We start from the raw sequence: 57,671 nt of genomic DNA, 5'->3' as shown, positions 1-57,671 counted from the left end.
TTTTCCGGCAAGCCGAAGTGAAAACTCACCACTTCAGGACGAAATTCTTCGAGGACTTCGCAGGCTGCATGATCGAACGGTGCACGATTGGACACTGGCGTCGGCGCGTCGAAATCGACACCCAATTCCCGGTAATACGGTTCCAGCAGATTCTTCCAGTCCCGGGCGCGTTGCTCATCGGGCAGTGGAGGTTGATGGCAAAAGAAATTGACGTTGAGCGGGCCCCGGGTGTGTTGGCGAATCGTCCTCAGCTCTTCACGCAGTTGCTCAATACTCAACATCGCGGCGGGCATCGAGCCCAGGCCGCCAGCGTTGCTCACCGCAATCACCATGGCTGACGTCGTCGCGCCGGCCATGGGAGCCTGGATGATCGGCAGTTCGATCCCGAGCAAATCAAGAATGCGGGTGTCTGGCCATTGACTCATGTGCAGTGTTCTCCGACGTCGGTAGAAGCGAATTTGTATCAGTAATGACTGACGCAAGGCCAGTCGAGTTTGAAGATTGGCTTAAAGTCGGCGGCGGCGATGTGTGGTCTATCTTTGCATCCAGGGCTCAGCCACGTTTTCACGTTCCAGCAACTGACGCTTGCGCTCCACACCCCAGCGATAGCCCGACAGGTTGCCGTCGCTGCGCACCACGCGATGACAAGGGATTGCCACCGCCAAGCTATTCGCACCACAGGCCTGGGCCACGGCGCGCACGGCTTTCGGTGCGCCGATGCGCTGAGCGATATCGGCATAACTGGCGGTGCTGCCAGCGGGAATGTCCCGCAGGGCTTGCCACACCCGCTCCTGAAACGCCGTGCCGCGTACATCCAGCGGCAAGTCCAGGCCCAGGGCCGGGGCCTCGATAAAGCCCACCACTTTAGCGATCAGCTGTTCGAACTCATGATCGGCGCCAATCAGGTTGGCGCGCCGAAACTTGTCCTGCAGGTCACAGACCAATTGATGCGGGTCGTCCCCCAACAGAATCGCGCAGACGCCGCGCTCACTTTGCGCCACCAGAATCGCTCCCAGAGAACACTGGCCAACGGCAAAACGAATGTCGTTGTTCTGCCCGGCCGCACGGTAATCGCCGGGCTTCATGCCCAGCACTTGATCCGCGGCTTCATAGAAACGACTGTTGGAGTTGAATCCGGCGTCATACAGCGCATCGGTGACCGTACCGCCGTCCGCCAGACGCTCGCGAACCTTGCGTGAGCGATGGGCGGTGGCGTAACCCTTGGGCGTCAGGCCGGTGATAGATTTGAACACACGATGGAAGTGGAAACTGCTCAGGCCGGCGGCCTGCGCCAGTTCATTCAGCGCCGGCAGCGTCTCGGCGGATTCGATGTGGCGGCATGCAGCGGCCACCGTCGTGGCGTGTTGTGCGGCGACGTCGCTTTGATCTTTCGCGGCCCGTTTGCTGGGGCGATAACCCGCTGCCTGAGCTTGCTCGGCGGTGTCGAAGAACTCGACATTCTGCGGCTTCGGCAAGCGCGCCAGGCTGCTGGGGTTGCAATAGATACCGGTGGTTTTCACCGCATACACAAACTGGCCGTCGGCGCGGGAATCGCGTGCGATCACGGCAGCCCAGCGAGGATCGTTCTCGGTAGCGATTGTTGTCGATTGAGTTGTCATGGCTTCATGTCCGTTGACCGTTTCATGCAGATTAATCAGCCGCCAGAGACGTCACACTCCGGGTCTTGCGGTTGAATTCAACGGTTTCATCCAGCCGTACGAAAGGTGAAGTTGATCCGTTGTTCGCCCAACTGAGGGTGATAACCCTGCTTGATCGGCAATACGCCGTGATAACGCAAACGGTCGACGCCGCCCCAGACCACGATGTCCCCATGCAGCAGCGACACGCGTTGGCTTTTGGCGCTGCGTTCAAAGCCACCAAACAGAAACGTCGCCGGCAAGCCCAAGGACACCGAAACGATGGGCGCCGCGTAGGAACCTTCGTCTTTGTCCTGATGCAACGACATCCTGGCACCGGGAATATAGCGGTTGATCAGGCAGGAATCCGGTACGAAATCGATAAACCCTGCCTCTCTCGCCGCGGCTTGCGCCAGTTCAAAAAACACCTCGGGCATTTCAGGCCAGGGCGCGCCGGTCTGCGGATCGTTACGGGTGTATTTATAGCCGCTGCGGTCGGTGGTCCAGCCCCAAGTGCCGCAGCTGCTCAGCGCCACTGACATGGTAAAGCCGCCGGGCGTGACCATCTGCCGAAAAGGGGCTGCTGCCAGAATTGCCTCCAGTGCCGGCAGCAACCGGTCGAGCCAGGGCAGGGCGAAGCCTCTAAGCACGTAGGATTGTTCGCCGATTTGCTCGCGTCTGGGTTGTTGCTCGGGTTCGGCGTTGGCAAACAAATCGAGGGTAATCGGGCTCATGGGGTCATAACGCATCGTGAAAGATGATTCCAAGGGTATGCCGTTTTCCGCTGTGCAGGCGACTTACGCCATGACGCATCGTTACCCGGTAATAGCCGCGGACACCTTTTACCGGGCGTTGATTCACGGCAAAAATCAACGCGTCGCCTTTCTTCAGGCCGATGACTTGCGGGCGCGACTGCATCCGTGGGCGTTGTTCAGTCAGCACAAATTCGCCGCCGGTAAAGTCTTGTCCCGGTTCTGACAGAAGAATCGCCACTTGCAGCGGAAAGACGTGTTCGCCGTACAAATCCTGATGCAAACAGTTGTAATCCAGCGGGCCGTATTGCAGCAACAAAGGTGTCGGGCGTTCCTGACCGGCGGCATGACAGCGTTGCAAAAACGCTTCGTGCGATTCGGGAAAACGGGTCGGCAGGCCCATGGATTCGTACCAGCGATTGGCGATAGGTACCAGTCGAGGGTAGAGCGCGCTACGCAACCGGACCACCGGCTCCGGCAGCGGATACGTGAAGTACTTGTATTCGCCCTGGCCAAAGCCGTGGCGAGCCATCACCACTTTCGAGCGAAAGGGCTCGGGTCGGTCGTACAGGGCGCTTATTTCATCGCAAGTCCGATGGTCTAAAAACGACCGGATTAGGGCGCAGCCATCCTGGTCGAGTTGCTGCTCAAGCCTGGCCCAGTCGATGGCATCGTAATGAATCGGGTCGGTAAACAAGGTTCTGACTCCTTGACCATAAGGTCGAGGCGGCCAGTTTAGTGAGCGTGGCGGGAGCGGGCACTCCGGCGCTTGCGGTCTAATTCGAAAGGGGAGCAGACGTCCATGTTGTCGCTCCAGATCGCATTACAACGCTTTGCTCACGCTGATCTCGCTGATGACATCTTCAGTCTGGCCATGAATGACGTCGAGGGCCGCCTTGGCTTCTTCTTGCGTGCCGTTTTCCAGTTGAGCGAATTCAAAGCGGCGCTCGCCGTTGAGTTTGTATTTGATGACGTATTTGGTCGTTTGGGCCACGGTCATACCTGCCTGTTTTCGGGGTGGGCTCAGCTCAATTTCGAGCTGGAGCGGCGGATGATTTTGATCGAGTGCGTCAGGGTCGGCTTGCGGGTGACGCTGATCGGCCGGCGGTTGACCGTGTCGATAGTGATGTTCCAGAAGCCGGTGCTTGGCGCGGTGATGCGGGCCGGGAAGGTGTCGAATGCGCCGCCGTGATAAGTATGACGGCCGCCATTTTTGAAGCTGCGGAAGTTGGCGTCGTTCATCAAGCGGATGTTGCACATTTGGGAGCATTGAATGACGACGATGTCGTCTTCGTTGAGGTGCTCGCGCTGGTGGATAAATTTCATGGGGCGCCTCCAGAAGGGCTTTTTCTACAAAATCAAAACGATAGCATGGGCGATTGACGCAGTTTATCAGCCCGAACAGGTTATTATCCGGCTCTCGTGGTGCGCTTTGACAATTTAAAACAGTTATACGGAATTCTATGAGCGATAAAAGCAGTGAGCCTCGGAGAAAACCAGCATTTGAGCTGTCGGAAGGTCTTTATCGGAGGTTCTGTATGAAGTGGGGAGTGCTGGTCGGGCCGTTGGCGTTGGCAGTGGGTGGATGTGCGAGTGTCTCGGACATCAATGAGACACTGCCCACGATGAGCGTGATATCAGGCAAGAATCCCCATGAGTACGCCCAATGCCTGGTCGGAAAGCTCGCCGATAGCCGTGGAGCCCTGCAAATTGAGCCGCACAAGGAAAGCGTGCGAGTTATCGTGCCGCAAAAGTTCTCGTCAGGGCCGGCCGCGGTATTTGAAATTGAAGACCGCTCTGGCGGCAGCAGCATCAAGCTGCATGAACGCATTTCCAATGTGCCGTTGCGCCCATGGGATGTGCGCAATGCCGCCACTGCTTGCATATCCGGCTGATAAACTACCCCTCGTCAGCATCGATGCCGTCAAAGTCGCGCTTTGACGGCATTGTCATTTCTGGAGTCAAGCATGAAGCGAGAGCAGGTGCGCGAGCGCCATGCAGAGGGTCATATCTCTGCCACCCACGTGATTCAGAACCCGGCAAACCCGGGGGAGTGGATCGTGTTTTTCAAGAAAAGCGCCGGGCGCAGTTTTTTCCTGGTGGATGATAACGATGAAGTCGAGTCTTTCAGTCGCCTCGACGATTTGATCGAGACCGTGCGCGGGCTTGGGATCAAATTCGCCGAAATCCATATGTAGGGCAGCGAGAACCCTGTAGGAGCGAGCGGTGCGGCGATCCGACTTGCCCGCGAAGAATGCACCACGGTTTTTCAGGTATTACGCGTCATCGTTCTTCGCGGGCAAGCCTCGCTCCTACAGGATTTGCGTAGCTCAAGTTTCTCGACATTGGGAGAGCTACTTGCAGACCACTACCACGCTGCGGTTTTTATAATTGCCGACGTCAACGCCCAAGGTCTTGTCGCTTTCCTGAAGCGCAGGTGTGCCGTCGGTACCGACAATTCGATAACCAGTGCCAGCGCAAGAGGCATCGGCTTTTTCGTAGCAGGTGGCCCAGTCGTTGGCTTCCCCGGAGCAGTCGATGCTCAGGCCTTGTTCGCCATTTTTCAGGTAAGTGGTTTCGGACGTGGCGCAGCCGCTCAGGGCCAGGACTGCAATCAGTGGCAAAAATTTATTCATGTCGTGGTGGTCGTCGGTGATGGAGGCTAAAGGCTGTGACAGCGGCGGCATCGAAAGATTGTAGCGAATGGCCACTTCGTTGCGGACAATCACAAAAAAGCCCTGCGCAAAGGCAGGGCTGCGTCGTGTCAGGTTCAGCTCAAGGCTTGTCCTTGCCGCGCCGCTTGGGGCCTGCGGGTTGATCTTGCAGCACCGATGCCACCTCAATCGCCAACGCTTGTGTAGGGAAAGGCCCGGCAATATTCTCGCCGCCGACGCTGTCTACCCACCACTGGCCGTCTTTTGCCTGATTGATCAGGTACCCGTTAACGCTTTTTGCTGCCGACATCTATCTGCCTCGCTGGCTGGTTCAATCGCGCAATGATAGCGCCAAATGCCCTCAACGGGTGCCGATGCGTGTAGGGTGGGGCCGATTGCCTTTGCGATGAGGCCGCACGGATCTGCCGATCTCTGCTATCTATAAGAGGTTGTGCAATGTATCTGCGGAACTATCCATCAGAATATTTCTCTATGATGGCATCGGTTAGCCAGCGCGGGGCATTGTAAGGTGCACGCCGCCTGATTAGACTGCGCCGAAACTCGTACACACAGCCCTTTCAAGGACTTATATGATCAAGAAATGCTTGTTCCCAGCAGCCGGTTACGGTACTCGCTTCCTGCCAGCGACTAAAGCCATGCCCAAAGAAATGCTGCCGGTGGTAAACAAGCCACTGATCCAGTACGGCGTTGAAGAAGCACTGGACGCCGGGTTGACCGAAATCTCCATCGTCACCGGTCGTGGCAAGCGTGCTCTGGAAGACCACTTCGATATCAGCTACGAGCTGGAAAACCAGATCAAGGGCACCGACAAAGAGAAATACCTGGTCGGTATCCGCAAACTGCTCGACGAGTGCTCGTTCTCCTACACTCGCCAGACCGAAATGAAAGGCTTGGGCCACGCGATTCTGACGGGTCGTCCACTGATCGGCGACGAACCGTTCGCTGTGGTGCTGGCGGATGACCTGTGCGTAAACCTGGAAGGCGACGGTGTACTGACCCAGATGGTCAAGCTGTACAAGCAGTTCCGCTGCTCGATCGTTGCCATTCAGGAAGTCGACCCGCAAGAAACTCACAAGTACGGTGTGATTGCCGGTGAGATGATCCGCGACGACATCTACCGCGTCCACAGCATGGTTGAAAAACCAAAGCCTGAAGATGCGCCGTCGAACCTGGCGATCATTGGTCGTTACATCCTGACCCCGGACATCTTCGACCTGATCGAACAGACCGAGCCAGGCAAGGGCGGCGAAATCCAGATCACCGACGCCCTGATGAAGCAGGCACAGAACGGCTGCGTCATGGCCTACAAGTTCAAAGGCAAGCGTTTCGACTGCGGTGGCGCCGAAGGCTACATCGACGCGACCAACTTCTGCTTCGAGAACTTCTACAAGACGGGCAAGGCCTACTGATAGCGCCTGAGCTTGTATTGAAAAGCCACCTTCGGGTGGCTTTTTCATTTTCCGGCCCCCAAATAGTTTGCAACGTTTGCCCAACGGCCGCCCGCAGGTATGCTGGTGGCCTGCCGAGGAGATAGAAATGGCCTACGATTTTGACCTGTATGTGATTGGCGCCGGTTCCGGCGGTGTGCGGGCTGCGCGGTTTGCGGCCGGTTTCGGCGCGAAAGTCGCTGTGGCCGAGAGCCGCTACCTGGGCGGTACGTGTGTAAACGTCGGTTGCGTGCCGAAAAAATTGCTGGTCTACGGTGCGCACTTCGCCGAAGACTTCGAGCAATCGCAAGGCTTCGGCTGGACCCCGGGCGAGGCGAAGTTCGATTGGGCGACGTTGATCGCCAACAAGGATCGCGAAATCAATCGCCTGAACGGCATCTATCGCAACCTGCTGGTCAACAGCGGCGTGACCTTGCATGAAGGCCACGCGAAAATCGTCGATCCACATACCGTCGAGTTCGATGGCAAACACTACACCGCCCAAAATATCCTGATCGCTACCGGTGGCTGGCCGCAGATCCCGCAGATTCCGGGGCACGAGCACGCGATCAGTTCCAACCAGGCGTTCTTCCTTAAAGAGTTGCCCAAACGCGTTCTGGTGGTGGGTGGTGGTTATATTGCGGTGGAGTTTGCCGGGATTTTCCACGGGCTGGGCGCTGAAACCACCCTGTTGTATCGCGGTGATCTGTTTCTGCGCGGCTTCGATGGTGCGGTGCGCAAGCATTTGCAGGAAGAGCTGACCAAGCGCGGCATGGGCCTGCAATTCAATGCCGACATCGAGCGCATCGACAAGCAAGCCGATGGCAGCCTGATAGCTACGCTCAAGGACGGTCGTAAGCTGGAGGCGGATTGTGTGTTCTATGCCACTGGCCGGCGTCCGATGCTCGATAATCTGGGGCTGGAAAACACTGGCGTCAAACTCGACCAGAAAGGTTTTGTCGAGGTTGATGAGCTGTATCAAACCGCAGAGCCATCGATCCTGGCTCTCGGTGACGTGATCGGTCGTGTGCAATTGACGCCGGTCGCGCTGGCCGAAGGCATGGCGGTGGCGCGGCGTTTGTTCAAGCCCGAGCAATATCGCCCGGTGGATTACAAGATGATCCCGACCGCCGTGTTCAGCTTGCCGAACATCGGCACTGTCGGCCTGACCGAAGAAGAGGCGCAAGAAGCCGGGCACGAGGTAGTGATCTTCGAAAGCCGTTTCCGGCCGATGAAACTGACCCTGACCGAGTGCCAGGAACGCACCTTGATGAAGCTGGTGGTGGACGCCAAGACCGATAAGGTCCTGGGCTGCCACATGGTCGGTCCGCAGGCCGGCGAAATTGTTCAGGGATTGGCAATTGCGCTGAAGGCGGGCGCGACCAAGCGTGACTTCGACGAAACCATCGGCGTGCATCCGACTGCCGCCGAAGAGTTTGTCACCATGCGTACGCCGGTCGCGAGTTAATCGTCCTCACGCGGCGCTGATGCGTCTGGCCCTGTCGCAACGACAGCGGCCAGTCGCACGCTTTCATCCAGGCTTGCCTGCAACTTGATCAGTTCAATTTCCAGTGATTTGTTGATATGCGACTGTTCGTCGATGCTCTGCTTGAGTGACTGATTTTCCAGCAGGGCAATGCGCAAGCGTTCCTGGAGTAGGGTGCGTTCGCTGTCGATACGGTTGACCTGTTCCAGCAACTGATCCTGTCGGCTGTTGGTGTGCTTGAGTTGCTCTTGCGACAGGCTCAACTCTCGCAACGTTCCGCGGTTTTCCGTCAACAAGCGCTCGTTGTCGCGATGCAGTTGGGTGATTTCATCCTGGCGAACCAACGCGCTTTGTTGTGCCTGACGCAACTCCATCTGAATCTGCTGAACCTGACCTTCGTGGCGGCGCTGTTCTTGCTCGCGCTGGTCTTTGACGGCATTGCGGTAGTGCTCCAGTGCTTCGCGAGCGTGCAGGTGCTTTTCTTCCAGCGAGCGAATCTGCTCCTCCTTGTCCTGCAAGCGTAATTCGAAATCCGCCAGCGCCTGATTCAATCCAGCGTTGCGGGTCTGCTCGCTTTGCAGCATGGAGCGGGCGTCTTGCAGTTCTGCCGATTCCTGGGTCAGCGCCAGGCTTTGAATTTCGTATTGCTGCTGCAATTCGATATTGGTTTCGTGCGCCTCGTGCAGCTGGGTGTCCAGCTCTTTTCGTTGTTGCTCGAACTGTTCGCGTGCCTGATCGATGGGCTCTTGTGCCTGTTCTTTCAGGCGTTGTGCCAGGCGCGACACCAGGCTTGTCAGCTCATCGTCGATAGGCTCGGAAGGTGCTTGTGCGGGCTCGGTGCCGTCCTCGAGCTCCTTCATATAGCGATGGATGGTGGTTTTTGAACCGGTATTGCCCATCTCGATTCGCACCGCATCGATGCTTGGGTGTTCGCCCCGGGCGAGGATTGCTGAGCGTGCTGCTTGCACCAATGCCTTGTTTACGCCGCCACGTGCCATGAATACTCCTACGATTTGATACTGTGGTACGTACCACTAATATATGCACGATACCATGATATGGTAGAAGTTAAAAATTCGTGATTTATCATGCGGGATATACTGGTATTACCCCGTGTGATGCGCTGTAATCCGGGTTTCATCCGCCAAAACGGTACGTTTTCGAGAGCTGGACCCATGACTGAGCTGGATCGCTACCTGCAAGCCGCCACCCGCGACAACACCCGTCGCAGTTATCGCGCGGCCATCGAGCATTTCGAAGTCAGTTGGGGCGGGTTCCTGCCCGCGACCAGTGACAGCGTGGCGCGCTATCTCGTGGCCTACGCAGGCGTCTTGTCGATCAATACCTTGAAGTTGCGCTTGTCCGCGCTGGCCCAGTGGCACAACAGTCAGGGGTTTGCCGATCCCACCAAGGCGCCGGTGGTGCGCAAGGTGTTCAAGGGCATTCGCGCCCTGCACCCGGCGCAGGAGAAACAGGCCGAGCCATTGCAGCTTCAGCAGCTGGAGCACGTGGTGGCCTGGCTGGAGCAGGAAGCCCAAACCGCCAAGGAACAAGGCGATCAACCAGGTTTGCTGCGGGCCAGGCGCGACACGGCGTTGATCTTGCTGGGCTTTTGGCGCGGTTTCCGTAGCGATGAGTTGTGTCGCCTGCAGATTGAACATGTGCGGGCCAGCGCCGGCTCAGGCATCACCCTTTACCTGCCTCGCAGCAAGAGCGACCGCGAGAACCTCGGGCAGACGTACCAGACGCCAGCCTTGCAGCGTTTGTGTCCGGTGCAGGCCTACATTCAATGGATCACTGAAGCCGCGCTGGTTCGCGGGCCGGTATTTCGGGGTGTTGACCGCTGGGGCCATTTGAGCGAGGAGGGATTGCATGCCAACAGCGTAATCCCGTTGTTGCGCCAGGCCCTGGAGCGCGCCGGTATTGCGTCCGAGCATTACACCAGCCACTCCTTACGGCGTGGGTTTGCCACCTGGGCTCATCAAAACGGTTGGGATTTGAAGTCGTTGATGAATTACGTGGGCTGGAAGGATATGAAGTCCGCCATGCGCTATGTTGAATCCAGCCCGTTTATCGGGATGACCCGCATCGCTGAAAAGCCATTGACGCTGTAGATCACGTTTTCTTCTATTAATACTGTCTGCTAATAGCGAAAACCAATCAGCAACATCAGGTTTGCCAATGAGCCAATCGGCGATCGACTGGTTAGGATTCACCCCATCAACTTCTTAACCCCTGACGGAGAGTCAACGATGCCTATCATCAACAGCCAAGTTAAACCGTTCAAAGCTACCGCCTACAAAAATGGCGACTTCGTACAAGTGTCGGACGCTGACCTGAAAGGCAAGTGGTCTGTCGTGTTCTTCTACCCAGCCGACTTCACCTTCGTTTGCCCGACCGAACTGGAAGACCTGGCTGACAACTACGCCGAGTTCCAGAAACTGGGCGTCGAGATCTACAGCGTTTCCACCGATACTCACTTTGCCCACGCTGCCTGGCACAACACTTCGCCAGCCATCGGCAAAATCCAGTACACCATGATCGGCGACCCAACTCACGCTATCTCGCGCAACTTCGACGTGCTGATCGAAGAAGCTGGTCTGGCGGACCGTGGCACCTTCGTGATCAACCCGGAAGGCCAGATCAAAATCGTTGAACTCAACGACGGCGGTGTAGGTCGTGATGCTTCCGAGCTGCTGCGCAAAATCAAGGCTGCTCAGTACGTTGCTGCTCACCCAGGCCAGGTTTGCCCTGCCAAGTGGAAAGAAGGCGAGGCCACTCTGGCTCCGTCCCTGGACCTGGTCGGCAAGATCTAAGTCTGTGACGCGCTTCACCAGGGCGGAACTCCGCACCTCCTAAGTAAGCTGCACCGCCCTCAAAAACGCCCGGGCGAGTTTCGCTCGGGCGTTTTTTTCGACACGAATAAAGGAAATCGCCCGTATGTTGGACGCCAATCTTAAAGCCCAGTTGAAATCGTACCTGGAACGGGTCACCCAGCCGATCGAGATCGTTGCCTCCCTCGATGACGGTGCGAAATCCCAGGAAATGCTCGCATTACTCAAAGACGTTGCCAGTCTTTCTACCCAGATTACGTTGCTCGACAACGGTGACGACGTACGCAAACCATCGTTCTCGATCAACCGCCCGGGAGCCGATATCAGCCTGCGTTTCGCCGGTATCCCGATGGGCCACGAATTCACATCCTTGGTGCTGGCCCTGCTGCAAGTGGGTGGCCACCCATCGAAGGCCAGCGTTGAAGTGATCGAACAGATCCGCTCGCTCAAAGGGGAGTTCCACTTCGAGACTTACTTCTCGCTGTCCTGCCAGAACTGCCCGGACGTGGTCCAGGCATTGAACCTGATGGCGGTACTGAACCCGAACATCCGTCACGTCGCCATCGACGGCGCGCTGTTTCAGGCTGAAGTCGACGAGCGCCAGATCATGGCCGTGCCAAGCATTTACCTGAATGGCGTCAACTTCGGCCAGGGCCGCATGGGCCTGGAAGAGATCCTCGCCAAGATCGACACTAGTGGCATCGAGCGTCAAGCCGAGAAAATCAGCGCCAAGGAAGCCTTTGATGTATTGGTCGTCGGCGGTGGCCCGGCCGGTGCTTCGGCGGCGATCTACGCTGCTCGTAAAGGCATTCGCACCGGTGTGGCGGCGGAACGTTTTGGTGGGCAGGTGCTCGACACCATGGCCATCGAGAACTTCATCTCGGTGCAGGAAACCGAAGGACCGAAACTGGCTGTGGCGCTGGAAGAACACGTCAAGCAGTACGACGTGGACATCATGAATCTGCAACGCGCCGACAAGCTGGTGCCAGGCCAGAATGGCGAGCTGCACGAAATCCATTTCGCCAGCGGCGCTTCTTTGAAAGCCAAGACCGTGATTTTGGCGACCGGCGCCCGGTGGCGTGAAATGAATGTTCCCGGTGAACAGCAATACCGCAACAAGGGCGTGGCGTACTGCCCGCACTGTGACGGTCCGTTGTTCAAAGGCAAGCGTGTGGCAGTGATTGGCGGCGGTAACTCCGGCGTTGAAGCGGCCATCGACCTGGCCGGTATCGTGTCCCACGTGACCCTGCTGGAGTTCGACGTACAACTGCGCGCCGATGCCGTGCTGCAACGCAAGTTGCACAGCCTGCCGAATGTGACCGTGATCACCAGTGCGCAAACCACTGAAGTGACCGGCGATGGCCAAAAGGTCAACGGCTTGCGCTACAAGGATCGTCAGTCGGACGAGTTGCGCACTGTCGAGCTGGAAGGGATCTTTGTGCAGATCGGTCTGTTGCCTAACACCGACTGGCTCAAAGGCACCATCGAGCTGTCGCCGCGTGGCGAGATCATCGTCGATGCCCGCGGTGAAACGTCGATGCCTGGCGTGTTCGCGGCCGGTGACGTGACCACTGTGCCGTACAAGCAGATCGTGATTGCAGTGGGCGAGGGCGCCAAGGCTTCCCTGAGTGCATTCGATCACTTGATCCGCACCTCGGCGCCGGCATAAACGCCGACGCCGAAAACACAAAACCCCATGAATGATCATGGGGTTTTTTTGTGTCTTGCTCTGATCGTTACCACACAGAGCGTGGGAACGATCATTTCTGTGCGTGGGGCTTACAGCGGTGCAGGCTGAATGATTTCGACCCAGTAACCGTCCGGGTCCTTGATGAAGGCCAGGCTCTTCATGCGACCGTCGTTCAGGCGCTTCTGGAAATCGCAGCCCAGCGCTTCAAAGCGCTCGCACGCGGCGCGAATGTCCGGCACCGAAATGCAGATATGGCCGAAGCCTCGTGGGTCGGTGTTGCCATTGTGATAGGCGAAATCCGCGTCGTTCTCGGTGCCGTGGTTGTGAGTCAGCTCGAGAATGCCGGGAATTGACTTCATCCATTCGGTGCGCGCCGCGGCATCGGTCGGGATCTGGTTTTTATCGACCAGCGCCAGGAAATACAGGCTGAACTCGGCTTCCGGGAAATCGCGTTTCTCCACCAGCGAAAAACCCAGAACGCGGGTGTAGAAATCCAGCGATTGAGTAATGTCCTTGACCCGCAGCATGGTGTGGTTGAAGACGAACTTCTGGGTGGCGGTGTCGGGTTGGGCGGTCACACCGGGGAATGTATTGAGTTCGTGCAGGCTCATGGGGCCCTCCGGAAAATCCAAGAATGGTCACAATGATACGCAAGGGCTGCGGCATCGCCAAACCAAAACCGCAGGCTTGCCTGGCGGCCAGGTGAGGCTCAGACTTTACGGCTCAATTCGTGAGTGTCCATTGCAATGACCCGATTCTGTCAAACGATGTTCGTCCTGATGTGTCTGCTTTCAGCTGTTACTCCTGCTTATGCAGAGGCTCCAGTCGTGACCTGGCCAAGCGGGTGGGCCGTCGAGGCTATTGCGCAAGATGAGGCCAAGCCACAGGTATCCCGGCAACGTGCAGTAAAACATGATCAGGACGGCACGCCGGTGATGGTGATGGAGTTGACCATGACGCAAGTGGAAACCGGTCACCAGGTGAATTTGGAAGGCGTGCTGCTGGAAATGCGCAAGTCGGTACAAAAGGACTTTTTTCAGAGTGGGTATCAGAGCGTTTGCACTAAAATTCACCAGACTACCTTGAGCCGGCTATCGGCACTGGAAACTACCTGCACGATTACGCAGAACGGTCGACATGTGTTGTCTCAAACATTGGTCGCCGCGGTAGACGCCGATAAGGCCTATGTTCTTTCCTACGCGGGGCAGGCAGAGGCTTATAAGGCAAGTCAGGACGACATAGCGGCTGCTCGAAACAGCTTGATACTTTAGTTTAAGGTTTGCGTATCAGTAAATTTCAGCGTGTGCGGAATTTTTTAGATAACCAAAGGGATTAGCAAAAAGTTGGGCGATATGTAACGAGTTGATCGGCGACTTTCGTTGCATTTAGACGCGGACCATGAAAAAGCCCTGCATTGCAGGGCTTTTTTATGAGCGCGAGTGCTTAGCCTCGCAGCCAGGAATCAACGGTGGCAGCACCGTATTGTTCCTTCCAGGCTTTCAGGCCGCGATGATTGCCGCCTTTGGTTTCAATCAGTTCACCGGTGTGCGGGTTCTGATAGACCTTGACCACGCGAGCGCGGCGGGTTTTAGGCGCTGCTGCCTGCTGCAGGCCGGATTTTGCCGGGTTCGGATCGAGGATGGCGATGATGTCGCGCAAGCTCTTGCCGTAGGTTTTCATCAGCCCCTGGAGCTTTTCTTCGAATTCGATTTCTTTCTTGAGCCCGGCATCGTTTTTCAGCGACTCCAACTGCTTGAGCTGTTCTTGAAGGGCCTTTTCAGCTGCACGGAATTCAGCGAGTCTGGACAATATCTTTACTCCAATAGTGTGTTTGGCTGATACCAACCGCAAACAAAGCTATAAGCCAAGAGCCTTGAAGCGACTCGGTGATAATGGCGCACCTGCCAATTCAGCACAGGCATGAAAAATTGTAGTAGTTAATCGGCCAAGAGTAAATCCTGACTTTTTCTTCATGTAACAAGAGTAGTCTATTGGTGCGCATCTTCATGACGTTGACCCTTAGAGCGGTTAGTTAACGATCACTTAATGCGCTAATGAAGTCTGCGCCGGGCATCGGTCGAGCAAACAGATAACCTTGCAGGAAGTCCACGCCGTGGGCCGTCAGATAATCACTCTGTTCTACGGTTTCCACGCCTTCGGCAACAATACCCAGATCGAGTTTGGCCGACAGTTCGATGATGCTGTCCAGAATGTGCCGGGACAGGGCGTCGACCCCAATCATGGCGACAAAACTCTGGTCGATTTTCAGAAAGTCCACATTGAATTGACGCAAATAACCCAGGCTTGAGTGGCCCGTTCCGAAGTCATCGATCGCGACCATCACGCCCATCCCGCGAAGCTGTTCGAACAATTGCACAGTGATGGCTGTCGGCTCGATAAGTTGGCGCTCAGTCAGCTCCAGCACCAGGTTGATGCTGCCCGGGGCGAAAGCGCTGAGGAATTCACGGCAGTCTTCGACCAGTTCCAGATCCCGGCAGTGACTGGCGGTGATGTTGATGCCAATGTGAAATGGCTCCTCGAACGATGCCGACAAGGGTGCCAGCAATACGGCGGTCTGTCTCATCAGGGAGCGAGTCATCGGCACGATCAGCCCGGAATGTTCGGCAAACGGGATGAACAGATCAGGGCGCACAAGGCCTTCTTTGGGATGTTGCCAACGCATCAATACTTCGGCGCCGGACCACTGCTTGTTGGCGCCATGCACCACAGGTTGAAAATAAGGAATGAACTCTGCTGCCTCCAGCGCCCGCTGCATTTCACGGCTCGGCGACATCGAGCGTTTCTGCAGCACATGTCCGATCGAGCCGGACACCACACCAAAAAACATCAATAGACTGAACAGCGGCGGGTACTCACTGCGCATGTAACGCCAGGTTTCTCCTTCGGGAAAACCTGCGGCGACGGTAAAGGGATAGCGCGAGGATGCCAGTATGTTCTGCGCCACCGGCAAGGTGGGCAGGGCGTCATCGTGGACCTTGCCGTCGGCCGACAACCAGTAAGGGCCGACTTGCAACAACAATAATGTCTTGCGACCGATCAGGCGCAGCACGTTACTGAGGTGATAACCGTCCAGCGTGGTCAATGCGCCCTGGTCTCCTTCGCTCAGCCGATACACCAGCAACGCGGTATGGGGCGTGACAGGGTTGCCGTTCATGAGCCATAGCTTGCCTTGGGAGTAATCGCCGGGATTGATCTTTTCCTGGTACCCACCGAACAACGAACTGCAATAGAGGTTGGTGTTCCATACAAGATTGGTCGAGCGCACGAAGGGTCGGCGGGTGACTTGTTCACGCAGGGCCAGTTTGACGTCGTCGCAATTCTGGCCGGCCAGCGGCAGTAGCTCTTGCGCCGCCTGTGCGGTGTTGTCGAGCATCAGCTCGAATTGGCGAACGGCTTCTTCGCCCGTCAGTTCAGTACTTTGCTTGAGCGTACGTTCAGCCTGCAGATAGAGAATGGCGCCCCCCAACACCATCGGGAGCAGTGCGCTCAGAATAGTCACGACGATCCGGGTACCGCGTTTGCGGCGGCTTTTGACGCTCAGTGGCATTCGCAAATCCATCGCGACAAAAGAAGGCTTTCAAAGGCTGGCAGGGCGACACCCCTTCCAGAAGCGTTCAGCCATGATAGTTGGCCGACAGCACTTATGCCGTTCAATGTTCATTCAGGCTCGAAGCCAGTTTGATAAAGGCCAGCGTCGCAGGTGATGACTGGCGCTGATCGAGCACCGCCAGCCCGACCAAGCGGCTGACCGGTGGCGACAGCGGTTTTCTCACGTAGCGGTTGTCGTTGTGATCAGGCAAAGAGCCTTCGACAACAACGGTCAGGGCATCGCCTCGGGCTACGGTGTCCAGCGTGCTGAGCAACTGCGAGCAGCGATACCGAATATTCGGCGTCAACCGCGCGGCATTGAATAAACGCGACACCAGTTCCGAAGAGCCGGCTTCGGTCAGCACAAAAGGGTCGTGGCACAAATCGCTCAAGCTCAAGCTGTCATGACCGGCCAGCGCATGGTCGGCTGGCAACAGCGCGACCATTTGGTCCTCGATCAGTCTGAACGTGTCGAAACGTTCCTGGGGCAACACCACGAAGCCGATATCGATACGCCGTTCTTCCAGCCACTGGATCACCTGGCGATCCGGCCCCTCATCGATATGTACCTCGATGCCCGGGTGTGCGGCGCGGTAACGCTGAAGGATTTTCGGCAGCAGTTTGATCGATGAAGTGGGGCCAAACGAGCCGATGCGCAGGGTGCCGCGTTTCATTCCTCTGGCATCCGCCGCTTCCTGGCGCAACGTGTTGGCCAACCCGAGCATCGCCCGAGCGCGCAATAACAGCTGCTGGCCGATGTCACTCAGCTCTACCTGAGACTGATGCCGGCGCAGCAGTTCAACGCCCAACTCCTGTTCCAGCGACTTGAGTGCGTGGGATACCGCGGATTGGGAAATCTCCAAGCGATGGGCCGCCGCCGTGAAGCCGCGCAGTTCGGCGACCAGCGAAAAAATCTCGAGTTGCGTAAGAGTCTTGAGTGTTTACTCATTTTACGATGATCTGGCATTAGTCGAATGATACGCCATGTGCCGAGGGCGGTCTCGCAGATCCCTGATCTTGCGACTGCTGCGCAGCCGAACGCAGCCTCGCGGGCTCGGCAGCTGCTACGGGTGCGTTATGGCTTACTGACTGGTTATGCCATGTACCCGATTTCTGATGGGGAGACTTAATGACTACGTACGAACAGACACTTGCGAAAACTTCTGATGTACCGGTTTATTTGAAACTGGCTGCGGTCACCATGATCTGGGGCGGGACGTTCGTCGCCGGGCGATTTCTGGCCGACAGCCTTAGCCCGTTATTGGCCGCGAGCCTGCGGTTCTTGCTGGCGAGCGTGGCGTTGCTGCTGTTTTTGCTGCTGGCGCGGGTGCCTTTGGTGCGACCCAATCCTGGGCAATGGCTACAACTGATGCTGCTGGGTTTTTTCGGCATCTTCTTCTACAACCTGTGCTTCTTTTACGGGCTGCACTACATCAATGCATCACGGGCGTCGTTGATCGTGGCGTTGAATCCGGCTGTGATTGGCTTGGCGTCGTGGCTGTTGTTCAAGGAACGACTGAGCGGGGCAAAAGTGGCCGGTATTGCGATCTGCATTGCCGGCGCCAGCCTGGTGATCGTCAGCCGTAATCCGCAATTGCTGGCCGGTGGTACGGATGCCTGGATCGGCGATCTGCTGATTTTCGGCTGCGTGCTCGGCTGGGGCATTTATTCCTTGTTCTCCAAAGGCCTGAATCAAACGTTGGGGCCGGTGCAGACAGTGACGTACTCGATTTTGCTGGGCACGCTGATGCTGTGGGTGACCAGCGCCGTGCGGGGTGAGCTGAATGTCGCGGCGTTGGCTGAACTCGGCACGCAACAATGGTTGAGCCTGTTGTACCTGGGCGTACTGGGTTCGGCATTGGCCTATATTGGCTATTACGACGGCATCCGCAAAATCGGTGCGACGCGTTCGGGTGTGTTCATTGCCTTGAACCCGCTGACCGCCGTTCTGTTTGGCGCATTGTTGCTGGGCGAGCAATTGACCCCGGTGATGTGTCTGGGCGGTGGACTGATTCTGGCGGGGGTTTTTCTGTGCAACAAACCGCTTGCGCAAGCCGCAAAAAGGGGGATTTTATAAGAAGGCGGACAAATTGATTTACGCTGTGTAGAATCGGTTTACGCATATAAGAATAATCGTCTTCTGGCAGCAGAAGCCTCGCCCGTAATAGCCTTGGGTCGACAATGAAGAGTTTTGGGTTTCAATTGATCTACGGTGACTTCCTCGCCCGCAGTGTGCGGGGCATCTCCTGCGCGCCACCCGCCAGTCTCAGCATTGCTAGCAACTAACGATCGGTTAATTGATAAGAAATGATGAGGCGCCAAAATGGCAGATTTATACGAAAACCCAATGGGCCTGATGGGCTTTGAGTTCATCGAATTCGCATCGCCAACCCCTAATACTCTGGAGCCGATCTTCCAGATCATGGGCTTCACCAAGGTCGCGACCCACCGTTCCAAAGACGTGCACCTGTATCGCCAGGGCCAGATCAACCTGATCCTCAACAACGAACCCAACAGCGTGGCGTCGTATTTCGCGGCTGAGCATGGCCCGTCGGTGTGCGGCATGGCGTTCCGCGTCAAGGATTCGCAAAAGGCCTACAAGCGTGCCCTGGAACTCGGCGCCCAGCCGATCCACATCGAAACCGGCCCGATGGAACTGCATCTGCCGGCGATCAAAGGCATTGGCGGCGCGCCGCTGTACCTGATCGACCGTTTCGGTGAAGGCAGCTCGATCTATGACATCGACTTCGTGTTCATCGAAGGCGTGGACCGCAATCCGGTCGGGGCCGGCCTGAAAATCATCGATCACCTGACCCACAACGTGTATCGCGGTCGCATGGCGTACTGGGCCAACTTCTACGAGAAGCTGTTCAACTTCCGTGAAATTCGCTATTTCGACATCAAAGGCGAATACACCGGCCTGACCTCCAAGGCCATGACCGCGCCGGACGGCATGATCCGTATCCCGCTGAACGAAGAGTCGTCCAAGGGCGCGGGGCAGATCGAAGAGTTCCTGATGCAGTTCAACGGTGAAGGCATCCAGCACGTGGCCTTCCTCAGCGATGACCTGATCAAGACCTGGGATCACTTGAAAAGCATCGGCATGCGTTTCATGACGCCACCGCCAGACACTTATTACGAAATGCTCGAAGGCCGTTTGCCGAACCACGGCGAACCGGTCAACGAATTGCAAGCGCGGGGCATTCTGCTGGACGGTTCGTCCGAACCGGGGGACAAACGTCTGCTGTTGCAGATTTTCTCGGAAACCCTGATGGGGCCGGTGTTCTTTGAATTCATCCAGCGTAAAGGCGACGATGGTTTCGGCGAAGGCAACTTCAAGGCACTGTTCGAATCCATCGAGCGTGACCAGGTTCGTCGGGGTGTGCTCTCTACCGATTAACCCGGCTCAGGCGTGAAAAAGCCCGGTCAGCAGCAATGCTGGCCGGGCTTTTTTTTGGATCATGCAAAACCATTTTTGGATCATGCAAAAACCACTGTAGGAGCGAGGCTTGCCCGCGAAGGGGACCTTGAAGACGCTAAAAGCTTCGCGGGCAAGCCTCGCTCCTACAATTACATTGGCCGGCGTCGTTGCCGGACCAAATGCTTGAACCCTTCAAACACCAACACCACCACCGCCAACCAGATCGGAATGTAGGTCAGCCATTCGCCAGCCTTGATGCTTTCGCCCAACAATAATGCAACGCCAAGCAACAGCACCGGTTCGACGTAACTCAACAACCCGAACAGGCTGAACGGCAGCAGTCGACTGGCAATGATATAGACCACCAGCGCCGAAGCACTGATCACGCCGAGCAGCGGAATCAGCAGCGACAGCCATGGATGTTGATCAAACACGCCGAACCCTTGTTCACCGCCCAGCACGAACCAGAACGCCACCGGCAGCATCAAGGCCATGTCCAGCCAGAGCCCGCCAAGGTTGTCCGTGGCCAGGCGTTTACGCAGGATGAAATAGATCGGATAGCCGACCACCACCAGCAAGGTCGCCCAGGAAAAACCCCCCACCTGATACACCTCGTTGAGCACGCCGAGGATGGCGAAGAACACGGCTATTTTCTGCAGATAGGAAAGGCGCTCGCCATAGACGATTCGCCCGGTCAGGACCATGGACAGGGGCAACAGGAAATACCCCAGCGACACGTCGAGGCTATAACCGTTGAGCGGTGCCCACATGAACAACCAGAGTTGCAGGCCCAACAGCACCGCAGAGCCAATCAGCCCGACAATCAGCTGCGGCTTGCCGGCCAGCCGTCGAACAATCTCGACCACGCGCTCCCATTCGCCGGCCACCACCATGAACACGGTCATGCACGGCGCAGTCAGCAGCATCCGCCAACCGAAGATTTCTACGCCGCTCAAGGGGGAGAGCAGCGATGTGTAGTAATACATGACGGCGAACAGCATCGAGGCTGTAACCGATAGAGCAATACCTTTAGACAAACTGTCCTCGCGAGGTTGAAGGTCAGACGGGGCGCGCAGGATACGTGGTTTTTGTGTTGAATATTGGCCGAGTGATCAATATTTACAACATCCTGCCTGATCCTCAGCCAAAGCATAGTCAGCAGACCAATCCTCAACCTGTGGGAGCTGGCTTGCCTGCGAAGAGGCCGGTACATCCAAAAGCGCTGATGACTGACCCACCGCTATCGCGGGCGAGCCCGCTCCCACAGTGACGGTGACCGCCAACAGATCTTGTGATCGACACAAAACCCTGTGGGAGCGAGCCCTGCTCGCGATTAATCTCAAGCCGTACGCGGTTTACGCCCAGGCACAAAATGGCTCACGTCATTGAATCCCGGCGTCGAGGCGTGCCCCGGTGTCACCAGCGAATCAATAAACGCTTCGTCCTGCGCAGTGATTTTCACTGCCTGCGCCTTGGTGTACGCATCCCACTGCTCCTCAGTACGAGGCCCGACGATGGCCGAAGTCACAGCGCCATTGTTCAGTACCCAGGCAATCGCAAATTCGACGATGCCCACGCCACGATCCTGGGTGTATTCCTGGATCTGTTGGGCAATGCGTAATGACTCCACCCGCCATTCTGTTTCCAGGATGCGTTTGTCCTGACGGCCCGCGCGGCTGTTGGCGTCCGGAGTCACGTCGGGCGCGTATTTGCCGCTGAGCACGCCGCGTGCGAGCGGACTATAGGGCACCACACCGAGGCCATAATTTTGCGCAGCAGTGATCTGCTCGGTTTCCGCCTGACGATTGACGATGTTGTACAGCGGCTGGCTGATGACCGGCCTGTCGACACCGAGTTTGTCGGCCACACGAATCACCTCGGCAATACGCCAGCCACGGTAGTTCGACAGGCCCCAGTAGCGGATCTTGCCCTGGCGGATCAAATCGCCAATGGCGGACACCGTGACCTCCAGCGGCGTGTTGTGGTCTTCGCGGTGCAGGTAATAGATGTCCAGGTAATCGGTGCCCAACCGCGTCAGGCTGGCATCGATGCCATTGAACAGATGCTTGCGGCTCAGGCCGCTGCGGTTCGGCATTCCGTCCACCGGTCCGAAGCCGACCTTGGTGGCCAGTACCCATTCCTGCCGCCGACTGGCGATCGCTTCGCCGACGATCTCTTCGGAGCGGCCGTTGGTGTACACGTCCGCGGTGTCGATGAAGTTGATGCCCTGGTCCCAGGCCTTGTCGATGATTCGCAGGGAATCTTCGGTGCTGGTCTGTTCGCCGAACATCATGGTGCCCAATGTAAGGGTCGACACCTGTAAACCCGAATGACCCAGCGTGCGATAGCTCATGACGAAATCCTTTTACCGGTCAGAAAGCCCTAATCAAATACCAGAACCGGGACCGGGAGCAATCGGAATTATTGCGCAGTCTCGTGGGCACCCTGTGGCGAGGGGGCTTGCCCCCGTTCGGCTGCGAAGCAGTCGTAAACCCATTACATGCGGTTTAACTTTGAAATGCCGGGGCCGCTTCGCGACCCAACGGGGGCAAGCCCCCTCGCCACAAAAGCATCTTTTGATCTTGCCTTTTAAACCCGCAACGTGCGCGTCATGCGCAACGCCAGCAAACTCCCACAAACAATCACGCCCGCCAGCAGATAAAGCGCCGCATCAGTCGACCCGGTGCTGTCCTTGACCCAACCCACCAGGTACGGGCTGAGAAAACCCGCCATCTGCCCCATGGAGTTGATCAACGCCAATCCACCGGCTGCCGCACCTGCGCTGAGCATGGCGGTCGGCACGGGCCAGAACATCGGCAGGCCAGTGAGGGCGCCCATGGTGGCGAGGGTCAGCCCGAGAATGGCAATGGCGGGGTTGGCAGCGAAGTTCACCGCAATCAACAGACCCACCGCACCCATCAGCATCGGCACCACCAAGTGCCAGCGGCGTTCTTTGCGCAAGTCCGCCGAACGACCGACCATCAACATGAACACCGCCGCCAGCAGATATGGAATCGCACTAAGCCAACCAATCACCAGGTTATCGCTGAAACCCAGGTTCTTGATGATCGACGGCAGCCAGAAGTTGATCGCGTAGACACCGCTCTGAATGCAGAAATAAATCAGGCCGAAAGCCCAGATCGCCGGGTTCTTGAACACCGCCAGCAGGGAATCGGTAGCGGTTTTCGGTTTGCTGGCCAGGTCTTGCGCGTGATCGGCCTCAAGCACCGAACGCTCGTAAGGGGTCAGCCACTTGGCGTTGGCGTAACTGTCGCTGAGCAGGAAGTAGGCGAGGGCGCCGAGAATAACGGTCGGAATGCCTTGCAGCAGGAACATCCACTGCCAACCGGCCAAACCGCCTTGTCCCGCGCCAAAATGGTTGAGAATCCAGCCGGAAAACGGGCTGCCGAGCAGGCCGGACACCGGGATCGCCGACATGAACAGCGCCATGATGCGGCCACGACGGAACGTCGGGAACCACTGCGAGAGATAAAGCACCACACCCGGGAAGAACCCGGCTTCGGCCGCACCGGTAAACAGGCGCAGGGTGTAGAACTCGGTCGGTGTGGTGACGAACAGCAGGCAGGTCGACAGGGTTCCCCAAGTGATCATCATCAGCGCGATCCAGCGTCGCGGGCCGAATCTGGTCAGGGCCAGGTTGCTTGGTACGCCACAGAGTACGTAGCCGATAAAGAAGATCCCGGCGCCGAGGCCGTACACGGTTTCGCTGAATTTCAGTGCGTCGAGCATCTGCAGTTTGGCAAACCCGACGTTCACCCGATCAAGGTAGTTGAACAGGTAGCAGATGAAAATGAAGGGGATCAAACGCAGGGTAATGCGTTTGTAGACGGCATTTTTGTCGTCAGCGTTGGCCAAGGTAGCTGTGGCGCTCTGTGACATGGCGGGCTCTCTCTTTATTATGATTTTTTGCGACGCAAGGGTAACGTTGATCGCCCAGTGAGTCTCGGCCACCCCTTGGGTGATTGTCTTTGTGCCTGAGCACAGGGTTTATGACCAAGGCCTGTGCGGGTGAACAACCCGTTCCATCACGTTTTCAAGGAACCGCGCTATGTTCGAACTCGATCACGACCTGGCTCAGGACATCGTCGACCGGGCGATGGCCATCCTGCCGTACAACGTCAATGTCATGGACAGCCAGGGGCTGATTCTGGGCAGCGGCGAACCCGAGCGCATCAACACCCGCCACGAAGGCGCGCAACTGGTGTTGGCCAACGGGCGCGTGGTCGAGATCGACGCGCACACCGCGATTCACCTCAAAGGCGTGCAGCCCGGCATCAACCTGCCGCTGTTGCTCGATCAGCGTTTGATCGGTGTGCTGGGCATCACCGGCGAACCCGAACAACTGCGCACCTATGCCGAGCTGGTGCGCATGACCGCCGAGATGCTGGTGGGTCAGCGCAATCAGCAGGCCGAGCAGCAATGGCGACGCCAGCGTTGTGATGATTTGTTGGCGCTGCTGCTCAGCGAGGCGGGGGATTCGCCGCGTTTGCTGGACGAAGCGCAACAGCTAGGGCTCAAGCCGCAGTTGACGCGGGTGCCGTACCTGTTCGAGTTGGGCATGGAACACGGCCCGGGCCAGACCGTCGAAGCGCTCAGCGCCTGGTTGATGTCGCGTTATCCGGACAGTTGGTGCGTGACCTCGGCCAAGTCTTCTTTGCTGTGGTGCCGACCGGCAACGCCAGCGATCGAGAACGAGCGGCTGCTGGAGAAGCTCGATGGCCTCGGCTGGAATATTTTGCGCATTGCCGTGGGCGGGCAGGCCGATGGCTTGTCGGGATTGCGCCGTTGCTATCGTCGGGTCGGTGACCTGTTGGCCTATGGTCGTGATGTGTTGCCGCATTCACGCTTGTTGACACTGAATCGTTATCGGCTGCCGGTGATGCTCTGGCGACACCGCAACGACGATGCGCTGGATGAGCTGCTGCGGCCGCTGCGCAAAGTCATCGCCAAGGATGGCAACGGCCAACTGCTGGCGACCTTGCGCAGTTGGTGCGAGCACGACGGTCAGAGTCAGGCCTGTGCCGAGGCGTTGGGCATTCATCGCAACAGTCTGCGTTACCGCATGGAAAGAATTGCCGAACTCAGCGGTGTCGATCCGCTGAAACTGGACGGCATGCTCGCGCTTTACCTTGGCGTCCAGCTGCTCCCCCAGGCAGACGCCAACCCATGAATCTCACAATTGCCTGTGGGAGCGGGCTTGCCCGCGAAGAGGCCATCACATTCAACATGCATGGTGATTGACACACCGCCATCGCGGGCAAGCCTGCTCCCACAGTGATTTGTGGTGGTGTACAAATTTGTGAACGACGCTGCTCACGCCGGGTTTTGTGAAAATGAACAATAATCCTCATGCCCGCTTGTGCAACGGACCGGCGTTATTGTTCATGGCGGCTGGCAGCATGGACGCATTGGAACTGGAGAATTCACATGAAAATCGTCATTGCCCCCGATTCGTTCAAGGACAGCCTGAGTGCCCAAGGGGTGGCCGAGGCCATTGCGCAGGGTTTGGCGGACGTCTGGCCGGATGCACAATTGCTCAAGTGCCCGATGGCTGATGGTGGAGAAGGCACAGTCGAATCGATTCTGGCCGCCTGCGACGGCGAACTGCGCCGTACCCCTGTTCGCGGGCCGCTGGGGGCCATGGTCGAGGCCGCATGGGGCTGGTTGCCACAGAGCCACACCGCGATCATCGAAATGGCCGAGGCCAGTGGCTTGCAGCTGGTTGCGCCGAACCTGCGCGATGCTTGCACCAGCAGCACCTATGGCACCGGTGAATTGATCCGCGCCGCGCTGGATGCCGGCGCGCAACGGGTGATCCTGGCGATTGGCGGCAGCGCCACCAATGACGGCGGCGCCGGGGCGATGCAGGCCTTGGGTGTGAAACTGCTGGACGCTCAAGGCCAAACCCTGGTGCCGGGTGGCCTGGCCCTGGCGCAACTGGCCCGCCTCGATCTGAGTGAGCTAGATCCGCGTCTGGCAAAGGTGCGCTTCGACATCGCCGCCGACGTCAATAACCCGCTGTGCGGCCCTCACGGTGCTTCAGCGATTTTCGGCCCGCAGAAAGGGGCATCGCCTGAGCAAGTCGAGCAACTGGACCAGGCCCTTGGGCATTTTGCCGAACGCTGCGCGCAAGCCCTGGATAAAGACGTGCGCGACGAACCTGGCAGTGGCGCGGCGGGTGGCCTGGGGTTTGCCGCCAAGGCGTTTCTCGGTGCGCAGTTTCAGGCCGGAGTGGAAGTGGTCGCTGAGCTGGTGGGTCTGGCCGAGGCGGTCAAAGGCGCCGATCTGGTGATCACGGGCGAAGGTCGTTTCGATGCCCAGACGTTGCGCGGCAAAACCCCGTTTGGCGTGGCGCGCCTCGCACGACAGCACGGCGTGCCAGTCATCGTCATCGCCGGGACCTTGGGCGAGGGGTATCAGGCGTTGTATGAACATGGCATCGATGCGGCTTTTGCCTTGGCCAGCGGACCGATGACATTGCAGCAGGCCTGCGCTGACGCACCGCGTTTGTTGCGCGAGCGCACCCGTGATATTGCGCGGGTGTGGCGGGTGGCGGCCGGCAAAATCTAGGACTGACAAAAATCCCCGTAGCAGCTGCCGAGCCAGCGAGGCTGCGTTCGGCGGCGAAGCCGTCGTAGGTCCTGCAAGCAAGGTTTCCCTGACACACCGCGCCGCTTGATTCACGACGGCTTCGCCGCCGAACGCAGCCTCGCGGGCTCGGCAGCTGCTACACCTGAAAAATATTTCTCCACCCCCTGCAAAAAACCTCAAGCCCGGCCGATACAGCTAACAGGCGCGCACAAACCTATTACAACAGTCGCGCCCAACTGAAAGGTGCGCGCTATCGCCCGCGCGCCCGACAGTGATTACCGCAAGGATGCTCGCCGCCTCAATTACCGAGATCATCCTATGTCACTGCGTAATCTGAAAATCGCGCCTCGAGCTTTCCTGGGTTTCGCCTTCATTGCCTTGCTGGTGATTGTGCTGGGTGTGTTTGCCGTGAACCGTATGTCGATCATTCGCCAAGCCTCTGTCGATATGGAAACGACACAGTTACCCAGCATCGGGTTTCTGGGCAACGTGACGGAAAACGTCCTGCGGCTGCGGATTCTCTCGTTCCGCGTGCTGGTCAACCGAGATCCGGCGGCGTTGCAGGAAGCCCAGACCCGCATCGGCGTGCTCGTCGACAAAGTGCGCACTTCCCAAACAAGCTATGCCGCCTTGCCGGCCAGCCCCGAAGAAGCTGCACTGTACAAAACTTTCGCGACAACCCTCGATAACTACATGCAGGCCCAGAGCCAGATGCTGGAGCTGTCGCGGCAGAACAAACTGGAGGAGATGCGCGCCCTGATCAATACCCGGATCAAGGAAGGCACCGATCAAATGGGCGAGCAATTGAACAAACTGGTGGCGCTCAACGCCGCCGATGCCAAAGCCGCGTCAGCCAAGGCGGGCGAGCATTACAGCGAAGCCTTTATCGGCATCGTGACCGTGGCGGTGATGGCTTCGTTGCTGACCGTGCTGCTGGCCTGGCTGTTGACCCGCAGCATCCTCACGCCGCTGAACCGTGCGGTGCTCGCGGCCGAAACCATTGCTGGCGGCAACCTGAGCAAGGTCATCGAAGTCGACGGCAATGACGAACCGGCGCGTTTGCTCGGCGCCTTGTCCGCCATGCAGAGCAACCTGCGCAAAACCATCGAACAGATTGCCGGCTCCGCGACGCAACTGGGCGCCGCCGCAGAAGAACTCAGCACCGTGACGCAAGAAGCATCCCGTGGCCTGCAGCAGCAAAACAACGAAATCGAACAAGCCGCCACCGCTGTCAACGAAATGACGGCCGCCGTGGAAGAAGTGGCGCGCAACGCGGTGTCGACTTCCGAAGCCTCGAACCAGTCGACCCAGGCGGCCCGTGAAGGTCGTGACCGGGTGGTGGAAACCGTTGACGCGATCCAGACCATGACCCACGACGTGCAAAATACCGCGTTGATGATCGAAGGGCTGGCGACTCAGGGCCGCGACATCGGCAAAGTGCTGGATGTGATTCGTGCCATTGCCGAACAAACCAACCTGCTGGCCCTCAACGCCGCGATCGAAGCGGCCCGTGCCGGGGAAGCAGGGCGTGGCTTTGCGGTGGTGGCGGACGAGGTCCGGGCGTTGGCCCATCGCACCGCGCAGTCGACCCAGGAAATCGAGAAAATGGTCGCCGGTATCCAGAACGGCACCGGCGAAGCGGTCTCATCGATGCAGCAAAGCAATCAGCGCACCCAAAGCACGCTGGAAATGGCTCGTGCTGCGGGAATCGCCCTGGAGCAGATCACCCAATCGATTCAACTGATCAACGAACGCAACCTGGTGATCGCCAGCGCCTCGGAACAACAGGCTCAGGTGTCCCGTGAAGTCGACCGCAATCTGGTGAACATTCGCGACCTGGCTACCCAGTCTGCCGCCGGTGCCAACCAGACCAGCGCCGCCACCCACGAGCTGTCACGATTAGCAGTTGATTTGAACGCGATGGTGGCGCGTTTCGTGATTTGAGATAGGGTTGAAACTGGAACTCGCGCGTTAGGAGAAGTACATGCGCTACTCAGCCTTGACCCAACGAATCGATGGTGACGGAGCGGCAGCCTGGAAGATTCATGATCGAGCGCTGGAGCTGCGTGAGCAGGGCGTCGATGTGCTGCTGCTTTCTATCGGCGACCCGGATTTTGATACGCCGTTGCCGATCATTCATGCGGCCATCGATAGCCTGTTGGCGGGTGACACCCATTACTCGGATGTACGCGGCACCCGCACACTGCGCAGCAGCATCGCCAGCCGTCATCAGCGGCGCAGCGGCCAGTTGGTGGATGCCGAAAATGTGATCGTACTGCCCGGCGCGCAGTGCGCGGTGTATTCGGTTGCCCAATGCCTGCTCGACCCCGGTGATGAAGTGATCGTCGCCGAACCGATGTACGTGACCTATGAAGGCGTGTTCGGCGCCTGCGGAGCCAGCGTGGTGCCGGTGGCGGTGCATCCGGAAAATGGCTTTCGGGTTGAACCGGCGGATGTCGCGGCGCTGATCACCGCAAAGACCCGCGTCATTTTGCTCAACAGCCCGAATAATCCCTCCGGTGCCAGTCTGTCGTTGAAGAGCTGGCAGGCGTTGGCAGCATTGTGTGTGCGGCATGACCTTTGGCTGATCAGCGACGAGGTCTACAGCGACCTGTTGTTCGAGGGCGAGCACATCAGCCCGGCCAGTCTGCCGGGCATGGCCGAGCGCACCGCGACGATCAACAGTCTGTCCAAATCCCATGCCATGACCGGTTGGCGGGTGGGCTGGATGATCGGCCCCAAACCGTTGGCTGAACATTTGATGCATCTGTCGCTGTGCATGCTGTTCGGCCTTCCGGATTTCGTCCAGAACGCCGCACAAGTAGCGCTCGATAAAGACTTGCCGGAAGTGGCCCTGATGCGCGAGGAATATCGCCAGCGTCGCGATCTGGTGTGCGCCAGGCTAAGCGGTTGCCCGGGTATCCGGCCGATCAAACCGGATGGCGGGATGTTCGTGATGGTCGATGTGCGCCAGACCGGGCTCGGTGCGCAGGATTTTGCCGAGCGTTTGCTGGAAGGGTACGGGGTGTCGGTGCTGGCCGGCGAAGCCTTCGGGCCAAGCGCGGCGGGGCATATTCGCATTGGCCTGGTGGTGGATCAGGCGAGGCTGGCAGATGCGTGCCAGCGGATTGCGTCGTGTGCGGCGCAGTTGCTGCAGGTGCGGCGGGCCTGATCGATTTGTGTTGAATTTGATGGCCTCTTCGCGGGCAAGCCTCGCTCCTACAGGGGATTTTTGGCGTTCACGAAACCCTGTAGGAGCGAGGCTTGCCCGCGAAGACTGACTCTCATACGCCGAATGTCTTGAGCCTTCCATGCCCTGGTATCCAACAGATGCCTGCCATACATGCCCAGCGTCTTGCCATGCATATCGAGGCCGATCTCGATTGAGTCATCCATTAGTTTGATTTTGATCAACCTCTCCATTGCTTTGCTGGCTAGACTGAATATCACTACGACGTGTCAGTCGAGGTTGTACTCCATGTACTGGTTCCGCCGTCACCGCCGACGCCTGTTGCACCTTATCCTTTTGGTGTGGATGTCAGCTGTGAGCGTGATGGCAATCCAGGGTTGCCTGGTACAAACGAATCACAATATAACCGTGCCACACAATGCCGAGCTGTATGGGGTGGATGGCCATGCCCTCCACGCCAGCGGTTGCCTGCAAAACTGTGAGGACACTGCCACCGCGATAAAACCTGCTGCGCAGATTCCTGCATTGGATCCTGTCCACTGGGCCGTCCTTTTGCTGTTAACTGCAGCAGTAATAAGGGTGCTTGAGCCCGAGAAAAAATTCTCCTTCGCCGCGCTTGTACTCAAGCGCCCCGCACCGCCGGAAGTCCCAGTCCGCCTGACTTTCGTCCGTTTCAACGATTAACTCCCCTATTTCAGAGTGGCAGAGCACGAGTTGCTCTGTCCTGCTGCGTCGTTTTTTCGCGACTCGGTTATTCCTGCTCACCTCTTCACAAAAAGGCGAACAGCAAACACACCGGACAAAGAGGAGTATCCACCATGAACCCTACCGAATCGGCCTACGGTCTCTGGTCGCTGGTCATCATCAACTCATTGGTGTTTATCTTGTTCGCCTTCAGCTTCGTCCGGCCTAAGACGAGTCGCGATTGGCGCTCCTTCGGTATGTTCTCGGCGTTCCTGGTGGCTCTGTTTACCGAAATGTACGGTTTCCCGCTGACGATCTACCTGTTGATGCCCTGGCTCACTCGCAACTTCCCCGGCATCGACTTCCTCTCGCACGATGCAGGGCATTTGCTCGAAACAGTTCTGGGCTGGAAGGTCAACCCGCACTGGGGGCCATTTCACATTATCAGTAACTTGCTGGTCGCTGGCGGCTTCTGGTTATTGGCGGCCGCGTGGCGCGTGCTCTACAAGGCCCAAGGTAGTGGGCAACTCGCGCTCGAGGGGCCCTATGCACGGATCCGTCACCCGCAGTACGTTGCCTTCGTGCTGATCATGTTCGGCTTTCTATTGCAGTGGCCGACATTGATCACTCTGGTGATGTTTCCAATCCTCCTGTTCGTCTACACCAAGCTGGCGAAGCGGGAAGAACGGGAGATGTTTGCGCACTTCGGCAACGCCTACCGCACTTACTGTGAACAGACGCCGGCGTTCCTGCCCTGGTCAACCCCCCGCAGTCCCGACATCCCTACTGACGCGCCTCCCAGTTCAGGAAAACAATCATGAACGCTCCCTGGAAAACCGGCATTGCTCTGGCCCTGACCATGGCCATTTCCTACACGGTCTGTGCGCTGCTCTATGCGCTTTGGCCGGCGCAAGGTATCGCTTTTCTCAACGCCTTGTTCCATGGACTCGACTTTGGTCGTCTTCAAGCTCCGCAAGACTACGGGTTGACGGCTTTCGTCGGGCCACTGCTGGTCTTGACCGTATGGGGCGCGATAGTCGGCACCTTGTTTGCCTGGCTGTCCGGCAAGCTCCACGGCAAGTCTTGATAGCCGCATCAGGCGGGAGACAGTGATGAACGAATCACACATTCAGCACAGCCAGCACCAGCCGGCGTTTGCATCAGGGAACATGGCGAAAGATCCGATCTGCGGGATGATGGTCGATAAGACCACAGCATTGTCACGGGAACGTGGCGGGCGCAGTTATTACTTTTGCAGCGATACCTGCCTGCGCACCTTCGAGTCGCCAGAAAGAGAACTGAAGGCGATGAAAACCCGTGTGACTATCGCCCTCACCGGTGTACTGGCCCTGGCGCTTCTGCGTGCGGGCGCCTTCATCGCGCTGGCCGCCGGTGCCACGCTACTGACTTGGGTACCGATCCCTGCGCTTCCTTGGTTCACGTGGGGTATATGGCTTTTCCTGTTGGTCACTCCGGTGCAGTTCATCGGTGGCTGGAGTTTCTATAAGGGGGCGTGGAACGCCATTCGCACCCGAAACATCAACATGGATTTCCTGATCGCCCTCGGCACGTCGGTCGCCTATTTCTACAGTGTCGCGGTGCTATTCTTCCCCGACGTCCTGCCGGTCAAGGTGGCCGAGCGCGACGTCTATTTCGAGGTCTCGGCGGTCATCATCGCCTTCGTACTGCTGGGCAGGTACATGGAGGAGATCATCAAGAAAAAGTCTTCGGCTGCGGTACGGCGCTTACTCGATCTCAAACCGGCGATCGCGCATGTGATTCGTGATGGGCAAGAGGTCGACTTGCCCGCTGAGAACGTCATGGCCGGCGAGTTTCTGGTAGTCAAGCCGGGCGAAAAAATCCCTACCGATGGCGATGTCAGTGACGGTCAGTCAACGGTAGACGAGTCCATGCTGACCGGCGAGTCGATGCCGGTCGACAAGCATCCGGGCAGTCCGGTGATCGGAGGTACGCTCAATGGCAGTGGGGTGTTCACTTTCAAGGCAAGCAGGATCGGTGCGGATACCGCACTGGCGCAGATCATCAAAATGGTCGAGGAGGCACAGAGCAGCACCGCGCAGATCCAGCGCCTGGCCGATCAGGTCACTGGCTATTTTGTGCCTGCGGTGGTGGCCGTCGCGCTATTGGCGCTGGTCGGCTGGTCGCTTGCGGGGAATTTCCCGCAGGGGCTGTTGGCCTTTATCGCGGTTCTGATCATTTCCTGTCCCTGCGCATTGGGCGTGGCGACGCCTGCCGCGTTAATGGTCGGTGTTGGCAAAGGGGCTGATAACGGCATCCTTATCCGGGGCGGCGAAGTACTGGAGCGGGCAGAAAAACTGAGTACGGTGGTGTTCGACAAAACCGGCACCATTACCCGAGGCGAACCCGATGTAACCGATGTGATTTCGTTAGGCTCAGCGTTGGAAAACGAGGTCTTGAAGCTCGCTGCCGCCGTGGAGTCCGGTTCAGAACATCCGCTTGGAGTTGCGATAGTGCGCGCCGCCCGGCATCGTGACATCAACCTGCCGAAAGCGACCGACATCAACGGGATCGCCGGTCACGGCATCGAAGGCAGTATCGACAGTCGTAAAATCTGGCTGGGCAATCGGCGCTTATTCGCCCGCCAAGGCATTTCGACCGAAGCTGCCGAGGAGCACCTTATCCGCCTGGAAGCCGATGGCAAGACCGCCATGCTGGTCGGTGTCGACGACCGTTTGGTCGGGGTGATTGCGGTGGCCGACACCATTAAACCCGAAGCGGCTGAAGCCGTTGCGGCATTAAAGGCAAGCGGTATCAAGGTCGTGCTTCTGAGCGGTGACAACCACCGTACTGCCGAAGCGGTCGCGCGACAGGTCGGCATTGAGCGAGTGATTGCCGAGGTCTTGCCGGACGACAAGGTCGCAGTGATCCGTCAATTGCAAAGCGAAGGGCAGGTCGTGGCCATGGTTGGCGATGGTGTCAACGATGCACCGGCCCTGGCCACCGCTGACATCGGCATCGCCATTGGCTCGGGTTCCGATGTAGCGAAGGAAACCGGCGGCATCATCCTGCTCAAGAACGATGTGCGCGACGTGGTCAACGCGATCAAGCTGTCGCGCGCAACCATGGTCAAGATCAAGCAAAACCTGTTCTGGGCATTCATCTACAACAGTATCGGCATTCCAATCGCGGCCTTTGGGCTGCTTAATCCCATCATCGCTGCCGCCGCTATGGCACTCAGCTCCCTATCGGTAATCGCCAACTCCGCGCTGCTCAAGCGTGCCCGCATTGGCTTGGGTCAGGAGGCTAATTCATGAACCGCGAAGTTTTAATTATCTGTCTTCTGGTGAGCATCGTGGGCATTGCAACGGTGGTTTACCTGTTGGGGCTGACTGGCAAATCGTTCGCTATAGCAGCGATTTTCCTGATGTGCCCGGTCTTGGTCGGGGTGCAACTTTTTCGCGGTGTGCGCCAATTCGATAAGGACATGGAAGAGGCCCGTCGCAAACTGCAAAGGAAGAATCTGCCATGAAACCCCATTACGTTCCCGTTCGCAGCGCCGGCCGCATCAACGGGTTCTTCCTCGGCTTCCTCGCCATTGCCGCGTACTTCCTGTTGAATCGACTTGCTGCGGCAAACCGCCGAAGGGAGCGTGATCATGCCGATACACAGTGTTCTTGAATTGCGCGTGCGCCGGCTTGGCATTGATACCCACCAGCAGCCGGTGGCGTTCATGCCGCGTGATTGCCACGTCTGCCGCTCGGAAGGTTTTTCCGCCTTGTCACGCATCGAGCTGGTCAAAGGCACGCACCGCGTGATCGCGACGCTGATGGTGGTAGATGGACAGTGGCTAGGCGGCGGCGAAGTTGGACTATCGGAGTCGGCGTGGAGGCTGCTCGGTGCGCAGGAGGGCGAAAGCGTTACCGTGCATCACCCGGCGCCGGTAGAGTCGATGAGTGCCGTGCGCGGGAAGATCCATGGAAGTGCGTTGTCGCGGGAGGCGCTGACGGCGATCGTGAATGACATCGATGCCGGCCGATTCAGCGACGTGGAGCTGGCGGCCTTTCTAACCGGTTGTGCCGGCAACCAAATGTCGCTCACCGAAATCCGCTACCTGACCGACGCCATGGTTGAAGTCGGCGAGCGTCTGCACTGGGACCGACCGCTGATTCTGGACAAGCACTGCGTGGGTGGGCTGCCGGGGAATCGGACCACTCCCATTGTGGTGGCCATCGTCGCGGCCAACGGCCTGTGCATACCCAAGACCTCCTCGCGAGCGATTACCTCCCCAGCGGGCACAGCCGACGCCATGGAGACCCTGGCCCCGGTTGATCTCGATTTGCCAACGATGCGCAGGGTCGTGGAACAAGAGGGTGGTTGCGTCGTCTGGGGCAGGGCCGTGCAACTGAGTCCGACCGATGATGTTCTGATCCGGGTCGAACGAGCCTTGGACCTGGACAGCCAGGGCCAGTTGGTAGCCTCGGTGTTGTCGAAGAAACTGGCGGCCGGTGCGAGTCATGTATTGATCGACATCCCTGTCGGCGCTACCGCGAAAGTACGCGATATGCCAGCAGCGATCCAACTGCAAACGTTGTTGGTCGAAGTCGGCAGCCTGCTTGGCCTCAACGTCCAGGCACATGTATCGAACGGCGATGGCCCAGTGGGGCGGGGCATTGGCCCGGCACTGGAAGCACTCGATGTGCTGGCGGTGCTGCGCGGCGATGCGCAGGCGCCACAGGACTTGCGTGAGCGTGCCCTCGACCTCGCCGGCCTGTTGCTGGAAATGGCCGGCAAAGTGCCGACCGGTCGTGGCTATACGCTCGCCGCCGCAACTTTGGCGAGTGGCAGCGCCTGGCGGAAATTCCAGGCCATCGCGAACGCCCAAGGCGGGCTGCGCGAGCCGCCGCAGGCGCGCTATAGGCACCCGGTTTTGGCTGACCGCGACGGCCGTGTGTGTCGCATCGACAACCGCATACTGTCGCGCATTGGCAAATTGGCTGGGGCGCCGGCGGCCCCCGCAGCCGGGCTGGTACTCGGTACCGCGCTCGGACAACGGGTCGAGGCCGATCAGCCGCTCTATACCGTGCATGCTGAAAGCCCGGGCGAACTGGCTTATGCGTTGGAATATGCGCAGCAGCACTCGGAACTCTTCTTCATCGAGGAGGACGCACCATGAATCCCCTGCTGTTTTGTCTCGACGGTAACCTGGCCTTACAGACCGGGCTCGCGACCCATGCGCGGCTGCAACCCGCTGCCTGCCAGCTGCGGCAGTTTCCCGACGAGGAAAGCTATGTGCGTGTGTTGAGCGACGTGCAGGGCCGCGATGCGGTGGTTTTGTGCAGCCTGCACCGCCCGGACACCCTGTTCATACCGCTGTGCTTGCTCATGGAAACCCTGCGCGAGTTGGGTGCCCGCTCCGTGGGCCTGGTTGCTCCCTATTTGGCCTATATGCGTCAGGACCAGCGTTTTCATCCGGGGGAGGCCGTCAGCGCGCGCCTGTTCGCCGCCCTGTTGGCACCGCACATCGACTGGTTAGTGACGGTGGACCCGCACCTGCATCGTATCCATGATCTGGGCACTCTGTACCCGGTACCGCATCGAGTCGTACATGCCGCACCGGCCCTGGCCGCCTGGGTTACCAGTGAGATCGCGCAGCCGTTGTTGATCGGTCCCGACAGCGAAAGCGAGCAATGGGTGTCGGAGGTCGCCCGGCTGGCGAAAGCGCCATTCATCGTGCTGCAGAAAGTGCGACTCGGTGATCGGGAGGTCGCGGTCTCCGTGCCCGATATCGAGCGTTGGCGTGAACACACTCCGGTGCTGATCGACGACATCATCTCGACGGGGCGTACCCTGCTCGAAACCGCCAGTCATCTGCAACGAGCAGGTATGCGCCCACCGGTGGCCCTGGCGGTACATGGAGTGTATGCAGAACACGCCGAACGGGATTTGCAAGCGGCCGGCATTCAGGCCTTCACTAGCAATAGCATCTTGCACGCCAGCAACACCATCGATCTGTCCGAACTGGTTGGAAAAGCCATCGAGGAGCTTGCTCCATGACTTTAAATGGATAACCGAAAGGTGACGCGGGTTGCTATCGAACCGGGCTGCCGCATGCCTTTGAACGAGGCCATGCGCCAAGCGGTGCAAACCTTGCGTATGCGCACCTGTGCGACATCGAGCGGACCCTTGCGCGTTTGGTGCGCGGCGATTTACCTGCCTTCTGATAAAAGGGCCTGATCGATTTGTGTTGAATTTGATGGCCTCTTCGCGGGCAAGCCTCGCTCCTACAGGGGATTTTTGGCGTTCACAAAACCCTGTAGGAGCGAGGCTTGCCCGCGAAGACTGACTCACAGACGCCAAATGTCCTCAGCCCTTCCACGCCCCGGCATTCACCAGATTAGCCGGTCGCTCCCCAGCCAACGCCGCCAATAGATTATCCACCGCACACCGGGCCATCGCCTCCCGCGTCTCATGCGTCGCCGACCCGATGTGCGGCGTCGCCACCACGTTGTTCAACTGCAACAACGGCGAGTCATTCCCCAGCGGCTCATGTTCGAACACATCCAGCCCCGCCGCGCGAATCCGCTTGTGCTGCAACGCCTCGATCAGCGCCGCCTCATCCACCACCTTGCCTCGGGAAATGTTGATGAAGATCGTCTCGGGACGCATCAGGGCGAACTGTTCAGCGCCAATCAACCCTTCGGTTTCAGCGGTCAGTGGCAACGTCAGGCAAACGAAATCGGCCTGTTGCAGCAGATCCCTCAGGCTGCGGTATTGCGCGTTGAAACGCTGCTCCACCGCCGGTTTCGGCGAATGGCTGTGATACAAAACCGGCATGCCAAAACCGAAATATCCACGTTGCGCCAAGGCTTCACCAATTCGCCCCATGCCAATAATGCCCAGCGTCTTGCCGTGTACATCGCTGCCGAATTGCGTCGGACCGATGTTGCGGTTCCACTGGCCGGCACGAACCATGTTCGCCAATTCGACCACGCGCCGGGCGGTGGCCAGGATCAGCGCGAAACCGGTGTCGGCGGTGGTTTCAGTCAACACATCGGGGGTGTTGCTGAGCAGGACCCGCCGCTCGGTCAGGTACTCGATGTCGTAGTTGTCGACACCGACGGACACGCTGGCAATGGCTTCCAGGTTCGGCGCCAGATCCAGTAACCCGGCATCCAGTTTCAGACTGGCGCCAAGCAGACCTTGAGCGTGGGGCAGGACCTGGCGCAGCTTAGCCAGCCCCTCGGCGTCGAGATTGTCGATCAGCGTCACCTCGGTCTGCTCATGCAGGCGAGCCATCAGCAGCGGCGAGAGTTTCTTGTACAGCACAACCTGTTTTTTCATCGTCGTCATATCAACATCCATTCAGGAATGAGCCGCCATCGGCCGGCGCACAGCGACCCGGTCACTGGCACCGGGCTTGAGGAAAATCGTCAGCACCACTGACAGCAGCAACGCGCCGCTCATCAGCAAATAGGAAGCGCCGGGCGATCCGGTGGAGCTGTTCAGGTAACCCACCAGATAAGAGCCACCAAACGAACCGAGTGCGCCCATGCTGTTGATCAACGCCATGGCCCCACCGGCGACGTTGGCCGGGAGGATTTCCGGGACGATGGCAAAAAACGGCCCGTACGGGGCGTACATGCAGGCGCCGGCGATCACCAGCAGCGTGTAGGACCACCAGAAATGTTCCGCGCCCAAAACGTAGGAGCCATAGAACGCAATCGAGGCGATCAACAGCGGTGGCCAGACGAAGCGCTTGCGTTTTTGCAGCTTGTCCGAGCCCCAGGACACCAGCAGCATGCCGATCACTGCGGCCAGGTAGGGCAACGCCGACAGCCAACCGGCTTCGATCATGTCCATCTGCGCGCCGGCCTTGAGAATCGATGGCAGCCACAACACGAAACCGTAGACGCCGATGCTCCAGCAGAAAAACTGCAAGGCAAGGATGATCACTTTTGGCGAGCGGAAGGCTTCGGCGTAGTTTTTCACCGCTTTGATGCCAACCTGTTCGGCGGCCAGGGCGCTTTCCAGGTCTTGCTTTTCCTGCTCGCTCAGCCACTTGGCCTGGGCCGGACGATCATCGGCCAGCCGCCACCAGATAAACGCCCACAGCACCGCCGGCAAGCCTTCGATGATGAACATCCAGCGCCAGCTGAAATGCTCGATCAGGTAGCCTGAGACCACCGACATCCAGAGCATGGTCACCGGGTTGCCAAGGATCAGGAAAGTATTGGCGCGCGAACGTTCGGCACGGGTGAACCAATGACACAGGTACACCAGCATCGCCGGCATCACGGCCGCTTCGACCACGCCAAGCATGAAGCGAATCACGATCAGCCAGTAGGCGTTGGAAACAACGCCAGTCAAGGTCGCCAGGCTGCCCCAGAGGATCAGGCTGACGAAAATCAGCTTCTTCACGCTGTGCTTCTGGGCATAGATCGCGCCCGGAATCTGGAAGAAAAAATAACCAAGGAAGAACAACGCGCCGAGCAGGGACGATAGCCCGGGAGTGATCATCAAGTCCGCCGCCATTCCGGAGGCGGCGGCAAATCCATAATTGGCGCGGTCCAGATACGCCAGGCTGTAGGTGATGAACACGATCGGCATGATGTACCACCAGCGGCGGGTGGCCAGTGTTGCGGTTTTCATAGTGATGCTCCTGAGCTTGTTGTTTTTGTCGCAGCAGGTAACGGGGGTGAATCAACTTTTTGCAGTGACTGTTATGGCCTCTTCGCGGGCAAGCCTCGTTCCTACGGGACCGCGCAAGACCTGTAGGAGCGAGGCTTGCCCGCGAAGGCGGCCTCAAATTCAGCGTCCATTTCAGCTCGGGTCGGCAATCCCTCCATATCCCCACGGCTCTGCACCGCGCGGCTACCGATCCAGTTGGCACGTTGCACCGCTTGGGCAACGCTGTGGTTTTCCAGCAGGGCGCTGATCAGGCCGACGGCAAACCCGTCACCGGCGCCGACCGTATCGACCACCGTTGCCACCGGCACGCCTGCAACGAAGCCTTCATCCAGATGGGTTCGGTAATACGCACCGGCCGGCCCGAGTTTGATCGCCACGGCTTCAGCGCCTTGGTCGAGATAAAACGCCGCAATGTCGGCGGGGGCTTCGAAGCCGGTCAGTAAACGTCCTTCGCTCAAACCCGGCAGCACCCAATGGGCGAGGGCGGCGAGACGGTTGATCTCGCCGATCATCTGTTGTTCGCTGGCCCATAGACTCGGGCGCAGGTTGGGGTCGAACGACACGCTGCGCCCGGCATTGCGCATGCGGGTCATCAGCTCGAAAGACATTTCCCGGGCCGACGCAGACAGCGCCGGGGGAATGCCCGTGGCGTGCAAGTGCCTGGCCTCGAGCAGTTGCGGTGCAATGGTCTGTACCGACAAATGACTGGCCGCCGAGCCGCGCCGGAAGTACTCGACAACCGGATCGCTGCCATCGTCGCTACGGGACTTGAGCTGAAAACCGGTAGGGTGCGCCGGGTCAATCTCAACGTGGCTGCAATCCAGGCCTTCTTTCTCCAGCGTATCGATCACGAACCGACCCAACGAGTCCGCGCCAACCCGGCTCAGCCAGGTGACGTTAAACCCCAACCGCGACAAACCAATGGCGACATTACTGTCGGCTCCGGCAATGCGTTTGTGGAACTGGCCTACGTCAGCCAGATCTCCGTTCTGTTCGGCGACGAACATCGCCATGGTTTCACCGAACGACAGAATATCGATCTCAGACATGAGCGGGCTCCAGACGGGATTGACCGAGGCGGGCGAGGGTGGCGACGTGCTCGGTGGTCAACTGCACCAGATCATCGCCTTGCAGCGGATACTCCGCCGCGCGCATCACGCCTTGATCCATGTGCTGCAGCAGTTGGCTCCACAGACGCAAGTCGCTGGCGGCCGGCGGCACCGCGACCCGTTTGCCGTCGGCCCGGCGCGCCACGGCTTTGCAATGCACATAGCCGACGTATCGACCAAGCAGCCGTGCGGCGTTGGTGGCGGACTGATCCTGCCATTGCCAGTTGCCGATATCGAAAGTCATTTTGATCGGCAGGTTGTGCTGTTCCACTTCGGCGAAGAAGCGCTGGAACGGTTCGATGCGGCCACCGTGCAAGGTCTGATCGTTCTCCACCAGCAACTGCACCGCGCTCTGTTGCAACTGCAGCGCCAGCGTTTGCAGATCGTTGTTGTCGGTGAAATAGCCCAGGGAGACTTTCAGCCATTGGGCGCCGAATGACTCGGCTCGCTTCAGGGTCGGGACCAGTTCAGGATTGGGGGCCGACTGCCCGGCCAGCCACAATTCCATCGGTGAGGAATACACACTTTCCAGGCCCCGGGATTGCGTGGCAGCAGCCAAATGCGCAGGGTCTTCGAGCGTCAGCAGCTCTTCGCGCCATTCAATGTGGGTGGCGCCGGCGGCGGACAAAACCTCGACAAAACTGCCTTGGCCTCGTTGGCGGACGAGGTCGGCGCCGTAGCTGGACAGACTGATGGAAACGGGTGGTTTGTTCATTGTTATTCACCTCTGAAACCGGTTTCATTTTTGGTCAAAAAAATATTGATGTGAGTTGCGGGGTGGTCTTTGGGGACTCTTCGCGGGCAAGCCTCGCTCCTACGGGTCTTGTGAACACCACAGATCCCTGTAGGAGCGAGGCTTGCCCGCGAAGAGGCCCGAACATTCACCGAAGATTTCCAAGAGTCGACCCCCGCACTATCAACCGCGCCGAAAAATCCAGGTTCCGCACAGGCCCCTCATCCCCACGCAGCCGCTTGAGCAAACACTCGAACGCACTCGCGCCAATCTCGGTCGTCGGCTGGGCCAGCGCGGTAATCCCGCTGCCTACCAATGGATACCAATCCAGATCATCCAGGGCAATCAGCCCGACATCCTCGAACAGGTTGCACTGCAACTCACGCAACGAATGGGTGCTGGCCAGTGCGGCGATACCGTTGGCGCAAAACAGCGCTTTCGGCCCGCGACCAGGCGTCTTCAGAAAATGTTTCAAACGAGCGGTCAGATCGTCGCCAGTTTCAACTACCGCGCCGGAGAGCGCCGGACGCCGCTCGATCTGCGCCTTGAAACTGCTGACCCGTTCGATCCGCGAACTGGTGCCGTCATAAGGTTCGGTGACCAACAACACATCGCGATAACCGCGTTGTTCAAGGTGGGCAATGGCCATCTCGACAGCGGCCGGATTATCCAGCCCCACCAGATCGCTCTCGAGCTGCTCGACCTTGCGATCCACCAGCACCATAGGCATTTCCTGATGAAGTTCATGCAACTCATCCAGGTGGTGGCCGAGGGTGTTCACGATCAGGCCTTCGATGTTGTACGAGCGCAGCAACGCCAGGTGCTGCCGTTCCTGCTCATCATCGCGATCGGTATTGCACACCACCAGGCTGTAACCGTGCTGACGACAGGCGGTTTCCACCCCGTGCATCACGGCAATCGAATAAGGGTTACGGATATCGGCCACCAGCATGCCGATCAGACGCGTGCGCCCACGTTTTAGGCCGCGGGCCATCTGGTTCGGGCGATAGCCCAGTTCGCTGATCGCCTGCTCGATGCGCAGGGCAATGGCATCGGAGAGCAGGGCGCGGTCGTCGCCGATGAACCGCGAGACGCTGGCCTTGGACACGCCCGCGTGTTCGGCGACGTCAAGCATGGTCACGCGGCTGCGTTGGGCGGCTGAGAAATCGTTCAAAGTCTGAGTCTTCTTGTTATCTGAAACCGGTTTCAGCTAACACCAGTCTCTTTGGTCGCGTCAAGTGAAGATGCTTCCGGCTGCAGGGTAAAAAGTCACTATATCCGACAGACGGTAGCAAAACCTGTCAGATCTGACAGTTGGAAATAACCACGTTGACGCGCCTAATTCCCTCGACTGGACAGCAAGTTTAAAAAAAAGCCTTTCGAATGTTTTGTATGAGTCGGTGATAGAAGAATGACCTCGATGACATTTTATCAATCACGAAATGCAGGCGTATTGGCAAAGCCGCTTTCAGTGGAGGGCGTCGACGACAACGATCCGACCGGACATATTCCCCGCGACTTTCTGATTATGGGGACTCGTATCGTTATTCCGTATTGGATTGATCCGGTACCTAACGATGAACTGTGGGTGGTATTGCGTCAAAACGGTGTGGAGCGCAGGCTCTACACGGAGTTTTATCCAGCGCCTCTGACCGTCCCGTTCTTGTATTTCGATTTGACAGCACTACACTTGGCAACTGACGGCATCGCATTCCTGTATTACAAAATCTGGAAAGGTTCGGGCGGTACCGATGACCCTTCACCGGAAAGACAACTGACCATCGATCACAGGCCACCTTTAACTTTGGCAGAACCCCGGTTTCGGCATGCCACACTTTGGGGTTATCTGAATAACAATACGGATCCTCCTCTGACAAATGGCGCCACGGTTGTAATTCCCGCTTTTATAAACATCGCTGTGCCCGGCGATGTTGCAAAAATCCACTGGCGGGGATACAGCAGTCTCAACGGCAGTGGGCCAGAGGTCCCGGGGACTTACGGTGTTTGGGATAAACCGCTCTCCGCTGCAGATATAACAAACGGATTTGATCATGTGGTGCCATTTCTGTCGCATATAAGTCTCTTATTCAATGATGATTCGGCCGTTGTGATTTGCCAATTGTTCAGGGGCGGGCGACTCATTGCGGAGTCAAACAAAGGCTTGGTGAAAATTGACAGAGTAACACCTGGTGAAAGTGGCCCGTCCGGCCTTAACGATGGAGAAATAAATATGACAGCTCAAGAAAAGATTGTACGGCAACCAAGGCCTCGCCCTGAAAGTCTCGGTCAAGAACCGTTCGGTGTTTTGGCTACATCGGTCAACATCGACAAGTTGGCTGATGAGTCTATTGCTATCAGTGTTCTGGAGTCGGGGGAATTAACTTTCAAGTTGGCTCGCTTCACTGAAGAAGATGATGCCGACGAAGTAGATGTGTACTTTGCGAAAGGGACTGGCAGCTTAGAGTTGTTGCAGGGATTTATTCCACTGGGACCGATCGCGGGCCGTGATCCGGCTGCGATTGAGATCAAGGTTCCGACAGATATGTTTGTCGAGGACGCGCAGCCGGCCACGCCGACTCCTTATCAAGTGCAACTGATTGTCTACAAGGGCGGCGGCGGTACCGATGACCCTTCGAACATCGTAACGTTCAATATTGACCGTACCGCGCCGTTCGAGGTCAAGTATCCGTCGCGCATCAAAAATCCTCCGACGCCTGCCCCCACGTTTACCAATGCCCCAGCGGATGCTCAAAGGCTTGTTAATGAAGCATGGATGAAAGATCCCGCGAATGCGGAACTGAGATTCACCGTGAATGTCGGTTATCCATTGCGCCGGCTCGATGATGACCTTGAAGTTCATTTGACATCAGCCGGCGTGAGCATACAGGTATTCAAAGGTGTGGTGGACGCCACCGGTGCATTTACGGTGCCGAGCACTGAACTGCGGAAACTGCCGAACGGGCGGGTCATGATCCATTATTTCTGGACAGACCTTCCTGGCAACAGAAGCGCGAGCTCTACGCCTGCCGCCGTTTTGACTTTGGGGCTTGCACTTGATCCGAAATTGAACAAAGCACCTCTGGTGCCGTTCACTGATCCGAACGCAACGACCACGATCTATCTTGATAACATTGCAGGCCTGACTGCAATTGTCGAGCGTGCATCCATTGACAACGCCGAGCCGGGCGATGAGATCACTCTAACTATAGAAGATCCGAACGATCCAACGATTTTTGTGGAAATTGGTACTCAACCGCTTGCAGATGCGGATGTGCCATTTACTGTTACTTACTCGCAACTTAATGAAATCTATGGCACGGCGCAAAGCGATAAACAAATAAAAGTCTATTTTGATCTCGTCCGGGGCATGGACTTATTTCGCTCTCCGGCGTTTTTTTTCACAACGAATCTCTACCCTTCAGGAGGGATTTATCCGGAATTGCCTGATTTGACAAACCCGGCTTTCGCTTTGCCCGTGGTGACCGGGGCCTCTAATACGACAGACCAACTGCTACCTGGCGATCGCGACAAGCCAGGTAAATTCACAGTGACCCTCGCCCTGACTGATCCGCCCATTACACCCAGTGAAACGGCCAAGTGTTATGTCAATAATCAATTCGTGGGGGACTTTTCGCCCTTTACTGACGCCACTGAGTTTTCTGTCCCCATCTCTGCTCTTATCATCGCCGCGCTACCGACCCCAACAGTGCCGGCCCACTGGACGCGCCAGAAATCGGGAATCGACAAGAACGTAATTAGTTCCAATCCGAAAACTGTGACGGTCAGTGGTAAAAAAATCGATTTGCTGGCACCGGCCGTGAAAGTGCGTAATCCGGAACTCAAAAATCAAATTGATTGCTTTGCAATGATTAATGCCACGACCACTTGGCAGTTGGGGGTTTTGATTCCCGAAGATCTAATCAATTTGCCAATAGGTAAAGTAATCACCGTACATTTTGCTGCCTACAGAGACCCCGAAGGTACCGACTTGATTCTACGTACCGAGGCCTCGGCTCCCTATACCATCAAAGCGGCTGTAAAACTCGTAGTTACACCTGCTCGGACCGGTAAGCCTGAAATCTCTTTCATGGGAAATCTCGGTGCAGTTGGCGAAGCTGATAATTTCAAGGCGGCGCAGCCGGTGACAGGTACGAAAGCTTTTGGCAAGTACTGGTATACGGCCGATATAGGTGGCACACAAACTTCCGAGCCGATCACCATGCCGCTGGACTCCATTACTTCCAGCAGTGAGTACTGTGACCGGTTACCTGTTCCTGCTGCTGTTTAATATTCAATAAGGTCAATCGCCGGGGAGATTGTTCTCCCCGGGCTTTTGATGTTCTGTGGAAGATTGACACCCAAAAATCCCGCTCAATTTGCAGATAAATCCCACAGGGAGGAGGACTATTCCTACATCTAACTTGCAGATTGGTGATTAGTCTGTCGGACGTTTTTGGGGGCGGTATTTCTTGGTGCAAGAAAGCTCGCTTTCGAATTGGAGCATTAATAGGGAACCCTCATGCCACTTCTATCGAGCTTCAAACGCTGCAAAACAACCGGATTTCTATTCGCCGCCATCATGCTGTGCGCCCCTGCGGTGTACGGCAGGATACTCTTGCCCGGTGAGAACGCGACCGTAACCAATCCACCTGCGCCAGAAGCATGGTCGGTATCCCAAGGCGGAATACTGACGGTCGATAATGCCGAAGCACTGACGATCTTTTCACAAAACGCCAGTGTCATTTTCAACGGTGGTCAGAGTCAGCGGGTCGATGCCCGTGAGGGATCCAGGCTTGCACTGACAGGTGCAACAGTAAACAGCGCATCGGGAAGAGGCGCCATTTCGCTTAGCGACAGTTCTGCCACTATTGATAGCAGCATCATCACGAGCACCAATAGTTTTGGGCTTCTGTTGGGACGTGACATCAATACTCCGACGTCGTCCAGTGCGACGGTTACTGGCAATAGCGTAATCACCGGCGTTCCGGGAGGCGCGAATGCCGTTGGTTTTGCGGTGTTGAATCTCGAAAATTCAACCGTACTTGGCACCGGTGCAACCAGCTACGGTGTGCAATTGGGCGGCGCAACACTCTCGTCGACAGGCAGCACCATTTCTGGCGGGCAGGATGGCCTGCAAATCGTTACTGACAGCACGGGCGTCAATGCCAGCACTGTTACGCTCAACAGCACTCGCGTAACGGGCGGTACAGGGTCGGCGATCGTGCTGGGTTCGTCCGGCAGTGCCGGAACCGCCGCCAACATCAATGTTCTCGCTGGTTCCGAACTGATCGGCGGCAACGGCACATTGTTGCAAGCGACCAATCGTTCCACGGCCAACCTTAAAGTCGATGCAAGCAACGTGAGTGGCAATGTCATCGCCGATACCGGCAGCACTGTTGCGCTGCTGATGCAAAACGCGGCCTCCCTTGACGGCAATTTGCAGAACGTCACTCAGGTTAATCTCGATACCCGTAGTACCTTGAACGGCAATGTGTTGGCGGTTGCAGGCACCGGAGCCACGGTCAGTCTCGACAACGGATCGGTGATCAACGGCAATGTCGAGGATGTCTTCAGCTTGTCATTGAACAATGGCAGCAGCATGACCGGTGACGTGACCACCGACACCAATGGCAGCGTGCAGCTGGACAACGGCTCGGTGCTGACCGGTCAGATCAACAATTCAGGCAACCTGAATATCAACAACGCAGCTCAATGGGTGATGACCGCAGACAGCAACGCCCAGCGTCTTGCCCTGAATGGCGGCGTGGTTCAGATGGGCACCAACGAACAGTTCCAGCAACTGAATGTGGGCGATCTTTCCGGTAACGGTACCTTTGTAATGGGCACCGACCTGGGCAACGGCAACACCGACTTCCTGAACGTGACTGGCAACGCCAGCGGACAACATCAACTGCAAATTTCCGCAACGGGTACCAATCCGGTAACTGCCGAGGCGGTGAAGGTCGGTAATATCGCTTCCGGTGATGCGAGCTTCTCGTTGGGCAATCGCGAAACAGTGGATGCGGGTACGTTTGTCTACAGACTGGCGAAGGAAGGCCAGGGCTTGTACCTGAACCCGGACAAGGAAACAGTCAGTACCTCGGCCAATACGGCACTGGCTCTGGCAGGCAGCGCACGCAGTGTGCTGAATGCTGAAATGGCCATGCTCAGCGATCAGTTGGGTGATCGCAGCATGAGCGTCCGACCCGAAGCATCGATGCGCACGATGAACGACAGCTCGGTGAAAAATCTCAGCAACAGTGTCTGGGTTCGCACTTACGGCAATCAGTACAACGTCGATAACGCCTACGGTGATGGATACACCCAGAACCAGACGGGTATTACTGGCGGTGCCGACACAACGGTGGACCTGGGCGGCAGGTTGTGGGTGTTGGGCGGATTCGTCGGGACCAGCCACACCAAAATGGACCTCAAATACGGCTCCAGCGCCACTGTTGACAGTCTGAATGCCGGTGTCTACGGCAGCACCTTCGACGTTGAGAGCGGGGTGTTCGTCAATGTCATGGCCAAGATCAATCAGTTCGATAACAAGGCCAAAGTCACCATGAGCGATGGCACACGCACCAAGGGCGATTACAAAGCCTTGGGCGCCAGCGGCTCGGTTGCGTTGGGCAAGCATATTCGTTTGAAAAACGACTACTTTGTCGAACCTCAAGTGCAGCTATCGACCGGCGTTACTCAAAGCGACAAGTACCGGCTCGACAATGGCCTGGAAGTGAAAAGCGACACCATGCGTTCAGTGCAGGGCAAAGTGGGGGTCAAAGGCGGGCGAGTCATCATCCTCGATAATGGCAGCCTGGTGGAGCCCAGCCTGATGACGGCGGTCAATCACGAGTTTGTGAAAAGCAATGAGGTCAAGATCAATGACGACAGTTTCGATGATGACCGCGCCAGTAGCTCGATTGAGTATGGGGCGGGTTTGAAGTGGACTCCGGCTCAACGTAATTGGCAGGTTTCCGGTCAGGTGGGTGGCAGTAAAGGCACCACAGTCAGTCAGGACTGGAGCGGTAGTTTGAGAGTGAGCTATTTCTTTTGATGTAAGTACCGGCCCAGTCCGGTACGACGCGTAGTCCTTCCAAACCTGACGGCGGCGAACGCGAGTTGGGTATTCCGACGGTCACCGCCCGCTCGATCCAGCAAGCGTTGTTGCAAGTGCGGTGCGGACCCGGGAGGGTATGGCAGGGGAGCGGCCTATGAAGGCCGTCCCCCATGCCGATTTCTGATAGGGGTTGAAAGCACCCCAGCAAAAATCATCTTGCTCGATAACGCCCGGATAATTGCCATGCCGGCACGGGCAGTGCGTGTCTGCTCTGCCGGTTTTCGGCGCGGTTCACGGATCAGCGTTTTGCCTGTTTGATGTCAAAAATGCCGCTGACATGTATAAGGACGTTCTCAGCGGTCCGGAAATCCGCGTCCAATCTGCCTTCAGTGTGCCCGGTATTGGGAAGGGTGGTGAATTCCAGCGTCCCGTTAACAGCAGGGATAATACCTACATCGGGTTCCTGAAAATAACTGGCCCATGCATCCGGGTTGTTTCCCAGTGTATGTATTTTGGTTTCAACATGTTCCACAACTTGAAGTGCAATATGTGACCTTTGTGGATGGGGAAACTCAGGCTTCTCCATCCGGCCAATGATCTGCCAGTAATTCGGGAGACCGACGTGGGATCTATCCTTGAGTTCAATGCTGACCTCTTGGGCCTCGAAGCTGCCCAATTGATCACTGTAGGCTGTGAATGTACCGACGCCATGAATGGAAGAGTTACTGACCCCGTCGACAATACCGGTCAAATCGAAAGTGCCATCGCTGATTTGTACGATAGTGGAACCGTTTTGGATTTCAAAACTGAAGTTGCCCTCCATCCTTTTTGTTTGCCAGTCATATTTCATTAGAAGTGTGCCGCTCCTCGCACGTAAAGCGACACCGTCCGGGAATCGGCTGTAGGATGCGAGATTGCCGCCATTTGCAGCCAATGACAGTTCAATTATGGAACCGTCACCGGGAATGTTAGCGGGAATCCAGAAATCGATATATTGGCTAACACCTTCAAACGCCATGCAAGCCTGCAGAAAGAATCTGTCAGAGTACTTCACGATCGCGAACTTGCTATTTGCGACAAAGTTTTCGTTGTAATAGCTGACGTTAGCCGACATGGTGCCGGTGGTATTGTGGGGGGTTCCATTATTCATCGCAGTGCTCCTTGGCCTTGGGCCGATGTCGAGATTCACTATGAGCAGTGAAAGCACAGAGTACTCGCAATAAAAAAGCCCGATAACTATCAGAGTTGACAGGTCAACCAAACAACCCCGCCGCAATATTGATCGAAAACCCCAGAATCGCCGTATTGAACACAAATCCGATTAACGATTGCGCCAGCACGATCTTGCGCAAATCCCGCGTCGCCACGCCGACGTCGGCCGTCTGCACCGCCACGCCGATGGTGAACGAGAAGTACAGAAAGTCCCAGTAATTGGGCGTTGTCAGGCCCTCGGCAAAACGCAGCGCCGGTTCCTTGCCGTCCCAGGTGTAATACAACCTTGCATAGTGCACGCTGAAAATCACTCCGATCAGCAGCCACGATCCGATTACCGTCAACGCCGTGACGCCATAACGCAGCAGTTTGCCGGTGGTTTCCAGATCCCGGCTGCCGGCGAGTTCGAAAGTGATGGTGGCGAGGCTGGCCAGCGCCGCGATGCTCACCAGCAGCAACACCAGACCGGCGTTTTCATCTTCGACTTCGGCAATGCGTTTCACGTCCGGTGCCTTGGCCCGCATGGTGAGCCAGAGCATCAGCACCAGATACGTCCAGACCCCGGTGTTCCAGCCAATGAGGATTTTGCTGATGATCGAGTCGGCGGGGGCCAGAATGCCGACCGCGAGGCCGAATGTGGCCGCGGCGGACAGGCGTGGGTGGGTGCGGGCGAGCAGGGGCATGGGAACTCGATGGGCCTGGGTGTCTAAATACCTTAGCCCAGGTTGTGACCACAACGATAATCCCTTGTAGGAGCGAGGCTTGCCCGCGAAGAGGCCGTCACATTCAACATTGATGTCGACTGACGCACTGTCTTCGCGGGCAAGCCTCGCTCCTACAGGGGATGTGTTGTGGCTTAGATGTTTTTGTGGCGCTTGCGTACGAGTTTCATCACCACGACGAAGAAGACTGGGACAAATACCACTGCCAGGGTCGCGGTGATCATCCCGCCGATTACGCCGGTGCCAATGGCTTGCTGGCTCGCCGAGCTAGCCCCGGTGGCGATTGCCAGCGGTACCACGCCAAGGATGAATGCCAGCGACGTCATGACAATCGGCCGCAGGCGCAGGCGCGCGGCTTGCAGGGTGGCGTCGATCAGGTCGTGACCTTCGTCGTACAAGCTCTTGGCGAATTCAATGATCAGGATCGCGTTTTTCGCCGACAGACCGATAATGGTGACCAGCCCGACCTTGAAAAACACATCGTTGGGCATCCCGCGCAACGTCACGGCCAATACCGCACCGAGTACACCCAGCGGCACCACCAGCAATACCGAGGTCGGAATCGACCAACTCTCATACAGCGCCGCCAGGCACAGGAACACGATCAGCAGCGACAGCCCAAGCAGAATTGGAGCCTGACTGCCGGACAAACGCTCCTGCAACGATAACCCGGTCCATTCCTGACCCAACCCCGCCGGGCCTTGCGCCACCAGCCGTTCGATTTCCGCCATGGCTTCGCCGGTGCTGTAACCGGGCGCCGGTTCGCCGGAAATGCTGATGGCCGGGTAGCCGTTGTAACGGGTTAATTGCGCCGGGCCCTGGGTCCAGTTGGCCCGAACGAAAGCCGACAACGGCACCATCTTCTCGCCGTTGTTGCGTACATGAATCTTCAGCAGGTCGTCGACCTGACTGCGCTGATCGCCTTCAGCCTGGACCACCACTCGCTGCATCCGCCCCTGGTTGGGGAAGTCATTGATGTAGGCCGAACCTACGGCGGTGGACAGCACGTTACCGATATCGGCAAAGGAAATGCCCAAGGCGTTGGCTTGCTTGCGGTCCACTTCCAGTTGTACCTGCGGTGCTTCGGCGAGGGCGCTTTCGCGCACGTTCATCAGGACCGGGCTCTTCTCGGCGGCGGCCAGTAATTGGCTGCGCGCCTGCATCAGCGTGGCATGGCCCAGGCCGCCACGGTCTTGCAGGCGGAACTCGAAACCACTGGAAGTGCCGAGGCCATCGACCGGCGGCGGCAAGACCGCAAAGGCCATGGCATCCTTGATCTGACTGAGCGCGATGTTGGCGCGGTCGGCAATCGAGCTCGCCGAGTCGTCACTGCCCCGATCCGACCAGTCCTTGAGCGTGGTAAACGCCAGCGCGGCGTTCTGCCCGCTGCCGGAAAAGCTGAAACCGAGAATCACCGTGCTGTCGCCGACGCCTGATTCGGTGGCGTTGTGCGCTTCGATCTGCTCGACCACCTGCACCGTGCGATTCTTGCTCGCGCCGGGTGGCAGTTGAATGTCGGTGATGGTGTAACCCTGGTCTTCCACCGGCAGGAACGAGGAGGGCAGGCGAATGAAACACAGGCCCAGGCCGACCAGCAGCACACCGTAGATCAACAGATAACGACCGGTGCGTTTCAGCGCATAGGCGACCCAGCCATGATAACGCTCGGTCAGTTGTTCGAAGTGCCGGTTGAACCAGCCGAAGAAACCGCCCTTGGCGTGGTGTTCACCCTTGGCAATTGGCTTGAGCAGGGTTGCACACAGGGCCGGAGTCAAAGTCAGGGCGAGGAATGCCGAGAACAGAATCGACGTGGCCATGGAGAGCGAGAACTGCTGGTAAATCACCCCGACCGAGCCCTGCATGAACGCCATCGGAATGAACACCGCCACCAGCACCAGGGTTATACCGATGATCGCCCCGGTGATCTGCTTCATCGCCTTGCGCGTCGCGTCCTTGGGCGACAGGCCTTCGGTGGCCATGATCCGCTCGACGTTCTCCACCACCACAATCGCGTCATCCACCAGAATGCCGATGGCCAGCACCATGCCGAACATGGTCAGCACGTTGATCGAGAAGCCCAGCGCGAGCATGGTCGCGAAAGTGCCCATCAACGCCACCGGCACCACCAACGTCGGAATCAGCGTGTAGCGTATGTTTTGCAGGAACAGGAACATCACCGCAAACACCAGCACCATCGCCTCGAGGAGGGTGTAGACCACTTTGGTGATCGAGACTTTGACGAAAGGCGAGGTGTCATACGGAATCTTGTATTCCACCCCGGCCGGGAAGTAGCGCGCCAGTTCGTCCATCTTCGCCCGCACCAGCGTCGCGGTGTTCAGGGCATTGGCGCCTGGCGATAGTTGCACGCTGACGGCGGTCGACGGTTTGCCGTTCAGGCGCGTGGAGAACTGATATTCCTGGCTGCCGATCTCGACCCGCGCCACATCACCGATGCGCACGGTTGAACCGTCCGGATTGGCTTTGAGCACGATGTCGGCGAATTCCTCAGGTGTCGACAGCTGACCTTTGACCAGAATGGTCGCGGTGATTTCTTGGGTGGTGCGGGTCGGCAAGTCGCCGATGCTGCCCGCCGAAACCTGAGCATTCTGCGCAACGATGGCGGCGTTGACATCGGCCGGGGTCAGGTTGAACCCGATCAGCTTGCGCGGGTCGATCCAGATCCGCATCGCTCGTTCGGCACCGTACAACTGGGCCTTGCCGACGCCGTCCAGACGCTTGATCTCGTTCATCACGTTGCGCGCGAGGTAATCGCTGAGCGCCACGTCGTCGAGCTTGCCATCGCTGGAGGTGAGGGTGATCAGCAACAGGAAACCGGCGGAGACTTTCTCCACCTGCAAGCCTTGCTGAGTGACCGCTTGCGGCAAACGCGACTCGACCACTTTGAGGCGGTTTTGCACATCGACCTGCGCCATTTCCGGGTCAGTGCCCGGCTGGAACGTTGCGGTGATGGTCGCGCTGCCGAGGCTGCTCTGGGATTCGAAGTACAGCAGATGGTCGGCGCCGTTGAGCTCTTCCTCGATCAGGCTGACCACGCTTTCGTCCACGGTCTGCGCCGAGGCGCCGGGGTAGGTGGCATAGATTTCGACTTTTGGCGGCGCAACGTTCGGGTACTGCGCCACCGGCAACTGCACAATGGCCAGCGCACCGGCCAGCAGGATGAACAAGGCGATCACCCAGGCGAACACCGGACGGTCGATAAAGAACTGCGGCATAAAAAAGCGTCCTGCTTACTGACCAGAAACCTGGGCAAGGGGAAGAGGGGTGTCATCTACCTGGACTTTTTCACCGGGGCGCGCATGTTGCAGGCCTTCAGTGACGATGCGGTCGCCGGGTTTGAGGCCGTGGGTGACGATCCAGCGATCGTTCTGCACCGCGCCCAGTTCGACCGGTTGCTGGCCAACGCGCTGTTCGGCGTCGAGCACCAGCACTTGGGCGATGCCGGCACTGTCACGCTGGATAGCCCGTTGCGGCACGCTGATGCCTTGCTGGTTAAACGCTTGCTCCAGGCGCACGCGCACGAAGCTGCCCGGCAACAAGTCGAGGTCCGGGTTGGGGAACTCGCTGCGCAGGATGATCTGACCAGTGCCCGGGTCGACGGTGATGTCGGTGAACAGCAATTTGCCCGGCAGCGGGTAGAGGCTGCCGTCGTCCTGAATCAAGGTGGCTTTGGCCTGACCTTGGCCCACTTGCATTAATTGACCGGAACGGAACGCTCGGCGCAGATCGTTGAGTTCACGGGTCGATTGGGTCAGGTCGGCGTGGATCGGGTTCAACTGCTGAATCAATGCCAGCGGCGTAGTTTCGTTCTGCCCGACCAGCGCGCCTTCGGTCACGAGTGCGCGACCGATGCGCCCGGAAATCGGCGCGGTGACGGTGGCGTAACCCAGGTTCAGTTTCGCCCGCTCCACGGCAGCTTTGTTGGCGGCGACATCGGCGGCGGTCTGCCGGGCATTGGCCCGGGCGTTGTCGTAATCCTGACCGCTGATGGCATTGCCTTCGATCAACTGGGCGTAACGCTGTTCTTGCAATCTGGCCTGGAATGCATTGGCCTGGGCCTTTCGCAGCGCGGCTTCGGCGCTGTCCAGGTCAGCCTTGAACGGTGCGGGGTCGATGCGGAAGAGAACGTCGCCTTTTTTAACGTCGCTGCCTTCACGGAAGGCCTGCTGCAATACCACGCCGGCCACACGGGCGCGCACTTCGGCAATGCGGGGTGCGACAATCCGCCCGCTCAGTTCGCTGCTGATCGACAGCGGCCGGGCTTCGACGGTTTCAACCCGCACGGTGGCCAGCGGCGCCTGTTCTTCGGCGGTCGAGGACTGATCACAAGCACTCAGCATCAACGCCAGTGCAATCAGGCTGAGCCGGGCAAGCAGATTCTTTGACATGTAAACACCCCAATATTGACCCCCTTATCCTACGGGGGGCCGACGAGGGTAGCGGTGAAGCTTTGTAGGCGCTGTGTGAAATTGTGTAAGGGTTTTGCTCACGCGGGCGTGAGGGCGTATATCCTTGGCGGCCGCTTCGCGCTCGATCGCGGGCAAGCCTCGCTCCTACAGGATTTGTGCCGGACGCCAATCCGCCGACCAACCGCAACCCTGTAGGAACGAGGCTTGCCCGCGAAGAGGCCCTAATGGTCACCACAGCACTTTCTGGAAACACCCCATGCCCAACATCCTCCTGGTCGAAGACGACTCCGCGCTTTCGGAACTGATTGCCAGCTACCTGGAGCGCAACGGTTATTGCGTCAGCGTGATCAGCCGTGGCGATCATGTGCGCGAACGGGCGCGGCTCAATCCTCCGGACCTGGTGATTCTCGACCTGATGCTGCCGGGGCTCGACGGTTTGCAGGTCTGCCGCTTGCTGCGCGCCGATTCGGCGACTTTGCCGATCCTGATGCTCACCGCTCGCGACGACAGCCACGATCAAGTGTTGGGCCTGGAAATGGGGGCCGACGATTACGTCACCAAACCATGCGAACCACGCGTTTTGCTGGCCAGGGTACGCACGTTGCTGCGCCGAAGCAGCCTCAGTGAACCGATGACCGCCAACGACCGCATTCTGATGGGCAATCTGTGCATCGACCTGTCCGAGCGCACCGTGACCTGGCGCGAGCAACCGGTCGAACTGTCCAGCGGTGAATACAACTTGCTGGTGGTGCTGGCCCGGCATGCCGGCGAAGTACTGAGCCGCGACCAGATTCTGCAACGCTTGCGCGGTATCGAATTCAACGGCACCGACCGCTCGGTGGATGTCGCCATCTCCAAGCTGCGGCGCAAATTCGACGATCACGCTGGCGAGGCACGCAAGATCAAGACCGTGTGGGGCAAAGGCTACCTGTTCAGCCGCTCCGAGTGGGAATGCTGAGTCGATGTTCAGAATCCTGTTTCGCCTCTACCTGGTGACTATCGTCTCGTTCAGCGCGGCGATCTACCTGGTGCCGGACCTGGTGATCCAGGTGTTCCATGAGCGTTTTGTCACCTACAACCTCGATTATTCCCGAGGTTTGCAAACGCTGATCGTCAAGCAGTTTCGCGCGGTGCCTACTGAGCAGTGGCCGGCGCTGGCAGACGAAATGGACAAGGAATTCCAGCCGCTGAACATTGTGTTGGCCCGGAACAATGATGCCGAATTTACGCTGGATGAACGTGCGCGCTTGCAGCGCGGGGAAAACGTCGTGCGCATCGGTGATTGGGGCTGGCGTACCTTGGCCGTGGCACCGCTGAACGAGAAACTGGTCGTCAAGATGGTCGTGCCGCCGGACCCGACGGACGTCAGCTGGTTGTACTGGAGCATCAACGTGCTGATCGGCGCGACCATGCTTGCCTGTCTGTTGCTGTGGTTGCGCCCTCACTGGCGCGACCTGGAGCGCCTCAAAAGTACCGCCGAACGCTTTGGCAGGGGACACCTGAGCGAGCGCACACAGATTTCCCCCAGCTCCAACATCGGCAACCTGGCCAATGTTTTCGACACCATGGCCGGCGACATCGAAAACTTGCTCAACCAGCAACGCGATCTGCTCAACGCCGTGTCCCATGAGTTGCGCACGCCACTGACGCGGCTGGATTTCGGCCTGGCCCTGGCGCTGTCCGATGACTTGCCGGCCACCAGCCGCGAACGCCTGCAAGGCCTGGTCGCGCACATTCGAGAGCTGGATGAGCTGGTGCTGGAGTTGCTGTCTTACAGCCGTTTGCAAAACCCGGGGCAACTGCCGGAACAGGTCGATGTGTCGCTGGATGAGTTCATCGACAGCATTTTGGGCAGCGTCGACGAAGAACTTGAATCACCGCAAATCGTCATCGATGTGCTGCTCAACGGCCAGCTCGAACGCTTCTCACTGGACCCGCGCTTGACCGCGCGGGCGATCCAGAACCTGCTGCGCAACGCCATGCGGTACTGCGAAAAACGGATTCAGATCGGCGTGCAGGTGTGTCCCAAAGGCTGTGAGATCTGGGTGGATGACGATGGTATCGGCATTCCGGAAGAAGAGCGGGAGCGGATTTTCGAGCCGTTTTATCGGCTGGACCGCAGCCGGGACCGCGCCACTGGCGGGTTTGGTCTGGGGCTGGCGATCAGCCGCCGGGCGCTGGAAGCACAGAGCGGCACACTCACCGTGCAAGCTTCGCCGCTGGGGGGCGCGCGGTTTCGGCTTTGGTTGCCGACACTTGTTTGAATTCTTTCACCGTCCCCCTCGCCACAAGAATTACCAGTCTTGGTGAGCGTTCAGCTTCGGGCAAGCCTCGCTCCTACAGGGGAATGGTATCGGATACATAACGTGCGACCGACACATAACCCGTAGGAGCGAGGCTTGCCCGCGAAGAGACCGGTGCAGACACCACAGAACCCGGAACAGTCCCGCATTTGGCCGAACCGCAGCCTTACTGCCAGTACGGATGCCTTGTTATAGTTCGGGCCTCGTTTTCTACCCGGTAAAGGATCACTGCCATGCCTCAATACACCGCCTTCAGCGTCGAACTGGCCGATAACATCGCCCATGTGCAGATCAATCGTCCGGAAAAGATCAATTCGATGAACGCCGCGTTCTGGAGCGAGATCATCGAAATTTTCCGGTGGATCGACGACACCGATGAAGTCCGGGTGGTGGTGCTCGGCGGTGCCGGCAAGCATTTTTCTTCCGGGATCGACCTGATGATGCTCGCCGGCGTGGCCAACGAGTTGGGCAAGGATGTCGGGCGCAATGCACGTATCCTGCGGCGCACGGTCCTCAGGCTGCAAGCTTCGTTCAATGCCGTCGACAACTGCCGCAAGCCGGTGCTGGCGGCGATTCAGGGTTATTGCCTGGGCGGCGCCATCGACCTGATTTCAGCCTGCGACATGCGTTACGCGGCCCAGGATGCGCAATTTTCCATCAAGGAAATCGACCTCGGCATGGCGGCCGATGTAGGCACTTTGCAACGCTTGCCACGGATAATCGGTGACGGCATGCTGCGTGAACTGGCTTACACTGGTCGCACCTTTGGCGCCGACGAAGCGCGTTCCATCGGCTTGGTCAACCGCGTCTACAGCGACACCGTCAGCCTGCTTGAAGGTGTGATGGGCATTGCCCGCGAGATCGCCAGCAAGTCGCCGATTGCCGTCGCCGGCACCAAGGAAATGATCAGCTACATGCGTGACCATCGCATCGACGACGGCCTCGAATACGTCGCTACCTGGAACGCCGCCATGCTGCAATCCACCGATCTGCGCGTGGCCATGGCCGCCCATTTGAGCAAACAGAAACCCGAATTTCTGGATTGATTAACCATGATTTCACGCTGGACCACCGCAGTACTGGACACCGATCAACCCGGCGGCTGGGCCGTGGCGCGCAGCCCTGAAGGTTTTTTGTTCGATGACAATGGCGCGCTGTTTCCGCGCGAATGGCTCAAGCGCCAGGACCTGTCGATTCTCGGCGAGCATGGCATTGGTCTTCTGGATGGCGAACCGGTCTACTTGCTGGAGCTGCGTAGTCACAGCGACGTGCCAGGCTGTAACTGGAAAGGCTTGCGAGCGTTCATGCTCGAGGACGATCACACCGTCTACAAGGTGCTTGGCTACGCGGCGCAAATCGGTACATGGGCCCGTGAACACCGTTTTTGTGGCAATTGCGGGCAGGTGATGAACCAGGTG

General features: G+C 58.1%; 54 protein-coding genes (2 of these 54 cut by a window edge). 28 read left to right on the top strand and 26 right to left on the bottom strand.

Features of this window, described 5'->3' with window-relative positions:
• The 6 genes from FHW68_RS17950 to FHW68_RS17925 all read right to left on the bottom strand — a co-directional run.
• Positions 1–425, bottom strand: partial view of a nitronate monooxygenase family protein gene (locus FHW68_RS17950; RefSeq protein ID WP_183681906.1) — the start only. It extends 640 nt beyond the left edge of the window; only the first 425 of its 1,065 coding nucleotides appear in the window; it begins with the start codon at positions 423–425; its stop codon lies beyond the left edge, outside the window.
• A 108-nt stretch (positions 426–533) separates the two neighbouring features.
• Positions 534–1,619, bottom strand: coding sequence for a bifunctional DNA-binding transcriptional regulator/O6-methylguanine-DNA methyltransferase Ada (gene ada / locus FHW68_RS17945; protein WP_183681902.1), 1,086 nt, complete (start codon positions 1,617–1,619; stop codon positions 534–536).
• A gap of 86 nt (positions 1,620–1,705) precedes the next feature.
• A complete protein-coding gene (alkB, locus tag FHW68_RS17940) occupies positions 1,706–2,386 on the bottom strand; it encodes a DNA oxidative demethylase AlkB (protein WP_095631060.1) in 681 nt (226 codons plus the stop codon).
• On the bottom strand, positions 2,376–3,086 hold the full coding sequence (locus FHW68_RS17935) for a 2OG-Fe(II) oxygenase (RefSeq protein WP_183681899.1): 711 nt from the start codon (positions 3,084–3,086) through the stop codon (positions 2,376–2,378). The genes alkB and FHW68_RS17935 overlap by 11 nt, the downstream gene beginning before the upstream one ends.
• A gap of 126 nt (positions 3,087–3,212) precedes the next feature.
• Positions 3,213–3,389 (bottom strand): hypothetical protein, encoded by a 177-nt coding sequence (locus FHW68_RS17930; RefSeq protein ID WP_095631058.1) that lies wholly within the window; start codon positions 3,387–3,389, stop codon positions 3,213–3,215.
• 23 nt (positions 3,390–3,412) lie between these two features.
• Positions 3,413–3,715 (bottom strand): DUF1883 domain-containing protein, encoded by a 303-nt coding sequence (locus FHW68_RS17925; protein ID WP_007900033.1) that lies wholly within the window; start codon positions 3,713–3,715, stop codon positions 3,413–3,415.
• 212 nt (positions 3,716–3,927) lie between these two features.
• Here FHW68_RS17925 and FHW68_RS17920 point away from each other — a divergent pair, with 212 nt between their 5' ends.
• Complete coding sequence (locus tag FHW68_RS17920; RefSeq protein ID WP_095631057.1) at positions 3,928–4,284, top strand: hypothetical protein; 357 nt, start codon at positions 3,928–3,930, stop codon at positions 4,282–4,284.
• Between the two features lie 72 nt (positions 4,285–4,356).
• A complete protein-coding gene (locus FHW68_RS17915) occupies positions 4,357–4,587 on the top strand; it encodes a hypothetical protein (RefSeq protein WP_007935641.1) in 231 nt (76 codons plus the stop codon).
• 156 nt (positions 4,588–4,743) lie between these two features.
• Here FHW68_RS17915 and FHW68_RS17910 read toward each other — a convergent pair whose 3' ends face one another.
• Positions 4,744–5,025: a hypothetical protein gene (locus FHW68_RS17910; RefSeq protein ID WP_095631156.1), complete on the bottom strand. Its 282-nt coding sequence runs from the start codon at positions 5,023–5,025 to the stop codon at positions 4,744–4,746.
• Positions 5,026–5,164: 139 nt separating this feature from the next.
• Positions 5,165–5,353 (bottom strand): hypothetical protein, encoded by a 189-nt coding sequence (locus FHW68_RS17905; protein WP_095631056.1) that lies wholly within the window; start codon positions 5,351–5,353, stop codon positions 5,165–5,167.
• A gap of 280 nt (positions 5,354–5,633) precedes the next feature.
• On the opposite strand from FHW68_RS17905, the gene galU reads away from it, so the two are divergent.
• Together galU and gorA are read left to right on the top strand one after the other, a co-directional pair.
• On the top strand, positions 5,634–6,473 hold the full coding sequence (gene galU, locus FHW68_RS17900; protein ID WP_007900040.1) for a UTP--glucose-1-phosphate uridylyltransferase GalU: 840 nt from the start codon (positions 5,634–5,636) through the stop codon (positions 6,471–6,473).
• A 127-nt stretch (positions 6,474–6,600) separates the two neighbouring features.
• Positions 6,601–7,959 carry a glutathione-disulfide reductase gene (gene gorA / locus FHW68_RS17895; protein WP_183681896.1) on the top strand — a complete coding sequence of 453 codons (1,359 nt, stop codon included), beginning with the start codon at positions 6,601–6,603 and terminating at the stop codon, positions 7,957–7,959.
• Here the strand turns inward: gorA and FHW68_RS17890 are convergent.
• The gene (locus tag FHW68_RS17890; RefSeq protein ID WP_183681893.1) at positions 7,956–8,975 is read right to left on the bottom strand and encodes a DNA-binding protein; all 1,020 of its coding nucleotides are present in this window, start codon (positions 8,973–8,975) and stop codon (positions 7,956–7,958) included. The two genes, gorA and FHW68_RS17890, sit on opposite strands and share 4 nt — an antisense overlap.
• A 177-nt stretch (positions 8,976–9,152) precedes the next feature.
• Between FHW68_RS17890 and FHW68_RS17885 the strand changes: the two genes are divergently transcribed.
• The 3 genes from FHW68_RS17885 to ahpF all read left to right on the top strand — a co-directional run bounded on the left by FHW68_RS17885 (position 9,153) and on the right by ahpF (position 12,480).
• A complete protein-coding gene (locus FHW68_RS17885) occupies positions 9,153–10,091 on the top strand; it encodes a site-specific integrase (protein ID WP_183681891.1) in 939 nt (312 codons plus the stop codon).
• A gap of 138 nt (positions 10,092–10,229) precedes the next feature.
• Positions 10,230–10,793: an alkyl hydroperoxide reductase subunit C gene (gene ahpC, locus FHW68_RS17880; protein ID WP_095631052.1), complete on the top strand. Its 564-nt coding sequence runs from the start codon at positions 10,230–10,232 to the stop codon at positions 10,791–10,793.
• Positions 10,794–10,917: 124 nt separating this feature from the next.
• Positions 10,918–12,480 (top strand): alkyl hydroperoxide reductase subunit F, encoded by a 1,563-nt coding sequence (ahpF, locus tag FHW68_RS17875; RefSeq protein ID WP_183681887.1) that lies wholly within the window; start codon positions 10,918–10,920, stop codon positions 12,478–12,480.
• Positions 12,481–12,590: 110 nt separating this feature from the next.
• On the opposite strand, the gene gloA is transcribed toward ahpF, so the two are convergent.
• A complete protein-coding gene (gene gloA / locus FHW68_RS17870) occupies positions 12,591–13,112 on the bottom strand; it encodes a lactoylglutathione lyase (protein WP_095631050.1) in 522 nt (173 codons plus the stop codon).
• Positions 13,113–13,268: 156 nt separating this feature from the next.
• On the opposite strand from gloA, the gene FHW68_RS17865 reads away from it, so the two are divergent.
• Positions 13,269–13,772 carry a DUF4946 domain-containing protein gene (locus tag FHW68_RS17865; protein WP_371916199.1) on the top strand — a complete coding sequence of 168 codons (504 nt, stop codon included), beginning with the start codon at positions 13,269–13,271 and terminating at the stop codon, positions 13,770–13,772.
• A gap of 172 nt (positions 13,773–13,944) precedes the next feature.
• Here FHW68_RS17865 and FHW68_RS17860 read toward each other — a convergent pair whose 3' ends face one another.
• The 3 genes from FHW68_RS17860 to FHW68_RS17850 all read right to left on the bottom strand — a co-directional run bounded on the left by FHW68_RS17860 (position 13,945) and on the right by FHW68_RS17850 (position 17,024).
• A complete protein-coding gene (locus FHW68_RS17860; protein ID WP_008075430.1) occupies positions 13,945–14,310 on the bottom strand; it encodes a histone-like nucleoid-structuring protein, MvaT/MvaU family in 366 nt (121 codons plus the stop codon).
• A gap of 223 nt (positions 14,311–14,533) precedes the next feature.
• Positions 14,534–16,069: an EAL domain-containing protein gene (locus FHW68_RS17855; protein ID WP_183681884.1), complete on the bottom strand. Its 1,536-nt coding sequence runs from the start codon at positions 16,067–16,069 to the stop codon at positions 14,534–14,536.
• A 103-nt stretch (positions 16,070–16,172) separates the two neighbouring features.
• On the bottom strand, positions 16,173–17,024 hold the full coding sequence (locus FHW68_RS17850; RefSeq protein WP_183682110.1) for a LysR family transcriptional regulator: 852 nt from the start codon (positions 17,022–17,024) through the stop codon (positions 16,173–16,175).
• A 215-nt stretch (positions 17,025–17,239) separates the two neighbouring features.
• Here FHW68_RS17850 and FHW68_RS17845 point away from each other — a divergent pair, with 215 nt between their 5' ends.
• Together FHW68_RS17845 and hppD are read left to right on the top strand one after the other, a co-directional pair.
• Positions 17,240–18,187 carry a DMT family transporter gene (locus FHW68_RS17845; RefSeq protein WP_183681881.1) on the top strand — a complete coding sequence of 316 codons (948 nt, stop codon included), beginning with the start codon at positions 17,240–17,242 and terminating at the stop codon, positions 18,185–18,187.
• Between the two features lie 246 nt (positions 18,188–18,433).
• Complete coding sequence (hppD, locus tag FHW68_RS17840; protein ID WP_095631045.1) at positions 18,434–19,510, top strand: 4-hydroxyphenylpyruvate dioxygenase; 1,077 nt, start codon at positions 18,434–18,436, stop codon at positions 19,508–19,510.
• Between the two features lie 170 nt (positions 19,511–19,680).
• Here the strand turns inward: hppD and rarD are convergent, their stop codons facing one another.
• The 3 genes from rarD to FHW68_RS17825 form a co-directional block, all read right to left on the bottom strand.
• Complete coding sequence (gene rarD, locus FHW68_RS17835) at positions 19,681–20,568, bottom strand: EamA family transporter RarD (protein WP_095631044.1); 888 nt, start codon at positions 20,566–20,568, stop codon at positions 19,681–19,683.
• 302 nt (positions 20,569–20,870) lie between these two features.
• The gene (locus FHW68_RS17830) at positions 20,871–21,884 is read right to left on the bottom strand and encodes an aldo/keto reductase (protein ID WP_095631043.1); all 1,014 of its coding nucleotides are present in this window, start codon (positions 21,882–21,884) and stop codon (positions 20,871–20,873) included.
• 236 nt (positions 21,885–22,120) lie between these two features.
• Entirely contained in the window at positions 22,121–23,431 is a 1,311-nt protein-coding gene (locus FHW68_RS17825; RefSeq protein ID WP_183681878.1) for an MFS transporter, read from the bottom strand.
• Between the two features lie 169 nt (positions 23,432–23,600).
• On the opposite strand from FHW68_RS17825, the gene FHW68_RS17820 reads away from it, so the two are divergent.
• From FHW68_RS17820 to FHW68_RS17765, 12 genes are all read left to right on the top strand, one after another.
• On the top strand, positions 23,601–24,722 hold the full coding sequence (locus FHW68_RS17820; RefSeq protein ID WP_183681875.1) for a sugar diacid recognition domain-containing protein: 1,122 nt from the start codon (positions 23,601–23,603) through the stop codon (positions 24,720–24,722).
• A 257-nt stretch (positions 24,723–24,979) separates the two neighbouring features.
• A complete protein-coding gene (locus FHW68_RS17815) occupies positions 24,980–26,122 on the top strand; it encodes a glycerate kinase (RefSeq protein ID WP_183681872.1) in 1,143 nt (380 codons plus the stop codon).
• Between the two features lie 339 nt (positions 26,123–26,461).
• Positions 26,462–28,087: a methyl-accepting chemotaxis protein gene (locus FHW68_RS17810; protein WP_095631039.1), complete on the top strand. Its 1,626-nt coding sequence runs from the start codon at positions 26,462–26,464 to the stop codon at positions 28,085–28,087.
• Between the two features lie 40 nt (positions 28,088–28,127).
• Positions 28,128–29,315, top strand: coding sequence for a pyridoxal phosphate-dependent aminotransferase (locus FHW68_RS17805; protein ID WP_183681869.1), 1,188 nt, complete (start codon positions 28,128–28,130; stop codon positions 29,313–29,315).
• 306 nt (positions 29,316–29,621) lie between these two features.
• On the top strand, positions 29,622–30,017 hold the full coding sequence (locus tag FHW68_RS17800; protein ID WP_095631036.1) for a hypothetical protein: 396 nt from the start codon (positions 29,622–29,624) through the stop codon (positions 30,015–30,017).
• Positions 30,018–30,151: 134 nt separating this feature from the next.
• A complete protein-coding gene (locus tag FHW68_RS17795) occupies positions 30,152–30,838 on the top strand; it encodes an isoprenylcysteine carboxylmethyltransferase family protein (protein ID WP_183681866.1) in 687 nt (228 codons plus the stop codon).
• Positions 30,835–31,104: a DUF5676 family membrane protein gene (locus FHW68_RS17790; RefSeq protein ID WP_095631034.1), complete on the top strand. Its 270-nt coding sequence runs from the start codon at positions 30,835–30,837 to the stop codon at positions 31,102–31,104. Before FHW68_RS17795 ends, FHW68_RS17790 begins: the two co-directional genes overlap by 4 nt.
• A 25-nt stretch (positions 31,105–31,129) precedes the next feature.
• On the top strand, positions 31,130–33,313 hold the full coding sequence (locus FHW68_RS17785) for a heavy metal translocating P-type ATPase (protein ID WP_183681863.1): 2,184 nt from the start codon (positions 31,130–31,132) through the stop codon (positions 33,311–33,313).
• Positions 33,310–33,528, top strand: a complete 219-nt coding sequence (locus FHW68_RS17780; RefSeq protein WP_095631032.1) for a hypothetical protein — start codon at positions 33,310–33,312, stop codon at positions 33,526–33,528. Before FHW68_RS17785 ends, FHW68_RS17780 begins: the two co-directional genes overlap by 4 nt.
• Positions 33,525–33,677 (top strand): hypothetical protein, encoded by a 153-nt coding sequence (locus tag FHW68_RS17775; protein WP_168185060.1) that lies wholly within the window; start codon positions 33,525–33,527, stop codon positions 33,675–33,677. Before FHW68_RS17780 ends, FHW68_RS17775 begins: the two co-directional genes overlap by 4 nt.
• Positions 33,655–35,172, top strand: a complete 1,518-nt coding sequence (locus FHW68_RS17770; protein WP_183681860.1) for a thymidine phosphorylase family protein — start codon at positions 33,655–33,657, stop codon at positions 35,170–35,172. Before FHW68_RS17775 ends, FHW68_RS17770 begins: the two co-directional genes overlap by 23 nt.
• The gene (locus tag FHW68_RS17765) at positions 35,169–36,053 is read left to right on the top strand and encodes a ribose-phosphate diphosphokinase (protein WP_095631030.1); all 885 of its coding nucleotides are present in this window, start codon (positions 35,169–35,171) and stop codon (positions 36,051–36,053) included. The genes FHW68_RS17770 and FHW68_RS17765 overlap by 4 nt, the downstream gene beginning before the upstream one ends.
• A gap of 309 nt (positions 36,054–36,362) precedes the next feature.
• Here FHW68_RS17765 and FHW68_RS17760 read toward each other — a convergent pair whose 3' ends face one another.
• The 5 genes from FHW68_RS17760 to FHW68_RS17740 form a co-directional block, all read right to left on the bottom strand.
• Complete coding sequence (locus FHW68_RS17760) at positions 36,363–37,340, bottom strand: D-glycerate dehydrogenase (RefSeq protein ID WP_183682108.1); 978 nt, start codon at positions 37,338–37,340, stop codon at positions 36,363–36,365.
• A gap of 21 nt (positions 37,341–37,361) precedes the next feature.
• The gene (locus tag FHW68_RS17755) at positions 37,362–38,648 is read right to left on the bottom strand and encodes an MFS transporter (RefSeq protein WP_183681858.1); all 1,287 of its coding nucleotides are present in this window, start codon (positions 38,646–38,648) and stop codon (positions 37,362–37,364) included.
• Between the two features lie 101 nt (positions 38,649–38,749).
• A complete protein-coding gene (locus FHW68_RS17750; RefSeq protein WP_183681855.1) occupies positions 38,750–39,736 on the bottom strand; it encodes a sugar kinase in 987 nt (328 codons plus the stop codon).
• On the bottom strand, positions 39,729–40,511 hold the full coding sequence (locus FHW68_RS17745; protein ID WP_183681852.1) for a sugar phosphate isomerase/epimerase: 783 nt from the start codon (positions 40,509–40,511) through the stop codon (positions 39,729–39,731). Before FHW68_RS17745 ends, FHW68_RS17750 begins: the two co-directional genes overlap by 8 nt.
• A 166-nt stretch (positions 40,512–40,677) precedes the next feature.
• Positions 40,678–41,703, bottom strand: coding sequence for a LacI family DNA-binding transcriptional regulator (locus FHW68_RS17740; protein WP_183681849.1), 1,026 nt, complete (start codon positions 41,701–41,703; stop codon positions 40,678–40,680).
• A 237-nt stretch (positions 41,704–41,940) separates the two neighbouring features.
• On the opposite strand from FHW68_RS17740, the gene FHW68_RS17735 reads away from it, so the two are divergent.
• A complete protein-coding gene (locus FHW68_RS17735) occupies positions 41,941–44,817 on the top strand; it encodes a hypothetical protein (RefSeq protein WP_183681844.1) in 2,877 nt (958 codons plus the stop codon).
• 215 nt (positions 44,818–45,032) lie between these two features.
• Here FHW68_RS17735 and FHW68_RS27440 read toward each other — a convergent pair whose 3' ends face one another.
• Entirely contained in the window at positions 45,033–45,278 is a 246-nt protein-coding gene (locus FHW68_RS27440; RefSeq protein WP_256582793.1) for a hypothetical protein, read from the bottom strand.
• A 265-nt stretch (positions 45,279–45,543) separates the two neighbouring features.
• On the opposite strand from FHW68_RS27440, the gene FHW68_RS17730 reads away from it, so the two are divergent.
• Complete coding sequence (locus FHW68_RS17730) at positions 45,544–47,586, top strand: autotransporter outer membrane beta-barrel domain-containing protein (RefSeq protein WP_311656194.1); 2,043 nt, start codon at positions 45,544–45,546, stop codon at positions 47,584–47,586.
• A 301-nt stretch (positions 47,587–47,887) separates the two neighbouring features.
• Here the strand turns inward: FHW68_RS17730 and FHW68_RS17720 are convergent, their stop codons facing one another.
• The 4 genes from FHW68_RS17720 to FHW68_RS17705 form a co-directional block, all read right to left on the bottom strand.
• Positions 47,888–48,739, bottom strand: coding sequence for a hypothetical protein (locus FHW68_RS17720; protein WP_183681841.1), 852 nt, complete (start codon positions 48,737–48,739; stop codon positions 47,888–47,890).
• A 103-nt stretch (positions 48,740–48,842) separates the two neighbouring features.
• The gene (locus FHW68_RS17715; RefSeq protein ID WP_095631024.1) at positions 48,843–49,484 is read right to left on the bottom strand and encodes a DUF1345 domain-containing protein; all 642 of its coding nucleotides are present in this window, start codon (positions 49,482–49,484) and stop codon (positions 48,843–48,845) included.
• A 173-nt stretch (positions 49,485–49,657) separates the two neighbouring features.
• Positions 49,658–52,756 carry an efflux RND transporter permease subunit gene (locus FHW68_RS17710; RefSeq protein WP_183681838.1) on the bottom strand — a complete coding sequence of 1,033 codons (3,099 nt, stop codon included), beginning with the start codon at positions 52,754–52,756 and terminating at the stop codon, positions 49,658–49,660.
• A 15-nt stretch (positions 52,757–52,771) separates the two neighbouring features.
• Positions 52,772–53,929, bottom strand: coding sequence for an efflux RND transporter periplasmic adaptor subunit (locus FHW68_RS17705; RefSeq protein WP_183681835.1), 1,158 nt, complete (start codon positions 53,927–53,929; stop codon positions 52,772–52,774).
• Positions 53,930–54,206: 277 nt separating this feature from the next.
• Here FHW68_RS17705 and FHW68_RS17700 point away from each other — a divergent pair, with 277 nt between their 5' ends.
• The 4 genes from FHW68_RS17700 to nudC form a co-directional block, all read left to right on the top strand.
• Entirely contained in the window at positions 54,207–54,908 is a 702-nt protein-coding gene (locus FHW68_RS17700) for a response regulator transcription factor (protein ID WP_095631021.1), read from the top strand.
• A 4-nt stretch (positions 54,909–54,912) separates the two neighbouring features.
• Positions 54,913–56,214: an ATP-binding protein gene (locus FHW68_RS17695; protein WP_095631020.1), complete on the top strand. Its 1,302-nt coding sequence runs from the start codon at positions 54,913–54,915 to the stop codon at positions 56,212–56,214.
• A 272-nt stretch (positions 56,215–56,486) separates the two neighbouring features.
• Positions 56,487–57,299 (top strand): crotonase/enoyl-CoA hydratase family protein, encoded by an 813-nt coding sequence (locus tag FHW68_RS17690; RefSeq protein ID WP_183681832.1) that lies wholly within the window; start codon positions 56,487–56,489, stop codon positions 57,297–57,299.
• A 6-nt stretch (positions 57,300–57,305) separates the two neighbouring features.
• Positions 57,306–57,671, top strand: partial view of an NAD(+) diphosphatase gene (nudC, locus tag FHW68_RS17685; RefSeq protein ID WP_095631018.1) — the beginning only. Its footprint extends 465 nt past the window's final position; only the first 366 of its 831 coding nucleotides appear in the window; the start codon lies at positions 57,306–57,308; its stop codon lies off the right edge, out of view.

It is taken from the genome of Pseudomonas sp. Tn43, assembly GCF_014192635.1.
Classification (GTDB): Bacteria; Pseudomonadota; Gammaproteobacteria; order Pseudomonadales; family Pseudomonadaceae; genus Aquipseudomonas.
This window is presented reverse-complemented; position numbering and strand designations above follow the sequence as displayed.

Coding starts and splice junctions, on each gene's coding strand:
- ada (WP_183681902.1), bottom strand. CDS start 1,619: ATGACAACTCAATCGACAACAATCGCTACCGAGAACGATCCTCGCTGG.
- alkB (WP_095631060.1), bottom strand. CDS start 2,386: ATGCGTTATGACCCCATGAGCCCGATTACCCTCGATTTGTTTGCCAAC.
- FHW68_RS17930 (WP_095631058.1), bottom strand. CDS start 3,389: ATGACCGTGGCCCAAACGACCAAATACGTCATCAAATACAAACTCAAC.
- FHW68_RS17925 (WP_007900033.1), bottom strand. CDS start 3,715: ATGAAATTTATCCACCAGCGCGAGCACCTCAACGAAGACGACATCGTC.
- FHW68_RS17920 (WP_095631057.1), top strand. CDS start 3,928: ATGAAGTGGGGAGTGCTGGTCGGGCCGTTGGCGTTGGCAGTGGGTGGA.
- FHW68_RS17915 (WP_007935641.1), top strand. CDS start 4,357: ATGAAGCGAGAGCAGGTGCGCGAGCGCCATGCAGAGGGTCATATCTCT.
- FHW68_RS17910 (WP_095631156.1), bottom strand. CDS start 5,025: ATGAATAAATTTTTGCCACTGATTGCAGTCCTGGCCCTGAGCGGCTGC.
- FHW68_RS17905 (WP_095631056.1), bottom strand. CDS start 5,353: ATGTCGGCAGCAAAAAGCGTTAACGGGTACCTGATCAATCAGGCAAAA.
- galU (WP_007900040.1), top strand. CDS start 5,634: ATGATCAAGAAATGCTTGTTCCCAGCAGCCGGTTACGGTACTCGCTTC.
- gorA (WP_183681896.1), top strand. CDS start 6,601: ATGGCCTACGATTTTGACCTGTATGTGATTGGCGCCGGTTCCGGCGGT.
- FHW68_RS17890 (WP_183681893.1), bottom strand. CDS start 8,975: ATGGCACGTGGCGGCGTAAACAAGGCATTGGTGCAAGCAGCACGCTCA.
- FHW68_RS17885 (WP_183681891.1), top strand. CDS start 9,153: ATGACTGAGCTGGATCGCTACCTGCAAGCCGCCACCCGCGACAACACC.
- ahpC (WP_095631052.1), top strand. CDS start 10,230: ATGCCTATCATCAACAGCCAAGTTAAACCGTTCAAAGCTACCGCCTAC.
- ahpF (WP_183681887.1), top strand. CDS start 10,918: ATGTTGGACGCCAATCTTAAAGCCCAGTTGAAATCGTACCTGGAACGG.
- gloA (WP_095631050.1), bottom strand. CDS start 13,112: ATGAGCCTGCACGAACTCAATACATTCCCCGGTGTGACCGCCCAACCC.
- FHW68_RS17865 (WP_371916199.1), top strand. CDS start 13,269: ATGTTCGTCCTGATGTGTCTGCTTTCAGCTGTTACTCCTGCTTATGCA.
- FHW68_RS17855 (WP_183681884.1), bottom strand. CDS start 16,069: ATGCCACTGAGCGTCAAAAGCCGCCGCAAACGCGGTACCCGGATCGTC.
- FHW68_RS17845 (WP_183681881.1), top strand. CDS start 17,240: ATGACTACGTACGAACAGACACTTGCGAAAACTTCTGATGTACCGGTT.
- hppD (WP_095631045.1), top strand. CDS start 18,434: ATGGCAGATTTATACGAAAACCCAATGGGCCTGATGGGCTTTGAGTTC.
- FHW68_RS17830 (WP_095631043.1), bottom strand. CDS start 21,884: ATGAGCTATCGCACGCTGGGTCATTCGGGTTTACAGGTGTCGACCCTT.
- FHW68_RS17825 (WP_183681878.1), bottom strand. CDS start 23,431: ATGTCACAGAGCGCCACAGCTACCTTGGCCAACGCTGACGACAAAAAT.
- FHW68_RS17820 (WP_183681875.1), top strand. CDS start 23,601: ATGTTCGAACTCGATCACGACCTGGCTCAGGACATCGTCGACCGGGCG.
- FHW68_RS17815 (WP_183681872.1), top strand. CDS start 24,980: ATGAAAATCGTCATTGCCCCCGATTCGTTCAAGGACAGCCTGAGTGCC.
- FHW68_RS17810 (WP_095631039.1), top strand. CDS start 26,462: ATGTCACTGCGTAATCTGAAAATCGCGCCTCGAGCTTTCCTGGGTTTC.
- FHW68_RS17805 (WP_183681869.1), top strand. CDS start 28,128: ATGCGCTACTCAGCCTTGACCCAACGAATCGATGGTGACGGAGCGGCA.
- FHW68_RS17800 (WP_095631036.1), top strand. CDS start 29,622: ATGTACTGGTTCCGCCGTCACCGCCGACGCCTGTTGCACCTTATCCTT.
- FHW68_RS17795 (WP_183681866.1), top strand. CDS start 30,152: ATGAACCCTACCGAATCGGCCTACGGTCTCTGGTCGCTGGTCATCATC.
- FHW68_RS17790 (WP_095631034.1), top strand. CDS start 30,835: ATGAACGCTCCCTGGAAAACCGGCATTGCTCTGGCCCTGACCATGGCC.
- FHW68_RS17785 (WP_183681863.1), top strand. CDS start 31,130: ATGAACGAATCACACATTCAGCACAGCCAGCACCAGCCGGCGTTTGCA.
- FHW68_RS17780 (WP_095631032.1), top strand. CDS start 33,310: ATGAACCGCGAAGTTTTAATTATCTGTCTTCTGGTGAGCATCGTGGGC.
- FHW68_RS17775 (WP_168185060.1), top strand. CDS start 33,525: ATGAAACCCCATTACGTTCCCGTTCGCAGCGCCGGCCGCATCAACGGG.
- FHW68_RS17770 (WP_183681860.1), top strand. CDS start 33,655: ATGCCGATACACAGTGTTCTTGAATTGCGCGTGCGCCGGCTTGGCATT.
- FHW68_RS17765 (WP_095631030.1), top strand. CDS start 35,169: ATGAATCCCCTGCTGTTTTGTCTCGACGGTAACCTGGCCTTACAGACC.
- FHW68_RS17760 (WP_183682108.1), bottom strand. CDS start 37,340: ATGAAAAAACAGGTTGTGCTGTACAAGAAACTCTCGCCGCTGCTGATG.
- FHW68_RS17755 (WP_183681858.1), bottom strand. CDS start 38,648: ATGAAAACCGCAACACTGGCCACCCGCCGCTGGTGGTACATCATGCCG.
- FHW68_RS17750 (WP_183681855.1), bottom strand. CDS start 39,736: ATGTCTGAGATCGATATTCTGTCGTTCGGTGAAACCATGGCGATGTTC.
- FHW68_RS17745 (WP_183681852.1), bottom strand. CDS start 40,511: ATGAACAAACCACCCGTTTCCATCAGTCTGTCCAGCTACGGCGCCGAC.
- FHW68_RS17735 (WP_183681844.1), top strand. CDS start 41,941: ATGACCTCGATGACATTTTATCAATCACGAAATGCAGGCGTATTGGCA.
- FHW68_RS17720 (WP_183681841.1), bottom strand. CDS start 48,739: ATGAATAATGGAACCCCCCACAATACCACCGGCACCATGTCGGCTAAC.
- FHW68_RS17715 (WP_095631024.1), bottom strand. CDS start 49,484: ATGCCCCTGCTCGCCCGCACCCACCCACGCCTGTCCGCCGCGGCCACA.
- FHW68_RS17710 (WP_183681838.1), bottom strand. CDS start 52,756: ATGCCGCAGTTCTTTATCGACCGTCCGGTGTTCGCCTGGGTGATCGCC.
- FHW68_RS17705 (WP_183681835.1), bottom strand. CDS start 53,929: ATGTCAAAGAATCTGCTTGCCCGGCTCAGCCTGATTGCACTGGCGTTG.
- FHW68_RS17700 (WP_095631021.1), top strand. CDS start 54,207: ATGCCCAACATCCTCCTGGTCGAAGACGACTCCGCGCTTTCGGAACTG.
- FHW68_RS17695 (WP_095631020.1), top strand. CDS start 54,913: ATGTTCAGAATCCTGTTTCGCCTCTACCTGGTGACTATCGTCTCGTTC.
- FHW68_RS17690 (WP_183681832.1), top strand. CDS start 56,487: ATGCCTCAATACACCGCCTTCAGCGTCGAACTGGCCGATAACATCGCC.